Raw genomic sequence first — 44,675 nt, forward strand, 5'->3', positions numbered from 1 at the left:
CCGCTCCCCCTCCGTCGCGCCCCTGGCCCCCTGACGAGGCGGACGCCGACGGCGACGCCGACGTGCTGGGCGTCGGGCTCTCCTTCCCCGGTTTCGACGGGGAGGCCGCGGGGTCGGCCGGCGCCGAGGCGGAGGCCGGGACGGAGGAGGCCGGACCGGCGCCCGCCTCCGCATCCGAGTCGGTGGCATGGGGCAGGAGTTGGACGGCGATGGTGCTCGCGGCGCCGACCACGACCGGGATCACGGCGAACAGGACGCGCGTACGGCGTCGGCGCTCGCGCCGCTCCGGCTCGGCGGCGGCGACGGCGGGCGGCACGACGGGCACCGCGTCAGGCACCGCTTCGGGCACCTCGGCGCGCAGGTCCGCCGCGTCCGGGACCGTCTCGGCGAAGGCGGCGCGCCCGGCCAGTCGTCCGGTGACGGACTCCGGCCACAACGGCGGTGTGAACGGCCCGTGCCGGTCGGTGATGTCGACCAGTTCGGCGGCGGTCGGCCGTCCCTCGTGATCCTTGTCCAGGCAGGCGGCGACCACGTCGGCGAGGTCCGGATCCAGCTCGCGTACGGCGCCGAGGTCGGGTTCCTCGTGCACGATCCGGTAGAGGACGGCGTGCCCGGACTCCTCGCCGAAGGGCGGCCGGCCGGTCGCCGCGTAGGCGAGGACGGAGCCGAGCGCGAACACGTCGACGGCACCGGACGAACTCCCGGCCCCCGACGCCTGTTCGGGCGACATGTAGGCGGGCGTGCCGACCACCATGCCGGTGCGGGTGAGCCGGCTCTGCTCGGCGGCGCGGGCCACCCCGAAGTCGATGAGGGTGAGGCCGTCGAGGGTGAGCATCACGTTGGACGGCTTGAGGTCCCGGTGCACCATGTCCATCGCGTGCACCGCCGCCAGCCCCGATGCGGCCTCGCGGAGCAGCAGCCACAGCGCGTCGGCGGGCAGCGGGCCCCCGTGGACGCCGACCGCCTCGTTCAGGGTGAGCCCCGGGACGTAGGCGGTGGCGAACCACGGCGGACTGGCGGTGCGGTCGCCCGCGAGGAGCGGCGCGGTCGCCCGTGCGGGTAAGCGCGCGAGGTTGTCCAGCTCGTGTCCGAAGCGGCGCAGGAAGTCCTTGTCCTCGGCGACGATCGAGGGCAGCAGCTGCTTGACGGCGGCGTACCGCCCGTCGTGGACGCCGAGGTAGACGCGGCCCATGCCGCCCGCGCCGAGACGTCCGATCAGCGGGATCGGCCCGATCCGCCGCGGGTCCTCGTCCTCCAGTGGCTCGGCACCGCTGCCGTCCAGCTCCAACACGCCTGCCCCGTCTCCCCGTTGCCCTGCCGACCGCAGACCCGCGGCCCGCCCGCTCCCCTCCTGGATCCGGGCGGACGCGCGCGTCCGACGTGGGACAGTCTGAGCCAGGAGGACGTAGAATTGGAAGTGCTTTCTAGAAAATGATTCTAGAACGGCATCGAGCACCAGCCCCGGCACGGACGACGAGAACGGCCTGACCATGAGCCCCAAGCAGCACCGCGGTGAGGTCACCTCCGACCGGCTCCTGGAAGCCGCGCTGCGCCTCTACACGGAGTCGGGCGAACAGGGCGTCACCGTCACCGCCGTCACCCGGACCAGCGGCGTCAGCCTCGGCAGCCTGTACCACCACTTCGGCAGCCTGGACGGCCTGCTCACGGCCCTCACGGAACGCTGGACGGGCAGGCTGATGGGGCAGTTGGTCACCGCGCTGATCGCCACGGAGGGCGCACGGGCCGGGATCCGGGCGGTGGTGGAGGCGTACCTCGCCTTCGTCCGCGACCATCCCGGCGCGGCCCTGCTCCTCCACTCCCCCTACGCCGACGAGCGCATGATGCCGAGGGCCCGGGAGACGCTGGAGGCGCAGGCGCCGCCCGTGTCGGCGTTCGCCGCGTGGGCCCAGCCGCACATCGCCTCCGGTGAACTGGCCCCGCTGCCCCAGCCCGTGCTGGAGTCCCTGGTCCTGGGCCCGGTCGTGGCCGTCGCCCGCCGCCACGTCGCCGGCATCCGGGACCTGGACCTGGAGGAGGCGGCACAGGTGCTGCCGGACCGGATCTGGCGCTCGATCAGCGCGGGCGGGGAGTAGGGCGGACGGGGAGCAGACGGGGCGGCTTGTCCCCCGGGGGAGCTACACGCAGGTGTCCACCGCGGGGTGACGATCGCGGACGGCCCCGTCCATAGAGTCTTCAGCAGTCGCCGAGCACGACAGGTCGACGGAGGCGGAACCGAGGCCGCCGGAGGCCGAACCGAGGCCGCCCGAGGCCTACGGACGCCGACGGAGAAACCCCACTCACCCGCTGCCCCACCCCCACCATGCCTGCTGGAGGCCCTCATGTTCCGCACCCTCGCCAAGGCCACCGCCGCCATCGCCGTGGTCTGCACCGTCGCCGGTGCGGGACTCGTCCTCAACGAGGAGTACGCCAAGGCCACCACCGGCACCGCGTCCGAGGCCGCCTCGAAGGGAGCCACCTTCACCGGCACGAAGAAGCTCCGCGTCGACGGCCACACGGTCAACGTCTCCTGCTCCGGCAAGGCCGACGACGCTGGCCAGCCCTTGGTGGTGCTGATGGCCGGCGGCGGCGAGGGCCTGGACAACATGGCCCCCCTCCAGAAGACGGTGAGCGGGACGAACCGCGTCTGCTCCTACGACCGCCTCGGCGAGGGCGCCAGCGACAAGCCCGCCCCGGGCACCCTGCAGACCATGGACGACACCGGCAGGCTCCTCACCAAGGTCCTCGACCGCCTCGCCGGCGACCGCCCCGTCGTCCTGGCCGGCCACTCCCTCGGCGGCTACATCGCCGCCCGCTACACCCCTCACCACACCGACCGCGTCAAGGGCCTCGTCCTCCTCGACGCCACCATCCCCCACCTCACCCGCGACATGAACCGCACCATCCCCGCCGACGCCACCGGCATCCCCGCCCAGGTCCGCGCCGGCGCCCTCGCCGTCAACGAGGGCCAGAACCCGGAGCAGTTCGTCATCGCCGACGGCCGGGTCCGCTCCGCGGGCCGCATCCCGGTCGAGATCCTCAAGCACGAGTCCCAGTACGCCGAGGTCCCCCAGTACGGCCCCGCCCTGGAGCGCATGTGGGCCGAGGGCCAGCACGAATGGCGCGCCCTCTCCACCCGCAGCCACCTCACCACCGCCAAGGGCACCGGCCACTACATCCACACCGACCGCCCCGACCTCGCCCTCAAGGCCATCAAGAAGGTCACCCGCCGGGCAGCGCATCAGCGCTGACCCTCAGACCGGCCCCGGGCCGTGGCCTCCCCTGCCACGGCCCGGGGTCTTCGGCGTCGGGTCACTCGTCCTCGAAGACCGCCTCGGCGCTGGGTGCGGTGACGGCGCGGGCGAGCCAGTGGCGGAGGATGTCGGGATCAGCGCACTCGGTGATGCGGACGCGGACGTGGTCGGGGACCTCGAGGCCACGCTGCTCGAGGACCAGCAGGACATCCTCGGCACCACGCTGCGCCCGGCCCTGTTCGAGGCCCTGTGCACGACCTTCGTCGCGGAGTTCCTCGGAGATGTAGGACTTGTAGAAGGAGAGGTCCGCGGCCACCAGGTTCCTCCAGAGGTGCTTGGCCGGGCGGTTGCCCAGTCCATGGGCGGTGAATTCGACGATGGGGTCCGCGACGTCCTGGGGCGCGTCCCGCAATGCGGTGGACAGGGCCTTCAGTATCGCATTGACGACCGGTTCCGCAGCGTGCGTGATGGCCGACAGGCTGGCCAGCACGAGGTCGGCGCGGGCCTCGTCAGGGTCAGTGATCACTGGCATGTTGTGCGGGCCGGCGACCAGGGGGCGCAGGGTGAGGGTGGGTAGCTGGTCCGGTCCGCTGCATACCGGTTGCTGGGCCCATTTCGCGGTGCCGTGGTCCTGACAGACTACGAGGAGTGCCGTGGGCAGCCGGTACTTCGTCCACAGGTACGAGACGTAGTAAGCCCAGCTCGCGGGCTTGTCCGGGTCCTTCTTGCCCGGGGCCTCGACGGCCAGGAGGAAGGCGCCCTGCTCTGCCGTCTCGAAGCGCAGGAGCGTGTCCACGCGGCGTTCGACGGGACTGGCCTCGGTGAGGTCGGTCGGGAGAGCGGTCGCTCCGATGGGCCTGGGGATGTCGACCCCGAGGAACCGCGAGACGCGACTGAAGAGCCCGGGGTCGTGCTGGAAGATGCGGTGCATCGCCTCGTGGGGCGGGCTGACCATGGGATTCCTTGGTGGTTCTGGGGTGCAGGGCAGCAGCTGTCCGGCAGCCGCGGCGGTGGCTTTCCGTGTCGGGGCGGTCCCGTAAGCCGCGGTCGCAGCGGTCGCAGTTCCGGAGCGCGTGTCGAGCGGGGCCCGGCCGACATATGCCAGCGGTTGTTGCCCTGCGCGTAAGGGAGTTGAAGGCTCCGACATCCGGCTCACCCGACGATGTTCACCCAGGCGAGTGAGTCGACGTCGTGGGCGGGAGGGGCGAGAGCTCGGTGAGGTTCTTCTTCCCCATCGTTTCCGGGAGTTACCGCCAGCCGGACGCCTGACGACCCGGCAGCCGGGTGCCGACGATCACCGCGAGGTCCGGGGCGAGGCGGAGTTCGGTGGAGCGCAGGGCGGGGTGGTCGAGCCAGTGCAGGCGGGGGTGGTCTGGGGCGCCGTCGAAGAGGGGTGGCCAGGTGGTGGCCGGGGTGAAGTCGTCGACCACCAGCGTGCCCCCGGGGGTGAGGAGCCGGGAGGGGTCGGCCGCGTCGTCCCCCTTGGCCTGGCCGCCGCCGTCGAGCACGAGCAGGTCGTACGGGCCGTGTTCCTCGACGCGCCGCCAGTCGCCGTGCAGGATCTCGACCCGGGGGTGGTCCCGGAAGACGGACGCGGCGACGCCGGCCCGCTCCGGGTCGCGTTCGACGCTGAGCAGCCGGACACCCGGGCGGGCGCCGGAGGCCAGCCACGCCAGGCCCACGCCGCAGCCCGTGCCCGTCTCCGCGATGGCCTGCGGTGCGCCCGCCGCCAGCAGGTGGAGGAGGCGCCCCTGTTCCGGTCGGCAGGAGAAGGCGAAGCCGTGGGCTCGGGCCGCCGCCACGGCGCGGGCGACCAGTGCCGGCAGGGTGGGGTCGTCGCCCCGGTAGGCGTCCGTCCCCTGAAGTGACATGTCCCGCATTATGACCTCACCCTGGCTGCCGTACCGCCGTTCGAAAGGCCATCCGTTCCGTTGAACCGTGGCGACACGGCCGGTGTGCGGTCGTAAAAACGGCATTCCCTTGGTCGGGTCTGTTACATCTGCGAACGGAGACCCCTCGTGCGAATGACCGACATCCACCGCTGCGAGATCCGGCCCGGGCGCCTCGTCGAGTGGACGCTCAGTGCCAGGACGCTCGACCTCGCGGCGGCGCTGCCCGAGGACGCGCGACCACCCGCCTATATCCAGGAGTCGCACATCCGCACGGCCCGGTCGGTGCGCGAGGACGGGCTGTTCGTGCCGACCTGGCTCGGCACCGCCTTCGACATCCCCGGCCCGGTCGACCTCGACGTGCTCCAGGAGGCGCTGCGCGCCTGGACCCTGCGGCACGAGACCCTGCGCAGCGGTTTCCGGTGGGGCGGCGAGAGCGGTGACGACATGCGGCGGTTCACCCTCGACGCTGACTCCGTGTCCCTGCACCGCGAGGACGTCGGCGACTTCCCGGACGCGACCGTCCTCGCCCGCCACCTCCAGGACCGCTTCGACCGGGTCGCGGACGCGCTGCGCTGGCCCAACCTCATCTATACGGCGGTCGTCCGCGAGGACGGCGTCAGCGTCTACATGGCCTTCGACCACAGCAACGTCGACGCGTACTCGATCTACCGGATCCCCGCCGAGGTGGGCGAGTTGTACGCGGCCGGCGTCGCGGGCCGGACCGTGCCGCGGTCCCGCGTCGGCTCCTACGTCGACTTCTGCGAGGCCGAGCGGGCCGACGCGGACCGGATCGACGGCACCCACGACATCGTCGCCCGCTGGCGGGAGTTCATCCGGCGGTGCGACGGTCGGCTGCCGTCCTTCCCCGTCGACCTCGGGGTCGAGCCGGGCGCCGCCCTGCCCGAACAGCACATGCTGCGCGAGCCGTTGGTGGACGCGGAGGACGCCGCCGCCTTCGAGGCGTACTGCCGCCCGTACGGCGGCAGCCTGGTCGGTGTGCTCGCCGCGACCGCCCTGATCGTCCACGAGATCGGCGGCGAGCCGGTCTACCGCACCGTCGTCCCCTTCCACACCCGCTCCCGGTCCCAGTGGTCGGAGTCCGTCGGCTGGTACGTGGGCGGCGCCCCGATCGAGGTCCCGGTGGACCGGGCCCACGACTTCCCGAGCGCCCTGCGCACCGTACGCGCCGAACTCCAGGCCAACCGGCGGCTGTCCCGCATGCCGATCGACCGGGTGCTGCGCCTGCTCGGCACGGACTTCCGGCCGACCTCGCCCGACCTGTACTCGATCGTCTCGTACGTCGACGCCCGCGACGTCCCCGGCGCCGGCCACTGGCCGGACCAGTCGGCGTACGCCCTGCTCCGGGTCTCGTACGGCGACCAGGTGTGCGCGTGGGTCACCCGGCTCCCCGAGGGCCTCTGGTTCGCCAGCCGCTATCCGGACACCGACGTGGCGCACAAGAACCTGCGGCTGTACGTCGAACGCCTGCGGGACGTCATCTCGGGCGTGGCCCGCTCGGGCCCGGTACCGAGGGCCCCTAGCCGCGGGTGAGGGAGACCCGCCCCGCGTGCAGGCGTCCGTCGCCGCCGTCGAAGTACACCCGGTCTCCGGCCACGGCTGCGTCGGGGTTGCCGGTCGACAGACGCGTCTCGGCCCGGGACTCGCCGGTGCGTACGTCGGCGGCGTGCAGCGTGCCCGTTTCCTCGCTGAAGAGCACCGAGCCGTCCAGCAGGCCGTGCAGCTCCGGTTCGCCGTCGGTGTGCGCGGTCCAGAGCGGTCTGCCGGAGCCGGCGGCGACCGCGTGCACGTCCCCGGGGCCGCTGGTTCCGGTGCCGTCGCCGGTGCCGCCGAGGACCACGCCGTCGGCGACGACGATCGGTTCCAGCCACTCGGCGGTCTGCAGGTCCGGTGCGTAGGTCCACCGCCGGGTGCCGCGGCGGGCATCGACGGCGTGCAGGTCGCCGCGGCTGTCGCCGGCGTAGACCGTGCCCCCCGACACCTTGACCGCCGTCACGTCGCTGCCGTACTCCTCCTGCACGGGGTAGCGCCATCGCTGCTCACCGGTGTCCGCGTCCAGGGCGTAGGGGTAGCTGCCCTCCCTGTCCCACATCCCGCCGTAGAGCATCCCGTCCGCCACCGCGAGCGCGTCGGAGAGGCCGTACTGGACCGGCCTGGTCCACTTCAGCCGCCCGGTGGCCGCGTCCAGCGCGGACACGGCGTACGCGGCGTAGTCGTCGGAACCCTCGGGCAGGTCGTACATGGTGTTCACGTACACGGTCCCGCCGGTCACGACGACACGCAGGTACACGCTCCACGTCGTGCCGGGCGGCGCGTGTGCCTCCGCGTCCACGCTCCAGACACGCTTGCCGCTGTGCAGAGCGATGCCATGGATCGTGCCGCTTCCCCGGCCGGAGGCCACCACCAGGCCGTCGTGCACGCCCTCGAAGTTCAACGCGTCCGGATCGTCGTACGTCCACACGGCATCTCCGCTGCCGGCGTCGAGCGCGTGCAGCCGGCCGTCCTGGCTGCGGCCGACCACCTTGTCGTCGGCGGCCACCGACTGCCAGAGGTCCACGTCGGACGGCCACAGTTCACGCACCGACAGCTGTCTCGCAGCGGCCGTCGGCCCGGCCGGACTCCCGGCGTCGCCGCCCCCACCCGACGGGCCGGAGAGGACACGGGGCAGGAGCAGGCCGGCGGCGAGCGCCAGCACGACGAGCGTGCCCGCGCCGGCCAGCACCGCCGTACGCCGCCGCCGGACCACTCCGCGCAGCCTGGCGGCGTACGAGGGCCGGGCGGGCGGTACGCCGAGCCGTGCCGTGGCGACGGCGGTCGGCGGCGCGCCCACGGTGACCGTCGGCAGCTCAGGGTCCGCCGTGACCGTGGTGGGCTCTTCCTCCGGCAGCACGTCCGCGCGCAGCGTGGCGACGTCCGCGGCGACCGCCGGGGGCAGCCACCCGGCCGCGGAGAACGTGCCGCGGATTCCGTCGGGCGCCTCCCACCGGCCGAGTTCCGCGAGCAGGTCCGGCACCTCGGGCCGCCGACGCGGGTCCTTGGCCAGACACCGGGCGGCCACGTCGGCCAGTTCGGGCGGGAGGCCCGTCAGGTCCGGGTCCTCGTGGACGACGCGGTAGTTGACGTTGAACGGCAGTCCTCCGCCGAACGGCCCGCTCCCCGTCGCCGCGAACACCAGCAGCGCGCCCAGCGCGAACACGTCACCCGCGGCCCCCGCCTCACCTCCGACCAGTTGCTCGGGCGGGAGGTAGCCGGGGCTGCCGACCACGGCTCCGGTGGTGGTCAGCCTGGTGTCGTCGGCGGCCACCGAGATCCCGAAGTCGATCACCCGGGGGCCGTCCGGTGCCAGCAGCACGTTGGACGGCTTCAGGTCCCGGTGCACCACGCCGGCGTGGTGGATCGCCGCCAGCGCCTCCGCAAGCCCGGCCCCCAGGGCCCGTACGGACGGCTCGGGCCAGGGGCCGTGCGCGGCGACCGCCCTGCCCAGCGGGACGCCGGGCACGTAGCCGGTGGCGAGCCACGGCAGGTCCCCGTCCGGGTCCGCGTCGGCCACGGGCGCGGTGAAGGGCCCCCTCACCCGCCGTGCCGCCGCGACCTCCCGCCCGAAGCGCCGCCGGAAGGCGGGGTCCTCGGCCAGTTCCTCGTGCACCACCTTCACGGCGGTCGCCCGGCCGCCCGGGGATCTGGCCAGGTACACCCGGCCCATCCCGCCCGAGCCGAGCCGTGCCGCGATCCGGTACGGGCCGACCCGTTCGGGATCCCCCGCCTCCAGCGGTGTGAACGCCTGCACTCCGCCCCCTCCTCACCCGTCGCCGTCCAGGACCTGTGCGGTGCCGGTCAGGTCGTGGCCCGGTAGGCCGTCAACCGGCTGACACGCTCGACGTACACGGTGCTCCCGACGAGCCAGAGGTCTTCGCCCTCACCCACGATCAGCCGTTCCCGCCACCGGAGGTCTCCGCCGCGGGTGTCCAGCGCACTCAGGTACCCGTCGGAGTCGTGGGTGAGGACGGTGCCGTCCACCACCGTCAGGGCCGTCACCTCGTCGGCGGTCCTCTTCTTCCGCCACCGTGGCCGGCCGGTGTCCGCGTCGAAGGCGGACACGTAGGCGTCGTTCTCGAAGTACACGGTCCCGTCGACCACTTCGGGCCGGCTCGCTCCCTCTCCGAGTCTGCCGTCCCACAGCTCCCCCTCGAAGGCACGGCGCCACACCTCGTCGCCCGACTCCAGGTCGACGGCGTACAGGCTGCCGTCCACGGTGCCGAAGTATGCCTTGCCGTTCGCCACGGCGGGCAGCGTCTGCGCGTCGCTGTCGCCCTCGTAGGTCCACTTCCGCTTGCGCGTGCCGGTGTCGACGGCGATCAGCTTCCTCCCGTCGTGTACCAGGACCGTGCCACCGGACACGGTCAGACCCCGGGTCGTCCCACTGCCGAACGTGTGGTGCCACAGCGCCTTCCCCGTCCTGGTGTCGAGGACGTAGAAGACCCCGGGCAGGTGCGCGTAGGCGGCACCGTCCTCCGCGACCGGGGCGGGGTGGAAGGAGTGGTCGTAGTACTTCCAGAGCGGCTCGCCGTTGTCCGCGTCCAGGGCGTACAGGTACCTTCCGCTCCCGTAGTACAGCTGGCCACCCGAGACCGCGGTGACCTCGACACCGTCGCCCACGATCTCCTTGAGGTAGTCCTCGTCCTCGGGGCGGATCTCCGTGAACGCCACCGGGCCGCCCCAGCGCTCCGAGCCGTCGGTCCCGGACAACGCCGTGATCTCGTGGCGGTCCTCGTTCTGGAGATAGACCGTCGCCTGCGTCGTCACGGCCGTCCGCTGGCCCTTCTCCAGGGGGCGCTCCCAGAGTTCCCCGATCTTCGAAGGTTCGGCGGGCGGTCGGTCGTCCCTGCCGGCGGCCACCTTCCACACCACGGTGCCCGTCACGGCGACGGCCACCGCGGTCGCCGTGGCGAGGACCGTCCGCAGGCGGCGGCGCCGGGGGCGCGGCGGGGCGGTGACGGCGGAGGATTGCGGCACGGTGTCCCCTGCTCCGGGCAGCGGCTCGGTGGGCACCTGCGCCCGCATCCGTGCGGCCGAGTCGGCGACCGGACCCGGCAGCCACCCGGCGCGCTCCGCGTGCCCCAGTTCGCCCAGCAGCCACGACAGCGCGGGCCGCTCAAGCGGGTCCTTCGCCAGGCACCTGCCCACCACGTCCGTGAGCGCGGGCGCCAGGCCCCTCAGGTCGGGGTCCTGGTGGACCACACGGTAGTTGACCGCATGGGCCGCGCCGCCGCCGAACGGGCCGACGCCCGCGGCCGCGTAGGCCAGCACCGCCACCAGCGCGAACACGTCACCTGCCGGTCCGGCCTTCTCGTGGCGCAACTGCTCGGGCGGATGAAGCCGGGGGTGCCGATGACCATGCCGGTCCCGGTGAGCGTACTGTCACCGGCCGCCGCCGCGATGCCGAAGTCGATCACCCTGGGGCCGTCCGGCGCCAGCAGGACGTTGGACGGCTTCAGGTCGCGGTGCACGAGGTCCACCGCGTGTACGGCGGTCAGCGCCTCGGCCAGGGCGGCGCCGAGACGGCGTACCGCCGGCTCGGGCCACGGCCCGTGGCGGGCCACCGCGTCCGCGAGCGACGGCCCGGGGACGTACTCGGTGGCCAGCCAGGCCGGACTGCCCTCAGGGTCGGCGTCGACCACCTCGGCGGTGAAACAGCCCGTCACCCGCCGTGCCGCCGCCACCTCACGGACGAAGCGCTGCCGGAACCGCTCGTCCCGCAGCAGTGCCTCGCGCACCACCTTGACGGCCACCGCGTGACCGCCCGGCGAACGGCCCAGATACACCCGCCCCATGCCGCCCTGGCCGAGGCGGGACAGCAGCCGGTACGGGCCCACCCGCTCCGGGTCCCCCGCGGTCAACGGTAACGACGCCACCGGCCCTCCCCGTCCGGCCCGTCGCCTCAACGGGCCCTCCCTGCACCGGACTCCGGGTAACACCTCCACGGTTCCCGCTCGGCACACCGGCCACCCCGGTACGGCGGACTCTCCCCGGAAACCTCACGTCTCCGGACGGCACACGAAAGGCCGGTCCCGATGACCTGGGTCACGGGAACCGGCCTTTCGCGGCGCCTCGGTCAGAAGCCCACCGACTGGAGGGTGCCCAGGCCCACGTCCGCGTAGGAGTGCTTGCCGGAGACGAAGATGTTGACGCCGTAGTAGTTGAACAGCCAGCATCCGAAGGCGATCAGGGCCAGGTAGGCGGCCTTGCGGCCCTTCCAGCCGGCGGTGGCGCGGGCGTGCAGGTAGCCGGCGTAGGCGACCCAGGTGATGAAGGACCAGGTCTCCTTGGGGTCCCAGCCCCAGTAGCGGCCCCAGGCGTCGCCCGCCCAGATGGCGCCCGCGATGATCGTGAACGTCCACAGCGGGAAGACGGCGGCGTTGACGCGGTAGGCGAACTTGTCGAGGGAGGCGGCGGAGGGCAGCCGGTCCAGGACCGAGTCGGCGAAGCGGCCGGGCGTGCCGCCGGAGGCGAGCTTGTTCTCGAACGAGTCCTTGAAGAGGTACAGGATCGTCGAGACCGCGCCCACGTAGAAGACCGCGCCGCAGAAGATCGCCGTGGAGACGTGGATGTACAGCCAGTACGAGTGCAGGGCCGGGACGAGCTGGTCGCTGGCGGTGTAGAGGACCGTGACCGCGAGGCCGAGGTCGAGCAGGACCGTGGTGATCAGGGGCAGGCCCAGCCAGCGGACGTTCTTCTTCAGGGCGAGCAGCGCCAGGTACACGCCGGTGGCGACCGTCGTGAACGTGATGTTGAACTCGTACATGTTGCCCCACGGCGCCCGCTGCACCGACAGCGCGCGGGTGAGGACGCCGCCCGCCTCGATCGCGAAGGCGAGGAGGGTGAGCGAGATGGCGATCCGCCCGTACAGGTCGCCCTGCACGGTGCCGCCGTGCGCGCCGGGCCCGTCGGGCACGTCGCGGGAGCCGGAGGCGGCGCGGACGACGACCTCGGGGCGTTCCAGTACGGCGGTGCCGCCGGCCTTGTTCACGGTGACGGCCGGCCCGCCCTTGGCCGTGGCCGCCTTGGTGGTGTCCGTGGCGGTCAGCGCGGCGGCGGTACGGCCGACCTTGCTGCGGCTGCCGAAGAGCCACTCGGCGATGTACGCGAAGAAGGCCAGGGTGTAGACGGCCATCGACGAGTAGATCAGCGTGTTGCTGACGTTCGCCAGATTCTCGTTGGTCGCGGCGGCGAGATTCACTTCTCAGCCCCTTCGGCAGGTACGGCGTGGGTGTCGGTGGAGTCCGGGGAATCGGGGGTGTCGTCGTCGTTCTGCGGCGCGTCCGGTGCCCGGTCGTAGAGGACCCCGGCCAGGTCGCCCAGTTCCTCGGGGACCTTCGCGGACTCGCTGCGGCCGAGGCCCGCCATCTCGACGACCGTGACGCCGTCGGCGCCGCGCACGGCCCGCACCCAGACGCGGCGGCGCTGGATGAACAGGGAGCCCGCCAGGCCGAGGATGGCGACGACGGCGCCGCCGAGCGCCCAGCCGCTGCCGGGCTGCTGTGTGACCTGGAAGCCGGCCCACTCGTGGATGCCGTTGAAGGTGACCGAGCCGGCGCCGTTCGGGAGGGTCATGGTCTCGCCGACCTTCAGCTGCTTCTTGAACAGCTTGCCGTCGGAGCCCTTGAACTCCTTCAGGTTGGTCTTGTCGAGCTGGTAGATGCTCTGCGGGAAGCCCGCGTCGACGCCGAGGTCGCCGTGGTAGGCGGAGAGCGCGAGCATCGGGTTGATCAGCGCCGGGAAGGTGGAGAGCATCGTGCTGCCCTTGCCGCCGTACGTCGGCAGGAAGAACGCGTTGAAGCCGAGCTGCTCCTTGACGCCCTTCGCGTTGCGGTAGCCGTCCATGACCTTGATGGCGCCGGAGGACGTGACGTTGGAGTCCAGCGGCAGCAGGGCCACGGCCTGCTTGTCCATCACGACGTCGCCCTTGGCGTCCTTGACGGTGACGACGGGGGCGTAGCCGTGGCTGACGAGGTAGACCTTGGAGCCCTCGATCTCCAGCGGCTTGTTGACCTTGATGGTCTTGGTCTTCTCGGCGCCGTCCGCGCCCTCGCTGTAGGTGACGTGGGCCTCGTAGATCCGCGGGGTGCCGCGGTTGGGGCCGGTCGGCTCGTAGGTGCCGCGGAAGTTCTTCAGCGAGAAGCTGAACGGGTCGAGCTGGTCCTGGTCGAAGAGGTTCCCGGACTTGAAGTCGTCGTACTGGGTGAGGGTGTTGGCGAAGCCGTCGCCCTCCAGGATCAGCTTGTTGCCCTCGTACTTGAACAGCTGGCCCCACGCGAAGGCGATCAGCATCACGATCAGCGCGATGTGGAAGGCGAGGTTGCCGACCTCCCGCAGGTAGCCCTTCTCGGCCGCGACGGCGTCGCCGACGGCGTGCGCGCGGAAGCGGCGCTTCTTCAGCAGCGTCAGCGCGGCCTCGCGGACCTCCTCGGGCTCGGCCCCGGTGCGCCAGCTGGTGTAGGCGGGCAGCCGGTCCAGGCGGCGGGGGGCGCCGGGCGGGCGGCCGCGGAGCTGGCCGACGAACTGCCAGGTGCGCGGGACGATGCAGCCGATGAGGGAGACGAACAGCAGGATGTAGATCGCGGAGAACCACACCGAGCTGTAGACGTGGAAGAGGCCGAGCTTGTCGTAGACCGGCGCCAGGATGTCGTGGTTCTGGCGGAACTCCTCGACCTTCATCGCGTCGACGCCGTCCTGCGGGATCAGCGACCCGGGGATCGCGCCCAGGGAGAGCAGCAGGAGCAGCAGCAGCGCGACGCGCATCGAGGTGAGCTGGCGCCAGAACCAGCGGGCCCAGCCGATCACGCCGAGCGAGGGGAGGTTCGGGGCCTCCTCCTTCGGCGCGGTGGAGAGCTGGGAGCCGGCGGCGCCGAGGTCTCCGTCCTCGGTGGCTGTCGGGGTCTCGCCCGTTGTCGTCTTGCTCATCGGTCAGATCCCCACAGTGAAGCCGTTGGACCAGGTCTGCATGTCCTGCACGATGGTGTCCCACGCGCCGGTGACCAGCAGCAGGCCGGTCGCGATCATCATGACGCCGCCCACGCGCATCACCCAGACGTAGTGCCGCTTGATCCAGCCGAAGGCGCCGAGCGCCTTGCGGAAGGCGACCGCGGCGAGGACGAAGGGGACGCCGAGGCCGAGGCAGTAGGCGACGGTCAGTATCGCGCCGCGGCCGGCGGTGCCCTGGTCGGCGGAGAGCGCGAGTACGGAGGCGAGGGTCGGGCCGATGCAGGGGGTCCAGCCGATGCCGAACAGGGCACCGAGTACCGGGGCGCCGACCAGGCCGTTCACGGGCTTCTTGTGGAAGCGGAACTCGCGCTGGGTGAGCCAGGGCATCAGGCCCATGAAGAAGACGCCCATGAGGATCATGAAGACGCCCAGCACCTTGCTCAGCACGCCCCGGTTCTCCTGGAGCGTGTCGCCGAAGTAGCCGAACAGTGCCCCGCTGGAGACGAAGACGGCGGTGAAGCCGAGGACGAAGAGGGAGGCGCCGGCCACCATCCGGCCGCGCCGGGCGTCGCCGAGGTCGCTGCCGGTGACCCCGGTCACGTAGGAGAGGTAGCCGGGGACCAGGGGCAGCACGCAGGGCGAGAAGAAGGAGACGAGGCCGCCGAGCAGGGCGATGGGGAGGGCCACGAGGAGGGCGCCGTTGAGCACCGTGCCGTTGTAGCCCTCGGCGGCCAGCGTGGTCACTGCGGACACGTCACTTCTCCGACTTGCCGGAGCCGGCGGATCCGTCGGTGAGGAACGGGTCGAGCATCTTGCGCAGCTTCTCCTCGCTGAGCGCCTGGAGGGTGCGCGCGGCGACCTTGCCCTCCCGGTCGATGACGAGCGTCGAGGGGATGGCCTGCGGGTTGAGGGTGCCCTTCTCGAAGCGGAGCATCAGCTTGCCGGTCGGGTCGTACAGGCTCGGGTAGGTGATCCCGTAGTCCTTCTCGAAGGCGCGGGCCGGCCCGGTGGAGGTGTCGCGGGTGTTGATGCCGACGAACTGGACGCCCTGGTCCTTGGTGTCCTTGTAGACCGTCTCCAGGTTCTTGGCCTCGGCGCGGCAGGGCCCGCACCAGGAGCCCCAGACGTTGAGGACGACGAGCTTGCCCTTGAAGTCGGCGACGTCGACCTGTCCGCCGTCGACGGTCTTGCCGGACAGCTCGGGGGCGTCGGCGCGCTCACCCTTCTCGGCGGTGGCGATGCCGTCCGAGCCGGTGATGAAGCCCGTCTGGCCGCCGCCGCCCGAGGTGCCGCCGGAGCTGCACGCGGACACGAGCAGCGCCGCGGCGGCGGCGCCGACGGCAAGGACGGCGCGCCCTCTCAGGCGGGCGGCGGTGCGGTTCGAGCGCAGGGGGGCGCGGCTGGCGGCACTCATGTGAAAAGTTTCGCATGTCCGTTCCGAGGATCTTGCGCACCCCCCTTACGGCCGGAAACCCGCATTTCAGGCGGCGTTCGAGGGTGCTCCCGAAGTGGCCGGCGCGTCCTTGAGGAAGGCGTTCCAGCCACCGGCCGGCCGCTGCCCCACCTCGACGGTGCGCAGCTTGGCCAGCACCTCCGGCTTCTGCGCGTCCATCCAGTCGGTGAACTGGCGGAAGGAGACGAGCCGGATGTCCTCGCCCTTCTCCCTCTCCCGCGCGACGTGCTTGAGGACGTTCTCGACGGCGTCCATGTAGATGCCGCCGTTCCACTCCTCGAAGTGGTTGCCTATGAAGAAGGGTGCCCGATTCGCCTCGTACGCCCGTTTGAAGCCGGATATGTACGCGTTGGTGGCCTGTTCGCGCCAGCCCGGGTAGTTGTGGGCGGGGGCCTTGGTGGAGTTGACCGACTGGTTGGCGAGGATGTTGTAGTCCATCGAGAGGACCTCGAAGGAGTGCCCGGGGAACGGTATCTGCTGCAGCGGGAAGTCCCAGACGCCGTCCTTCTTCGCCGGCCACACCTGGCGGCCGCCGGGCGAGGAGGCGTCGTAGCGCCAGCCCAGCTCGCGGGCGGTGGGCAGCAGGTCGTCCTGGCCGAGCAGGCAGGGCGTGCGGCCGCCGACGAGTTCCTTGTCGTAGTCGAAGGGCAGGGACGGCAGGTCGGTCCAGCCGCTGTTGGTCCGCCACTCCTTGACGAAGGACTTGGCCTGGTCGATCTCGCTGCGCCACTGCGCGGACGTCCAGTTGCCGACCGAGCCGCCGCCACCGCAGAAGTGGCCGTTGAAGTGGGTGCCTATCTCGTGGCCGTCCAGCCAGGCCCGGCGGACGTTCTTCAGCGTGTCCTTGATGTGGGCGTCGGTGAGGTAGCCGATGTCGGAGGCGCCGCGCGGGTTGTTCGGCGGGTCGTAGAGGCGCTTCTTCGACTCGGGCAGCAGGTACAGGCCCGAGAGGAAGAACGTCATGTGCGCGCCGTGCTCCTGCGCGAGGTCGAGGAAGCGCGGGAAGAGCCCGTTGCCGACCTCGCCGGCACCGTCCCAGGAGAACACGACGAACTGCGGAGGCGTCTGCCCGGGCTCCAACGGCACCGGCGCGTCCGGCTGGTGCGGCTGCTTGCCGGTGTACGCCGTGGAGCCGTCGCCGATCGGCTTCGCCGGGGCCTCGCCGCTGCCGGAGGGCGAGGGCTCGCCGGAGTCACCGGCCTGGTGCGAGCCGGCCGACGACTGGTGGGAACCGGAGCCGCAGCCCGCGAGCCCGACGGCCGCCGCGGCGCCGGCGCCGAGTCCGAGCATCCCCCTGCGGGTGAGAGTGCGGTTGGAAGTGCGCATCGCAACCTCGTTCGTCGCGTCCTTGGGTGGTCACTGGGCAAGAGGACGCGACGAACGAGCGGGTTCCGGAAATGTGTGCGGGTTCGGTAACAGGTGTCACACCCCGCGGGGTCGTACGGCTCTCAGGCCCCGTACGCCTTGCCCTGCCCCTTCACCGGCTTGGCGCCCGCGAGGAGGTGGGCCGGGACGAGGTCGCGGGCGGGTTCGGTGTAGCCGACGGAGACGATCCGGTCGCCCCGGTACGTGAACGTCGTCAGGGACGCCAGCGTGCACTGCCGCCTGCGCGGGTCGTGCCACAGCCGCCGCCGCTCGACGTACGAGCGCAGGATCCAGATCGGCAGCTGGTGGCTGACGATCACCGCCTCGTGACCGCGAGCCTTGTCGCGGGCCGCGTCCAGCGCGCCCTTCATCCGGACGACCTGGTCGACGTACGGCTCGCCCCAGGACGGCCGGAACGGGTTGACCACGTGCTTCCAGTTGCCGGGCCGGCGCAGCGCACCGTCCCCGATGCCGAAGGTCTTGCCCTGGAAGACGTTGCCTGCCTCGATGAGCCGCGTGTCGGTGTCGAGGTCGACGCCGTGCGACTTGGCGATCGGGGTCGCCGTCTCCTGCGCCCGCTCCAGCGGGGAGGCCACGACGTACGTCACGTCGCGGGGGGCGAGGTGCTCGGCGACCCGGTCGGCCATGCGCCGGCCCAGCTCGGAGAGGTGGTAGCCGGGCAGCCGTCCGTAGAGGACGCCGGTGGGGTTCTCGACCTCGCCGTGCCGCATCACGTGGACGACGGTCAGCTCCGCCTTGTCGTCGTTGCTCATGCCGTCGCCTCCGCGGCCGCGCGGGCCGCCGCCGGGAGGGCGTCGGCGATGCGCTGGACGGCCCGCTCGTCGTGGGCGGTGGAGACGAACCAGGACTCGAAGGAGGACGGCGGCAGGTAGACGCCGTTCGCGAGGAGCGAGTGGAAGAACGCGGTGAACCGGAAGGACTCCTGCGCCTTGGCGTCCTCGTAGTCGACGACCGGCCGGTCGGTGAAGAACACGGAGAACATGTTGGAGGCGTTCTGCAGCGTGTGCGCGACGCCTTCCTTGCTCAGCGCCTCGGTGACGAGCCCCTGGATCTGCCGCGAGACGGCGTCGACCGTCTCGTACGCCGCGTCGTCCAGGAGCCGCAGCTGGGCGAGGCCGGCGGCGGTGGCGACGGGGTTTCCGGAGAGGGTGCCGGCCTGGTAGACGGGGCCGGCCGGGGCGAGGTGCGCCATGACGTCGGCGCGCCCGCCGAAGGCCGCGGCGGGGAACCCACCGCCCATGACCTTCCCGAAGGTCATGAGGTCGGGAACGACCCCCTCGACGCCGTACCACCCGGCCCGGCTGGTCCGGAACCCGGTCATGACCTCGTCGGAGACGAACAGCGCGCCGTTCGCGGCGCAGGCGTCCTTCAGCCCCTGGTTGAACCCGGGCAGCGGCGGCACGACGCCCATGTTGCCGGGGGACGCCTCGGTGATCACGCAGGCGATCTCGCCGGGGTGCGCGGCGAAGGCGGCGTGCACGGCCTCCAGGTCGTTGTACGGCAGCACGATCGTGTCGCTCGCCTGGGCGCCGGTGACACCGGGGGTGTCGGGGAGGGCGAAGGTGGCGACGCCGGAGCCGGCGGCGGCCAGCAGCGAGTCGACGTGGCCGTGGTAGCACCCGGCGAACTTGATCACCTTGGTGCGGCGAGTGAACCCGCGGGCGAGCCGGATGGCCGACATGGTCGCCTCGGTCCCGCTGGAGACCAGCCGCACCTCCTCGAGCGGCGCGACCCGCTCGACCATCGCCTCGGCGAGGGCGACCTCGCCCTCCGCCGGCGTGCCGAAGGACGTGCCGCGCGCGACCGCCTCCTGGACGGCGGCGATCACCTCGGGGTGGGCGTGCCCGAGGATCATCGGGCCCCAGGAGCAGACGAGGTCGACGTACTCGCGCCCGTCCGCGTCGGTCAGGTACGGCCCGGTGCCGGACACCATGAACCGCGGCGTGCCGCCGACCGCGCGGAAGGCGCGCACCGGGGAGTTCACACCGCCGGGCGTGACGGCCGCCGCGCGGTCGAACAGAGCCTGCGAGGCCGGTGCTTCGTATGGATATGCCAGTTCGCTCATGACCTGCGACTTCTCCGACCTTCTCGACCTTCTCCGACGTATCGGACTCTGCGTGGCCCCCGCCCGGGCCATGCGCGGACCCTGATCGGCCCCGGCCCGGCCTCTGGTTGCCCAGGGTGACCTTGACAAGGGTAGACAACCGCCCCGATCGCCGTGCCGTCTGCCAGACTGGAGCCCGTCCACGCAGCTCAACGAGGCGGCGCGGGCGTGGCTGCCGACCGTCCTGCGGACTCGTGACGGACAGATGTTTCACCGCACGTTTCGCGGAGCGGGCGTGGGGGAGGTCACTGACACGATGATCGGGTTGCGCGGCGGGGGCCACGCGTCCTAGAAAAGCAGTCGGGTGGAGATATGCATCGCGGTGGCGGACTGGGCGAGGGGACCGACGACCTGGGTCCTCGACGTGCCCGGCGGGGAAGGCACCGACGCGAGGCGGAGGAAGCGTCCGAAGCACGTCAGACACACGGCACACCGAGCGAGCCCGACCGGGACGCACGGCACGCCGGCCGGCCGGGGGCGGAGAGCAGGAATGGTGGTCGGGTGGGGGTGACCTACAAGTACTTCGGCGCGCCCGACGGCGCGACCGCGGCCCGCGTCCCGATCTCGATGCGCCCCGAGGAACTCGGTGGCGACGAGCTCGGGATGAACGGCATGTTCACCAAGATCAAGCCGGAGACCATGGCCGCCATGGTCCTCACCGGCATCGAGGGCGTGCCCCTGCACAAGGTCCCCCCGCTGGAACTGGTCGTCCTCCACCCCGACTACGCGGTGGTGAAACTCCCGATGACCGTCGTCGACCCCCTGCGCGGCATCGGCGAGGAAGCGGTCGGCGCTGCGGCCTTCATCTGGTCGACGGTCCCGGACCGGGGCGGTCCGCGGGACGCGTTCAACGTGTACCAGTTGCTGCACGAGTGGCAGGACTTCAGCCACCGGCTGCATGAGGCGGGGCATCAGCCTTACTGTCTTGTCTGGCCCTGAGCTGGGGTTTCGTGAGGGCGGGCGGGGTCTGCGGGCCTCGCCGGTGTCCTCGAACGCTTCGTGGTCACTCGGACACGGGCCGGACGACCACCGCCAGGACCTCCACTCGTCCGCTGTGCTCGAAGCGGAGCGTGAAGGGCACCAGGTCGCCGATCTCCCAGTCCGGCGTGGCCGGGACGGTCACGTCGTTGCTGAGCGGCGTCATGTCGAGGGTCCCGCCCGCGGGAACCGGCAGGGAGTCGGCCGGCTGCCGGTAGGCCGCTCCGCCGGCGGTCATCCGGTGGCTGCTGAGGGAGATGCCCTCGGAGACGTCGGACGAGGTCACCTCCAGCAGACGGTCCCGAGCGCCACCGGTGTTGCTGATCCGGAAGAACGCCGCTGTCTCCGGCACTCCCTGCGAGGGGAGGAAGAGTCGCGCATCGGCGACAGCGATGCGTGCGGGCGTGCCGGCGTTGCCCGTAGCGGTCCAGACGGCCAGACCGCCCAGGGCCAGTACGCAGGCGCAGACCGGCGCCAGGGCGGCCAGGGCGGTGTCCGCGAGTCGACGCCGGGTGGGTGCCCAGGTGGGAAGTGTCATCCAGGGGTCTCCGTCCCGGCCTGCGAAGCGGACGGTCTGCTGCCGCGAGCCGGTGACGGCTGCCAGGCGCGCAGCCGCAGGCTGTTGCCCACCACGAGGAGTGAGCTGGCGGACATGGCGACGGCCGCCAGCATCGGGTTGAGCAGTCCGGCCATGGCAAGGGGGACGGTCACGGCGTTGTAGCCGAAGGCCCACAGCAGGTTGGCGCGGATCGTCGCCAGCGTGCTGCGGGAGAGGCGGACGGCGTCCGCGAGAGCGTCGATGTCTCCGCGCACGAGGGTGACGTCGGCGGCCCCGATCGCCACGTCGGTGCCGGTGCCCATGGCGATGCCCAGGTCGGCTCCGGCCAGCGCCGCGGCATCGTTGACGCCGTCGCCGACAACGGCGACCCGGCAGCCCTCTGCCCGCAGCTCCCGGACGAGTCGGGCCTTGTCCTCCGGGGTGCAGCGGACGTGGACGTCGTCGATGCGCAGGGCCGCGGCGACGGCTCGGGCGGGCGCCTCGCGGTCTCCGGTGGCCAGCACCGGACGTACGCCCAGGCGGCGCAGCCGGTCCACGGCCCGGTAGCTGCCCGGTCGCAGTACGTCTCCGACCTCGATGACCGCCTCGGTCACTCCGTCGACGCGGACCATGACAGGGGTGCGGGCGGCCGTCTCGGCGGCGGACAGCGCCTCGGCCAGCGGGGCGGGCAGTTCGTCGTCCGGTGCCAGGACCTCCACGAGCCGTCCCTCGACGGTGCCGCGCACGCCGCGCCCCGGCAGAGCGGCGAAGCCGGTCACGTCGGGCAGCGTCCCAGCCGGTGCGGCGCGCCGGGCGTAGGCCGTGACGGCTTGGCCCAGTGGGTGTTCGGAGCCCCGCTCCACCGCGGCCGCGAGCCTGATCGCCTGTTCCTCACCGATGCCCCGGGGCGCGGCCGTGACCCGGGCGACGCTCATGTGCCCGGAGGTGAGGGTCCCGGTCTTGTCGAGCACCACGGCGTCGATGTGCTGGAGTCCTTCCAGGGCCTGCGGGCCGCTGACCAGAACGCCCAGTTGAGCGCCACGGCCGGTGGCGGCCATCAGGGCGGTCGGGGTGGCGAGGCCGAGGGCGCAGGGACAGGCGACGACCAGGACGGCCACGGAGGCGGTGATCGCGGCCTGCGGGTCGGCCCCCGCGCCGAGCCAGAATCCCAGGACCGTCGCGGCGAGGGTCAGCACGACCGGTACGAAGACGCCGGCGACCTTGTCGGCGAGGCGCTGTGCCCGCGCCTTGCCGGCTTGGGCCTCGGTCACCAGGTGGGTGATACGGGCCAGCCGGGTGTCGGCCCCGACCGCGGTGGCCCGCACTGCCAGCAGGCCGCCGACGTTCACGGAACCGCCGATCACGGCAGCGCCGGGACCGACCTCGGCCGGCTCGCTCTCTCCGGTCACCAGGGAGAGGTCGACGGCCGAACTGCCCTCGGCGACAGTGCCGTCGGTGGCCACGCGTTCCCCGGGCCGGACGACGAAGATCTGTCCCACCCGGAGTTCCTCGATGGCGACGAGACGCTCACCCGTGTCGTCGCGTACGGCGACCTCCTTGGCGGCCAGCTCCGCCAGTGAACGCATGGCGGCTCCGGTGCCGCGTCGGGCCCGTGCCTCCAGATACCGGCCCGCCAGGACGAACAGGGGGACGCCGACAGCGGCTTCCAGGTAGATGTGGGCGACGCCGTCCGAGGCGGTCGGCACCAGGCTGAAGGGCATCCGCATGCCCGGATCGCCCGCTCCGCCGAAGAACAGGGCGTAGAAGGACCAGGCGAAAGAGGCCACGGTGCCCAGCGAGACCAGGGTGTCCATGGTCGACGCCGAGTGCCGCAGGGCCCGCGCCGCCCGCTGGTGGAAGGGCCAGGCGCCCCAGACCACGACGGGCGCGGCGAGCACGAAACACAGCCACTGCCAGTTGCGGAACTGCCAGGCGGGCACCATCGACAGCACCAGCACGGGGACGGCCAGCAGGACAGTGACCGTCAGCCGACTGCGTTCCTGCCCGGCCTCCGTCCGCGCGGCGTCATCCTCCTCGCCGCGCCGTTCTTCGGGCGGCTCGGGCACCGCGGCGGTGTAGCCGGCCTGCTCGACGGCGGTGACGAGCTGCTCCAAAAGCACCTCGGGCGGATGGTGCACGCGGGCCCGTCCGGTGGCCAGGTTCACGCTGGCGGAGACGCCGTCCAGCTTGGCCAGTTTCTTCTCCACCCGCTTCACGCAGGCCGCGCAGGTCATGCCGCCGACCGTGAGGTCGGTCACCTCCTGCACGGATGCCGGTTCGCCGGCCATCAGTGTCCGCTCCCGTGGTTCATGCCGCCCATGTCGTCGTCCTCCGCGTCCGTGCCGCCGCCCTCATGACCGTCCTGGGTGATGCCGGGACCGTGCATCCCGGGGGCGACGGGGCCGACACTTCGGCCAACGGCGTAGGAGGCGGCGAACACCAGGACCAGCAGCACGAGGAACCCGCACAGAGCGGGAGGGGGGAGTAGTCGGCGCAAGAGGCCGGCTGGTGCGCCGGAGGCGAATTGCCGTGTCTGCGCCATCTGTTGACTCTCCCGATCGCGTCGCACGTCCTACGGCTGCCGCTGGAACGAGGCGCGCCGGTACACCAGTCGGGGTCGTTGGTGTTCCAGTTCCCCACGGTGAGTGTGATGTGCGTCACCGAATGGTGCCGAGGGCCGGCGGACCGCGATGTCCGCTGCCACAGGGCAGCGGACATCGGTCCGGGAGGTGCCTGGTGGTCCCGTCAGGCCGCGGCGGGTTCCACCGAGCGGCGGGTGGCGGACTCCTCCGCCGCCCACTCGACCAGGGCGGCCCGGGCCCGTGACACCCGGGAACGCACCGTGCCGACCGGGCACCGGCTCACTTCGGCGGCCTCGGCGTACGGCAGGCCGAGGAGTTGGGTCAGCACGAACGCCTCACGGCGGTCACCGGGGAGGGCATCGACCAGCTCCATGAGGGCGATGCCCTCGTCGAAGCCGGGCAGCCCGGCCGGCTGAGCGCGTTCGACCGCGCCCTGCCAGTCGTCGGTCCATGCCATGCGAGGACGGCATGCGGCACGGCGCAGGCTGTCGATGACGGTCCGGCGGGCGATCGACAGCAGCCAGACACGCGCCGAGGAACGCCCCTCGAACCGGGGGAGTGCCGTCAGGGCGCGCAGGAACGTGTCCTGGGTCAGGTCGTCCGCCGCCTGCGCGTCGTGGGCGAGGTACGTGACGAAGCGGCGCACGTCGCGTTGGAGTGCCCGGACGAAGCGGTCGACCGCTTCACTGTCGCCGTCGGCGGCGGCGAGGGCCCATGCGGTGACCGTCTCGTCGGTCACGGTGGGCAGGGCAGGTGTCATGGTCCTGTGGTCCTTCCTGAATCCCGCACGAACCGGCCGAATCGGCGCGGGCGCCGCAGGCCTTCGTACGGGTGTTGGGGAGACCCGGCCGCCTGAGAGAGCGGACGGGAGACCGCCCCGCACGTAGGGCGGTGGCGGTGATCCGGCTGTCAGACGACAGCGGTCTCCCCGGGAGGCCCCCGGGTGGCGAGGATGTGGACGAGCAGGAGTTGCCGCAGTCGCCCCCTCGACCGGGGAGCCGGCCGGAAGGAGGGCGGAGCGGGAGGCGGGCAGAGTACGGCCAGCACCAGCCGCAACGGCACGAACGCGCGGTCGGCACAGGCGCGGACCAACTTGAAGGCCGCGCTCTCGCCCTGGGCCAGCCAGATTCCACACAGGACTGCGGCCAGCACGTGGGCGGCCAGCATCCCCCACGAAGACGTGCCGGCCATCTGCGTCATGTCGTGCATGCCGCCCATCGGCGGCATGTCGTGGCCCGCCGAGGCCACGCCGTGGGCACCGTGAGCGGTCACGTGATCCGCAGGGTGCAGCCCCGCCGCCACGGCGATGTCATAAGCCCGGGCGGCCTGCGTCGGCGTCGGAGGCGCACCGCACAGGAAGTGGTCGGCCCACTGCCGAAGGGACTGCGTCGTCTCGGGCGCCGCAACCGGCCGGTCGCCGGACTGTGCGAGCGTGAAGGCGGCGTGCAGGCCGGTCTGCGCGGCGACCGTCAGACCGGCCACCGTACGGCGGCGCCGCTCACGGGCCCCGAAGGCCCAACCGACGGCACCGGCCACCGAGGCGCCGGAGAGGAGCACCCACCAGGGCAGCCCCTCCCCCGACATCACCACGTGTCCGAGGGCGGCGAGCACCACGCAGACGGCCGCGAACACCGCGGCCCGCAGCACTCGCACAAACCCACCGACTGGCATGGCGCCCCATCCTGGCACTCGGTGGACGGGCGCCGTCACCGGGGATGCCACCCGGCCGGCCCGCGGCAGGAACCGGGTCCGCCCAGCCCGGACGCACGGCTCCCGCCGGCCGGCTGTGAGCCGCGTCGGCATCCGGTCAGGCCGGAGTCCTCACCGGGTCGGCGCGTTCCGCCTCGTGCAGCAACTCCAGCAGCGCGGTACGGGCCCGGGCGACCCGTGACCGGACCGTACCGACCGGGCAGCCGCTGAGCTCGGCCGCCTCCGCGTAGGGGAGACCGAGAAGCTGGGTGAGTACGAACGCCTCCCGGCGCTCGGCGGGCAGCGCGTCCAACAGTTCGGACAACGCGACACCGTCGTCGAAGCCGGGCAGTCCGCGCTCCTGGGCTCGCTCGGCGGCGGCCTGCCAGTCGTCGGTGTCGGCGAGACGCGGCCGGGCGGACGCGTACCGGTAGCTGTCGATCACCGCCCGGCGTGCGATGGACAGCATCCAGACGCGGGCGGAGGATCGGCCCTCGAAGCGGTGCAGGCTGCCCAGGGCCCGCAGGAAGGTGTCCTGAGCAAGGTCGTCGGCGGCCTGCGGGTCGGCACTGAGATACCCGACGAAGCGCCGGACGTCTCGTTGGAGAGCGCGGACGAACCTCTCGACAGCTTCCGGATCACCACCGCGGGCGCTGAGCGCCCAGGTCGTTATCAGCTCGTCGGGAGACGTCCCTTCCTCAGGTGCTCTGGGCGGCTGCTGGGTCGTGGCACGTGCGGCAGAAAGAGTTGGACTGATCACCTGGTGTCCTTCTCGAGGGTCCGGAGGGCCGGCACGCGGGCATCCGGAGACCGGACCGGGCGGCCGTGAGGCACACCCGGGTCCGGTAAGGGCAGGGGATGGCGGGAGTACGCCTCGAGGCGGCGTGCTCCCGGTGCCCGAAGCCGTCCGGGGGTGCGGCCCAGGACGGTGTCGGGGAGCCGGCTGTCTCAGCGGACAGCGGTTCCCGTCGGTGGGCCCCTGGAGGTGATCGCGTACACCAGAAGCAGCCGGCGTGGGCGGCGGTCCGTGCGGCCACGGCGCCGGAGGAGGCGCGGGCGGCGTGGCGCCGCGGGGAGGGCGAGGAGCAGTCGCAGTGGGGCGGCCAGCCATCCGGTGACGGCCCGCAGAATGCGGAAGGCCGCCCGTTCGCCGTGGGCGAGCCACAGGCCGCTCAGCAGGGCGGCCAGCAAGTGAGCCGCGAGCATGCCGGCGCCCGTTCCACCGCCCATCATGTGGTCGATTCCCGTCATGGGGTCCATGCCGTCCGCCGCCTCCGGGGCGGGCCCGCCCCGGGTCATGGAGTGCATGGCATGACCGGTGTGCCCCATGGAGGCCGAGGAGAGCGTGGGGAACACGTCTTCAGCCGTACCGCCCAGGGGCGGGGAAGGCGCGGACAGCGCCTGGGCGCAGGAGAACCACTCGTGCAGTGCCGACTGGGCCACCACCACGATGGAAGAGACGAGAAGCAGCCCGCGTTCCCGGCGGGCCAGACACCAGCCCGCCCCACCGCACGTCACCACCCCGACCGCGAGTGCCCACCAGGGCACGGAGAGGCCGGACATCATGACGTGCCCCAGGGCGGCGAGCAGCACGCAGACGGCCGCGAACACCGCGGCCCGTGTCGTGCGGAGACACCACCCAGCACTCATGGCGGCTCATCCTTGCATTTTCGGCGCCCCGTCCCGAGGCAGTACGAAAAGTTCGCCAGTCCACCACTCCAGCGCTCGTGGTGATTCACATCACGTCACATCGCGGGAACTCGGGCGGGGTTGCTTTCGACTGCCTCCTCCAAGGAGGTGCGTCTGTGACGACGGGACGGGCGGGGCGAGTCGGTCGAGGCGGGGCGGGTCCGGCGGCCGAGGGAGCACCCGAAGGGGCGACGGGGGCGCTGACCACGCTGCTGACGTGCGCCATGGCCTTCTCGATGATGCAGCTGTTCCTGCTCGGGGCCCTCGGCCCGCGACTCGTCGCGGACCTCGGCGTATCGGCGACGGTGCTCGGGCTGACGACCACCGTCGGGTTCACCACGGCGGCCGTGCTCTCCCCGGTCGGCGGCCGGGTGGTGGACCGGGTCGGGCCTCGACGCTGCCTTGTGGCCCTCCTTGCCGTGGCCGCCGTCGCGCTGGCACTGATCGGGACGGCTCCAGGATCCGGGTTCCTGCTGGCCGCCGTCGCGCTCGGTGGTGTGCCGCAGGCTTTGGCCAACCCGGCCACGAACAAGGCGATCCTCGCCGCCGTTCCGCCTGCGCGGCGCGGTTCGGTGACCGGCATGAAGCAGTCGGGGGTACAACTGGGAGCGTTCGCGGCGGGGTTGCCGCTCGCGGCGCTGGCCGGCCTCACCGGATGGCGGGGCGCCGTGTGGACCGCTGCGGGTGCGGCGGTGGTGGCCGCCGTGTGGGCGGCACGCGCGTTGCCCGCCGACCCGCCCGCGAAGTCCACCCCGACGGCCTGGGTCCCGCGGGGGACGATCGCATGGCTGATGGTGTTCTCGCTGCTGCTCGGCTGCGGTATCGCCTCGGTCAACACCTATCTGTCGCTGTACGGCACCGAGCGTCTGGGGCTGGGTCCCACGGCGGCGGGGGCACTGGTGGCCGTGCTCGGCGTCTCCGGGATCGTGGGGAGGCTGGGCTGGTCGAAGGTGGCCGGGCGGCCTGGACGGGCGGTCTGGCTGCCGGGTTCGCTCGCCGTCGGAGCGGTGGCGGCGGCCCTGCTCCTGGTGGGCTCGGCAACCGCCGGCCCGCTGGTGTGGGCGGCGGCCCTGGCCGTCGGGGTGTTCGCGGTGGCGGCGAACGCGGTGTCGATGGTGCTCGTCCTGCAGCGCGCGGCGCCGGGCCGGGCGGGGCAGGACTCCGCGCTGGTCTCCGCCGGTTTCTTCGCCGGCTTCGCGATCGGTCCACCGCTGTTCGGGGTGCTGGCCGAGGCCGGCCGGTACGCAGGTGGTTGGCTCCTCGTGGCGGCCGAGTTCACGGGGGCCGGGCTGGTGGCGCTGCTGTGGGCCGTGCGGGAACGCCGGTCGGACGTGCGTCCGTGAGGGCGCACGCGGAGGGGACCGCCCGGTCCCCCGAGGAACGACGGGCCGACCGCACGGGGCCGGAGACCGCGCCCGAGTGGGCCGCCGCGGCGCTCGACTCCGTCCTCGCCAGGGTCGCCGCCACCCGCAGCGAAGTCGGCGAACGGTTTCCTCTCTACGCGGACCCCGACTCCGGCGGGTGGAAGACCACAGCACGTGGCTCATGGACCGGCGGTTTCTGGGCCGGACTGCTGTGGCTGCTCGCCCGGCACACCGGCGCTCCCTCCGACCGGGAGGCCGCGCAGGCGTGCACCGCTCGACTGGCCGGCTGGATCGAGGCGGACACCTCCACCCGCGGACTGATCTTCTGGTACGGCACCCTCTTCGCCGATGACGGGGCTCCGTTCCGGGACCGGGCCGCTCGGGCCTGCCGGGACGCCTTCGACCCGGAGCTGGGCCTCGTGCCGTGGGGGTCGGCCTTCGGCGGACCACGGCGGATGGCCCGCGTGGACGGCGTCCCCGGCATGGTGCCTCTGCTGGCCACGGTGGACGCGGAGGCCGCCGCCTCGCATCTGCGCCGCCACCTCGACCTGTGCCTGAACTCCCGGTCGTCGTCCTGGTCCTGGCTGCACACCGAGGCGACCGGCTGGGCCTCCTGCGCCGACCCGGCACCGGGCTGGAGCCGCGGTCCGGCGTGGCTGCTGCTCGCCGTTGCCGAAGGCGCCCCTCTCCTGGGCGACGACGCGCTCGCCGGACTCGCCGACGCGTTGACGCCGGCCTGTTCCGTGCCCCTCGCCGACGACGCCAGCCCCGCCGGCCCGGTCGACACCTCAGCCGCCGCCATCACCGCGCTCGCGCTGCTGCGGCTGGACCACCGGGACCGAGCCGTAGGCATCCTGGACACGCTGGTCCAGCGGCACCTGACCGCCGACGGCCGCCTCCTGGACGGCTGTTACGACCTCGGATCCGGAAACGCCGTGCGGCACGAGCTGATCTGGGGCGACTTCTTCCTGGCATACGCTCTCGCGGAACTCACCGGCCGGGTGGACGGGCACACCGGTTAGACCTGCTCCGCGCGCAGCACACGCCGGGCCACGGAGGTGATGTGCAGTTCGTCGGGCCCGTCGAGAATGCGGGCCGCGCGTCCCGTACGGAACAGGGCGGGCAGCGCGGTGTCCGGTCCGAGACCGGCCGCGCCGTGAACCTGTATCGCCGCGTCGGCCACCAGTTGGAGCGTACGAGCGGCAGCGACCTTGGCCAGCCCCACTTCCACGTGGGCGTCGACGCCCGCGTCCAGCCGCGCCACGGCCTCGTGGACCAACGGCCGGGTCGTCCGCAGAGCGAGCAGTGACTCGAAGACGTGGCGCTGGACGAGTTGCAGGTCGCCGAGGGGGCCGCGCGAGCGGGAGCGGGTGACGGCGCGTTCCCGCATGAGATCGAAGGCGCGGGCGGCCTGACCGAGCCAGCGCAGGCAGCGCAGGGTCCGGCCGAGCTGGAGCCGTTCGGCGGCGACGGCGAGGGCCTTGCCGCGATCGCCGATCAGGTGGTCGGCGTCCACCGCGACACCGTCGAGTGCGATCTCCACCTGCCCGGCAGCGCCGAGCACGGGCAGCTCGCGCACCACCCGGAAGCCGGGAGAGCCGGCCAGGACCAGCAGGAGGCTCAGTCCTTCGCGTTGTGGAGGTTGCCCGTCCGTGCGCGCGAGGACGGTGACGAGGTCGGCGGCGGCGCCCCCGCTGACGAACCACTTGCCCCCGGTCACCCGCCAGCCGCCCCCGGCCTCGGCCTCGGCCTCGGCCTCGGCCTCGACGGCACGGGTGGCGGTGAGGAACGGGTCGGTGCCCGGCACCTCCGGCTCCGTCATCGCGTAACCGGCCCGCAGCTCTCCGGCGACCAGCGGCGCCAGGTAACGCTCGCGGACGCGTGGACTGCCGTGCCGCCACAGCATGAGCGCGTCCAGCAGGGAAGCCGAACCGAGGGCGGCCGGCCCGTGGTCACTGGCGCCCTCCGCCTCCGCGACATGGGCGTAGAACCGCAGTCCAAGCCCCTGACCACCCAGCTCGACGGGGAGAGGCAGCGCCCACAGGCCGTGGTCCTTGGCCTCCTGACGCAGTCGGTGCAGCGTCCGGGCCGCGTCCGGACCACCACCGTCCAGAACCCGTTCACAGGGCACGACCCGGGTGCGGACGAAGTCCGCGACCCGCTCTCTCAACTCCCTTACGTCCGAAGGGCACTGCGGGTCACCGAATGTCTCTTCCAGCACGTCTCCCCCACCTTCCAGGGAACTTCGGCTCTCGCCGGTCCGACTGTCTGTTCGTGGAACCGGTCGGGGGTGATCACCCCCGGGTTCCCGCGCGTCAGGAAAGGAGAGGCATGGCACCACAGGCCACACCGCCCATCGCGCAGCCGTCCCGCCCCCTCGACGGACTCCGTCTGGAAGCCTCGGGACCGCCGGGCCCGGCGGGCGGACTCGTCGCGGAGCACCTAGGGCTGCTCGGCGCGGCGGATACCGGGGGCTCCGGTGAACGCGTGACACTCGCCGGCGCGGAGTTCAGCGGCGTCACCGCCCACACGACGTGGGGCGACCGAGCCGTCGACGAGGCGACCACGCAGGCGGTGACCGGCATCATGGCGGTGCACGGACGCCGGGACGGGGCGCCTCGCGGGCTCGCCGCCGACTACGCCGCCACCGCCGCCGGCGTGCTGACCGTGCAGGGCCTGCTGGCCGGGCTCCTCGCCCAGGCGCGCGGCTCACAGGTGACGCGGACCGAGATCAGCGTCGAACGGGCCGGACTGCTCGCCGTCTCGCAGTACCTCGCCGCGGCCGGGGCGGAAGAGGCCGAGGCGGCGGAGACCGCCCCGGGCGGCCCTCCGTTCACCTCCGCCGAAGGCATCGTCTTCGAGCTGGAGACCCTGGACCCGGGCGTGTGGGCCGCGTTCTGGCGGGCCCTCGGCGCACCTGCGGACGCCATACGGCGCGGCTGGCGCCCCTTCCAGTTCCGGTACGCCACGGCCTGCGCACCCTTCCCGCAGGAACTGCACGTCGCGGCCGGGAGCCACGGCTGGGAGCGCGTCCGGGAAGCCGCCAGGACCTCCGGTGCCGAGGTATGCGCTCTGCACTCGCTCACCGAGCGGGCCGCCGAGTACGACGGCGCCCCGCCCTGGGAACTGACGGCGCACGACGCGTCGTACTCCGGCTCCGGCGCACCACCGGACACCGACGCCCCGCTGGCCGGACTGACCGTCCTGGAAGCCGGCCGCCGCATCCAGGCACCGCTCACGGCGCACCTGCTGGGACTGCTCGGCGCCGAAGTGGTGCGGATCGAGCCGCCGGGCGGCGATCCGCTGCGCGGTATGCCGCCGACCTGCTCGGGCGTCTCGGCCCGCTGGCTGGCGCTCAACCGCGGCAAGAAGGCCCTCGAGGTGGACATCAAGTCCGCCACGGACCGGAAGCGGTTGCGCGCGATGGCCGCGGAGGCAGACGTCTTCCTCCACAACTGGGCGCCGGGCAAGGCCACCGCCCTCGGCCTGGACCACGCGGACCTGTCCGCCGACAACCCCGCGCTCGTCTACGCCTACACCAGCGGCTGGGCCGGCCGGCTCCCCGGAGCGCCGATGGGCACCGACTTCATGGTGCAGGCCCGCACCGGGGTGGGTGAGGCGGTACGTGCCGCGGACGAGCCACCAGTACCGTCACTGATGACTCTGCTCGACGTACTCGGAGGGCTACTCGGGACCGAAGCCGTCCTCGCGGGGCTGCTGCTGCGCCGACGCACGGGAGCCGGTGTGCGGGTGGACTCGTCCCTGCTCGGAGCGGCAGACGTACTCACCGCATCGGCGCGAAGCCGTGCGGCCCAGGGCCTCACCTCACGGCAGCCGGCCGGCTTCCGCAGGCCCGTGCCCACGGCCGACGGCTGGATCGCCCTGCCCGACCACGCCGCCCTTCCCCACGACGCGCGGCACCTGTCCACGGCCGAGGCCGTGAGTCGACTGCATGAGCGCGGCATCACAGCCGTTCCGGTCGTCACCGACCTCGCCGACCTGCTCTCCTCCGGATCGATCAGCCGTGACGCCCACGGCTCCCCCGCCGTCCCCGCCCCCTGGAGGTTCGCATGACCGTCGCTCTGCACGACCTGCTGCCCGCCACACTGCGCCGAACCTGGGCCGTCGAGGGAACCTGCCCCGACCTGGACCTCTACAGCCTGTACCGCGCCCGTCAGATCGCCGACCCCCACCGCACGGCAGTCCTCGACGCCAAAGGCAAGCTCTGTTACACCGCCCTGGACCGCAAGGCCCGATGTCTGGCCGCCGGACTCGCCGGCCTCGGGATACGCGCCGGTGATGTCGTCGGCGTCCAGATACCCAACGGCCGCGACGCAGTCGTCGCGGATCTGGCACTGGCCGCCCTGGGCGCGGTGGCGCTGCCCTTCCCCGTCGGGCGGGGCGGGCGCGACGCGGCCTCGCTGCTGCGGAGATCGGAGGCGGTCGCGGTGATCGCGGCAGCCGAACACCGGGGCAACCGGCACGCGGCCGACCTGCTGGCGCTGACGGGTGAGCTGCCCGCCCTGCGTACGGTGGTGGCCGCGGGACCGGCGGGCACCGCCCCGGAGGGAGCGGTCCCCCTGTCGGCCCTGATGCGCACCGACCCGCAGACGTTCACGCCGGCCCGTCCCGACCCCGACACCGCCGCCCGCATCCTCGTGTCCTCCGGGTCGGAGTCCGAGCCGAAGATGGTGGCCTACTCGCACAACGCCCTGGCCGGCGGCCGGGGCAACTTCCTCGGCTCCCTCATCCCGGACGGACGCCCGCCGCGCTGCCTCTTCCTGGTGCCGCTCGCCTCCGCCTTCGGCAGCAACGGCACCCCGGTCACCCTCGCCCGGCACGGCGGAACCCTGGTCCTGCTCGACCACTTCACCCCTGAGGCCGCGCTCGAAGCACTCGCCGAACACGAACCGACCCATGTCCTGGGCGTACCGACCATGATCCGCATGATGCTGGACCGGATCGCGGAGGGCGGACACCGGAAGTTCGCTCCGCCGACGGCCGTGGTCGTCGGCGGCTCGCCCCTGGACGAGGCCACGGCGGCCGAGGCCCGTCTGGCCTTCGGCTGCCCGGTCGTCAACCTCTACGGCTCCGCCGACGGCGTCAACTGCCACACGGGGCTGGCATCCCACTCCCCCGACGGCGACGGGCGCCCCGGCATCGCCGCCGGACACCCCGACCCCCGGGTCGCCGACATCCGGATCGCCGTCCCCGGCACCCGTGAGCTGCGGGAAGTCAGCGGGGGTAACGTCGGTGAGATCGTCGCCCGCGGCCCGATGACACCGCTGTGCTACGTCGGCGCCCCCGACCTCGACACCCGCTACCGCACCGAGGACGGCTGGGTACGCACCGGAGACCTCGGGCTCATCGACGAGGACGGCACGCTCCGGGTCGTCGGACGGCTGAAGGACGTGGTGATCCGCGGTGGGGCGAACATCAGCCCCGCCGAGGTCGAGATCGGGCTGGCCGCGCACCCGGCGGTCCGGGACGTCGTGTGCGTCGGCGTGCCCGACCCGCTGATGGGTGAGCGTCTCGCGGCCTGCGTCGTGCCCAGGGAGGAGGCGGCGCCCACGCTGGAAGACCTGTGCGCCCACCTGGACGCGCGTGGTCTGGAACGACGCAAGCACCCCGAGCGTCTGCTCGTGCTGAACGAGCTGCCCCTGACACCTGCCGGCAAGCCGGACCGAGCTGAGCTGCGGAAGCGGTGTGCGTCCGAGACGGAACGCCGACAGCCCCTGGCCCCGGCCGGCTGAACCGCGGGACGCCGGAGGGCCGCCCAGGGGAGAGTCCCCGAGGCGGCCCTTTCGACGGGCGACGCGCGGTCAGTCGCCCGTCGTCGGACGTGCGCTCGGCACCACGCCGCCACTCAGGAGGCGTTCATCGCCTTCTCCAACGTCGTCGCCGCCTTCTTGTAGACGGTCAGCAGGTCCAGTTCCCCGTCCGGATAGTTGACGATTCCCACCTGGCGTGCGCCCGAGTCGGGCAGCACCGTGCCGGTCGCCATGTGCACGTTGTCGAGGACGAGTTGCGGCTTCTTCTTGGAGAGGTCGGACAACTGCTTGGCCGTCACCGCCTCCGGCCCGTACGTCCCGACCACCTCCGCCCCCGCCAGTCTCGCCGACCAGGCGGCGAAGACCTGGGCGACGGCGGTGGGTGCCTTGCCGTCCGGCCAGGCGCTCTCGAGATCCTTCTGCAGCTTGCCGTACTCGGTGTCGAACGAGGTGACCCACTCGGCGGCAGTGGCCTCGGTGCCGAACATCTTGCCCAGCCGCGTCACCTCCGCCTTCGCCTTGTCCGCGTCGTTGTCGAGATTGACCTCGACGAGTTCGGCGTCGCCCCCGGCGGCTTCCTTGAACTTCTCGGCGTACGGCTCGAAGGGCGCGTAGAGCACGAAGTCCGCGTCCGCCACGGCCGCGAGATCGGAGGGCTTCGGGTCGTAGTCGGGGGCGTGCTGCACCGACTCCGGCACGATGACCGTGACGTCCTCGGCACCCGCCGCCTTGGCGAACGCGCCTTCCCAGCTCGTCGTGGCGACCACGACCGGGCTGTCCTTACCGGCCGCGTCGCCTTCCGCGCCGGACGAGGAGGACGAGGTGGCCGACGCATCGCTGTCGCCACCGCAGCCGGTGGCCGTCAGCAGGAGGGCCGCGCTGAAGCTCAGTGCGAGGAGGGGAGTGATGCGGACGCTGGTGCGCGCCATGAGCTGATTCTCCGTTCGGGTACGAGATGGACGGCGAGGACGACCACGCCGGCGGTCAGAACGAGGACGGGGCCGGGAGGCCAGTCGAAACGGAGTGCGATCAGGAACCCGGTCAGGTTCACGACCACCCCGATGCCGATCGCCCAGGCGGTGATGGACAGCAGGGAACGGCCGAGCCGCCGGGCGGCGAGGGCCGGAAGGAGTGTCAGCGCGTCCACGAGGAGAGCACCGGTGAGCTTGATGGCTCCGGCGACGGACACCGCGACCAGGACCAGCAGCACGAGGGTGAGCCGGTCGGCCCGTACACCCGAGGAGAGGGCCAGTTCACGGTCGTAGAGGAGGAGGGCGATGTCCCTGCGGCGCCACCAGAACAGGGCGGGTACGACCACGGCCAGCGCGACGAGGAGCCACAGGTCGCCGGTGCCGACCGAGAGGATGGATCCCCAGAGCAGGGCGAAGGCGCCCGCCGCGTTGACGCCGGACACGGCGAGCAGCAACAGGGCGGCGGCGATCGCCAGGCTCATCAGCAGTCCCATGGCGCCGGACAGACCGTCCGGAGTGCGGGCCAGCGGTGCGACCCCGGCGCCGGCGAGTGCGCAGGCCACCAGCGCGCACAGCATGGGGTCCAGCCCGGTCAGCAGACCGACTGCGATGCCCAGGAGGGCCACGTGCATCATCGCGAACCGCACGGGCATGATGTCGAGGCCCACGATCACCACGCCGATCACCGGCAGCCCGACCGCGGCCACCAGCAGGGCGATGCCGGCCCGCTGAACGGGCACGAGTTGCAGGAGCTGCCCGACGTCGGCGGCGGCCAGGGCACTCACCGGGCCTCCCGCAGCCGGCCCGCGGCCATCTCCAGCACCCGGTCGCAGCGTTCGGCCAGAGCCCTGTCGTGCGTGACGACCACGACGGTCACCGGCAGGGACAGCAGTACGTCGGCCGCCTCCTCCTGACCGGAGAAGTCGAGGGCGGCGGTGGGCTCGTCGGCGAGCAGCACGCCCGCCCCGGCCGCCACACAGCCGACCGCCCGCGCCAGGTACATGCGCTGGAGCTGGCCACCGGACAGTGTGTGCAGGGGCCGGTCCACGAGGTGACCGACCTTCAGCTTGTCGGCCGCCTCCAGCGCCTCGGCGCGGGAACCCCCGCTGGTCAACAGCTCGTGGCCCAGCAGGGGGAAGCGTCCGGTCGCCGGCTTCTGCGGGATCCACGCGCACGCCCGTCGCCGCCACGCCCACTCGGCGGCGCTCCTGGTGTCCCGCCCGCCCACCAGGATCCGGCCGGCGAAATGCCGGTGCAGTCCCAGGACTGCACGCACCAACGTGGTCTTGCCCGACCCGTTGGTACCGGTCAGAGCGACACGCTGCCCCGGCGCGACGTCGAGGTCGACGTCGCGCACGGCCTCGACCCTGCCGTGCCGGCACACGACGCCCGACAGCCGGACATCCAGCCCTTCCATGCCACCTCCCCACCTCCTCAGAGCAGTCGGACGGGATACGCGGTCAGTTCCCGCGGTACCGAAGAGACCTGAACGGGCCTCGGCCTTCGCCTGCCTTCTGCGGATCGGCGTCAGGAAGCTTCCGCGTCCTTGCCTGCGGCGTCGGTGAAGGCATCGTCGATCGCCTTGCGGGTCCGGCTCTCGCTGGACGGCAGCAGGTGCGGCATGAGACCTGAGGCTGATACGCCCCTCCTGGGGAGGTAGGCCCAACTACCGCCGTCGGTTGACGAGTTCGCGCCCCGGGGCGGCCTACTGTCCGGTGTCATGAACATCATCCGAAGTGCCACCGCTGTCACACTGCTCGGCCTGTCGCTGACGCTCGCACTCCAGGGGCCGGGGGCCGCCGCGGCGGCCCCCGCGCAGACGCCCGCGTTCTCCACCCGGAACGGGGCGGAATCGGAGATCTCGCTGCCGAGACCCGCGGGCCGGTACGCGGTGGGGAGACAGACACTGCACCTCTCCGACCAACGGCGTCGCGATCCGTGGGTGCCCTCGCTCCACAGGGAGCTGATGGTGTCGATGCACTATCCGGCCCGTGCCGGGAGGAGTGCTCCGGCGGCCTACATGACACAGGAGGAGGCCCGGCTGCTGCTGGAGGCGCGCGGCCTGGCCGGCGTCGTGCCCGCCGCGACCGTCAGCGGTGCGCGCACCCACGCGCGCGTGGACGCCCGCCCGGCGTACGGCCGCTTCCCGCTGGTGCTGCTGTCACCGGGCTTCTCGATGCCACGGGGCACGCTCACCACCCTGGCGGTCGACCTGGCGAGCCGCGGGTACGTCGTCGCCTCCGTGGACCACGCCTATGAATCCGTCGGCACGTCCTTCCCGGGCGGACGGGTGCTCACCTGCCTGGCGTGCGAGCGGGTCGCCACGGACGAGGAGAAGGCGCAGGTGGCCGAGGACCGGGCGCGGGACCTGTCCTTCGTGATCGACCAGTTGTCGGCGCTTCGCGCACCGTCGGGCACGCTCCAGGGGCGGCGGAGCCTCCCGTACGCACGCATGGTGGACATGCGGCGGATCGGGGCGGCCGGGCACTCCATCGGTGGCGCGGCCGCCGCCGCGGTCATGGTGCGGGACGAACGCGTGCGGGCGGGCGTGAATCTGGACGGCGACTTCTTCGCCCCGTTCGCGGAGGCGGGCCTGCATGGGCGCCCGTTCATGATGATGGGCGCTTCCGCCACCCACAGCCCCGGGAGCCCGGGCAGCGACTGGCGGGATGCCTGGACCCGCCTGGACGGCTGGAAGCGCTGGCTGACGGTTGCCGGGGCCGAGCACTTCGCCTTCACCGACCTGCCGCTCCTGGCCGACCGGCTGGGCCTGTCGGATCCCGCGGCGCCGCTTTCGGGCGACCGCTCGTGGCAGCTCACGCGTGATTACACGGCTGCCTTTCTCGACACGCACCTGCGCGGCCTGGCACGCCCCCTGCTCGACGGCCCCTCGGCCGAGCGGCCCGAGGTCGCGTTTCCCGCAGTGTGACAGCGGCCGTACCGGCGCTCCCTGCACGGGTGGCCGACGGGCCGGCTCCGTCCCCTCGGGGGAAACCGGCCCGCCGCGAAAGGGGCTCGGTCAGCCCGGAGCGATACGGCTGAGGTGCTCCCAGGACCGGTACAGATCCGCCTGGGCTCGGTCCATCTCCAGGACATGGTCGAAGGACTGGCTGCCGACGATCAGCCGTCGGGGCGGATCCGGCAGCGCGACCAGCTCCATGACGGCCGGGGCAGCGGTGTCCGGCTCCGGGGCGACGGCGTCACCCCACATCGCCTCCATCTCGGCACGCAGCGGCTGATACGGCGCCAGGGGTTCGGTGTTCGTGGTCCCGGCGGTGAACAGGCCGGTGTTGTAACCGCCCATCTGCACGATGGTGACCTTGACGCCGAACCCTTCGACCTCCATCGCGAGTGCCTCGCTCACCGAGTCCAGTGCCGCCTTCCCCGCACCGTAGTAGCCGACGGTGGCCATGCCGCCGCCGCTGCCCATCGAGGTCACCTGAAGAAGCCGCCCGCCCCCCTGGGCCCGCAGGTGCGGAAGGACCGCCTGCGCCACCCACACGGCGCCGAAGAAGTTCACATCCATGTGTGCGCGGATCTGCTCCTCCGTCGCCTCCTCCACCATGCCGTAGAGCATCGCGCCCGCGTTGTTGACGACGACGTCCAGCCTGCCGAAGGCGGCCACGGCCTGCTCCACCGCGTCGAACACCACCCGGCGGTCGGCGACGTCCATGGGCAGCGGGACCAGGTGGCCGGGGTGCTCCTCGGCCAGTTCCTTCAGGGGCCCGACGTTGCGAGCGGCGGCCACCACGCGGTCACCGCCTGCCAGGGCGGCCTCGGTGAAAGCGCGTCCCAGGCCGCGGGATGCACCGGTGATGAGCCAGACCTTTCCATCCGTCATGTTGCGTCACCTCAAGTAAGTAAAACGGTCCGTCTCGGTTCGTTTTGATCATAGGGCGTTGGAGCGAACACATCAATACGGTTCGTCTCGTTTCCTTTGACGGGTAGGCTGGCCGCATGTCCACGGAGAGAGGACCGGACCACTCCCGGCGCAAGGAACGGTCCCGGCAGGCGATCCTCGCGGCCGCCCGCGCCCTGGTCGCCGAAGAGCCGTACGAGAAGGTCACGATCGAGGCGGTGGCCGCCCGCGCCGGCGTCGGCAAGCAGACGATCTACCGGCGGTGGCCGTCGAAGAGCGCGGTCGTCGTCGCCGCCCTGCTGGCCGTGAGCGAGGATGCGGACGGGCAGTCGGTCACACTGCCGGACACCGGCGATCTGCGAGCCGACCTCCGGCTCGTCATGCGCGCCACGGTCGCGGAGTTCGCCGACCCCTCCTTCGACAAGCTGATCCGCGCCCTCAACACCGAGATCGCCAACGACGCCGCACTGGCGGCCGAGTACCGCGAGAAGCTGGCCGGGCCGCTGGACGAGGCGAAGAAGGCACGCCTGCGCAGCGCCCAGAAGGCCGGCCAGTTCGACCCCGACGCCGATCTCGACCTGGTCCTCGAAATGCTGTACGCACCCCTCTTCCTGAGATGGCTGCACCGCAGCGGTCCACTGACGTCCGCGTACGCGGACTCGCTCGTCGACGCGACCCTCCGAGCCTTCGGAGCGGGAGCGGCTCGGCGCCCGTGAGGCCTCGCGCGGGGCGGGCACCCCGTCGCCCGCATAGGTGCAGACAGCACGCTTCCAGCGGCCGAATAACGGTCCGGTCTCACCTGCTGGGACTTTCGCCGGTCACCAACCGTTACGTGAGATACGTCACTAAAGCTTCGGCAAAGACGTGGTAGAACAACGCAACTCCGCAGGTGACTCGGTCGGCCACCGGGATCTGCGGGGCTTGGCCTGTCCCCACTACAGCCCGGGCTGATCACGTTCCGAAGCCGCACCGTGTGCCCCGGGTCCGCTCATCGGACGACGACGTTCGCCCAGAGACCGCTCCCAGGCGGACTCCCCGCCCGCCCCACCAGCGTCACCGAGGTAGCCACGTGTCACTCGACTCCGTCACCCAGTCCGTCGACGATGCCGTCAGCGGATTCTTCGAGCCCATAGCCGAGTGGCTGGGGGAGGTGGTCTTCTACGCCGTCCCCGTGGGCGGAACCGACCTGCCCCTCATCGTCGCCTGGCTCGTCGTCGCCGGCCTGGTCTTCACCGGCTGGTTCGGCTTCGTCCAGTTCCGCAAGTTCAGACTCGCCGTCGACGTGGTGCGCGGGAAGTACGACGAGAAGGGGTCGGCCGGTGAGGTCAACCACTTCCAGGCACTGACCGCGGCGGTCTCCGGCACCGTCGGTCTCGGCAACATCGCCGGTGTCGCCGTCGCCGTGTCCATCGGCGGCCCCGGTGCCACGTTCTGGATGATCCTCTGCGGCCTGCTCGGCATGGCCACCAAGTTCGTCGAGGTCACCCTCGGCGTGAAGTACCGCGAGGTGCACGCCGACGGCACCGTGTCCGGTGGCCCCATGCACTACCTCCCCAAGGGCCTCACCGAGCGCTTCGGGAAGAACGGCCGGACGCTCGGCAAGGTCCTCGCGGTCCTCGCCTCCTTCATGATCCTGTTCTTCGGCCTCTTCGGCGGCAACCTCTTCCAGGTCAACCAGTCCTACGCGCAGCTGGTCTCCGTCACCGGCGGCGAGGACGGCGCGCTCGGCTCCTCGGCCGGTGCCCTGTTCTTCGGCATCCTGGTCGCCGCCGTCGTCGGCATCGTGCTCCTCGGCGGCATCCGCTCCATCGCCAACGTCACGAGCAGGCTCGTACCGGCCATGGCGGGCATCTACATCGTCGCGTGCCTCGTCGTGATCCTGGTCAACGTCACCGCCGTCCCGGACGCCTTGGTGTCGATCGTCGAGGGCGCCTTCAATCCCGAAGGGGTCGCCGGCGGTGTCCTCGGTGCGCTGATCATCGGCTTCAAGCGGGCCGCGTTCTCCAACGAGGCCGGTCTCGGCTCCGCGCCGATCGCCCACTCCGCGGTCAAGACCAAGCACCCCGCCAGTGAGGGCCTGGTCGCGCTGCTGGAGCCCTTCATCGACACGGTCGTCATCTGCACGATGACCGCGCTCACCATCGTCATCGCCAACCCGGACAGTCTCGGCGAGGACATCGGCGGTGTCACGATCACCTCGGACGCCTTCGAGACGGTCCTGCCCTGGTTCCCGTACATCCTCACCGTCGCGGTGCTGCTCTTCGCCATCTCCACGGTGCTGACCTGGGGCTACTACGGCCTCAAGGCGTGGACGTACCTCTTCGGCCGCAGCCGGGTCAGCGAGATCACGTACAAGGTCGTCTACACCGTCTTCGCCGTCGCCGGTTCGCTGCTGACCCTGCAGACCCTGATCGACCTGGCCGACGCGGTCCTCTTCTCGCTGGCCGTCATCAACATCATCGGCCTCTACCTGCTCGCCCCCGTCGTCAAGCGCGAACTCAACACGTTCCTGGAGTTCGTCCGCACCCGGAAGGCGGGCGGGGGCGCCGACGGCGACGACGACCAGGAGTCGGTGAAGACGACCGTCTGACCGCTCACACGGTCCGGCTCCTGAACGGGCCCCTGCTCACCTCGCGCCTTGGTGAGCAGGGGCCCGTCCCACGTCAGTGGCCGCCCGTCACCTCACCCGAGAGCCTGCCGTGCAGGTCGGCGCTCGGGGTGTTCAGGCCGGTGATCCGGACGGTCTTGCCGCGCCGGGCGTACCGGGTCTCGACGGCGTCGAGGGCGGCGACCGAGGAGGCGTCCCAGATGTGGGCGGCGGAGAGGTCGATGACGACGTCGTCGGGATCGCCGGCGTAGTCGAAGCGGTGGACGAGGTCGTTGGACGAAGCGAAGAAGAGCTCGCCCGTGACGGCGTAGACGACCTGGGTTCCGTCGGGGTCGGTGACAGCGGTGACGTGGGCGAGTCGGGCCACGCGCCGGGCGAAGACGACCATGGCCGTGACGGTGCCGGCGACGACGCCGATCGCGAGGTTGTGGGTGGCGACCACGACGGCCACGGTGAGGGCCATGACGGCGATCTCCCCCGCCGGCATCCGCCTGAGGGTCTTCGGCGAGACGGAGTGCCAGTCGAAGGTGCCGAAGGCGACCATGACCATGACGGCGACCAGCGCGGCCATCGGGATGTCGGAGACGACCGGGCCGAAGACGACGCACAGCACCATCAGGAACGCGCCCGCGAGGAACGTGGAGACGCGGGTACGGGCGCCCGACACCTTCACGTTGATCATCGTCTGGCCGATCATGGCGCAGCCGCCCATGCCGCCGAAGAAGCCGGTGACGATGTTGGCGACACCCTGGCCGATGGACTCGCGCGTCTTGGAGGAGCGGGTGTCGGTGATGTCGTCGACCAGTTGGGCGGTCATGAGGGACTCCATCAGACCGACCAGCGCCATGGCGAGGGCGTACGGGGCGATGGTGGTCAGGGTGTCCGGGGTGAAGGGCACGTCCGGCAGGCCGGGCACCGGGAGCGAGGAGGGCAGTTCGCCCTTGTCGCCGACGGTGGGCACGGCGATCCCGGCGGCCACGGTGATCACGGTGAGGATCACGATGGAGACCAGGGGCGCCGGGACGACCCGGGTGACCCTCGGGAAGAACACCATCAGTGCGAGCCCGCCGATGATCAGGGGGTAGACCGGCCAGGGCACGTCGCGCATCTCCGGCACCTGCGCCATGAAGATCAGGATCGCGAGGGAGTTGACGAAGCCGGTCATGACCGAGCGGGGCACGAACCGCATCAGCTTGGCGACACCCACGGCCCCGAGGACGATCTGGAAGACGCCGGCCAGGATGACGGTGGCGACCAGATACCCCAGGCCGTGCTCGCGGTTCACGGGCGCGATCACCAGGGCGACCGCACCGGTGGCCGCGGAGATCATCGCGCGGCGTCCGCCGACGACGGAGATCGTGACGGCCATCGTGAACGAGGCGAAGAGCCCGATCGCCGGATCGACCCCGGCGATGATCGAGAAGGAGATCGCCTCCGGGATCAGCGCCAGGGCGACGACCAGCCCGCCGAGGACCTCGGTGCGCCAGACCCGGGGGTCGTTCAGCCAGTCGGGCTTGAGGGCGCGCAGTCGCGCGGCGGGGCTGACAGCGGCAGAAGACAAGGAGATGCGTACCTGTCGTGCTAGGGCACACCCCGTGCGGGACCGGGGTGCACGGGAAGGGCGTGCGGGGCCGGGCGGCTGCGAGAATCGGCTCTTCGCCGGGGGCGTCATCGGTCCCGGAGACAGCGGTGGCGGAGCGGCCGGGCTGCCCTCACCGACCACAACTCTACCCTGACGTTAGGGTAGAGATGGGCGAGGTCCAGGGCGGGCGCCGCCCGCCATGACACGAAGGGCCAGGTCACAGGGCGTGGACGACAAGCACATGCAGATCGGTGAAGTCGCCGAGCGGACCGAGCTGTCCCTTCGCACCATCCGGCACTACGAGGACACCGGACTGGTCATCCCCTCCGCCCGCTCCCAGGGCGGCTTCCGCCTCTACACCGAGCAGGACGTCGCCCGGCTCATGGTCATCCGCCGGATGAAGCCGCTCGGCTTCACCCTGGACCAGATGCGCGACCTGCTCCGGGCCACCGACCTCCTGGACAGCGGCGACCCGCTGGACGCGGGTGAGCGCGAGGCACTGGTGGACCGCGTCCGCGGGTACGAACAGGCGGCCACCGAGCAGGTCGAGAAGCTGCGCGTCCAGCTGCGCCGCGCCGAGGACTTCGCCGCCACCCTCCGGGGACGCCTCCCGGAGTCCGCTCCCCCGGCCGCGGAGGTCCCGGCCGCGCAGATCCCGGCCGCGGAGGTCCCTCCGACGGAGTACATGCGGTAGTCCGCGACCGCCCCCTGGGCGAGGGTGGCAGCGGGCCGCCGCGTGCGGCCGGCCTCCGCACTCCGCCGTGAGGGAGACATGACCCATCCGGGCACGCTCGTGCTGATCATGGGCATCGCCGTGCTGGCCCCGCTGCTCGTGTACGTCGCCGGACGGCGGGTGCGGGTGCCGCTGGTGATCTTCGAGATCGGGCTGGGGATCCTGGTCGGGCCGGACGTGCTCGGGTGGGCGCGGCCCGACGAGGTCGTCGACACGCTCGCCGATCTGGGGCTGTCGATGCTGATCTTCCTGGCCGGGTACGAGATCGACTTCGCGGCGGTACGCGGGGACACGCTGCGCCGGTCCGTGCGGTCCTGGCTGCTGTCGCTGGTCCTGGGGATCGGTCTGGCCTTTCTGATCAGCGGTGGGGACGTCTTCGAGGCGTTCGTCATCGGTACCGCGCTGACCAGTACGGCGCTCGGCACGGTGCTGCCGATGCTGCGCGACCGCGGGCAGCTGCGCGGGCGGTTCGGGACGGTGGTGTCGGCGTTCGGGGCGGTCGGCGAGTTCGGGCCCGTGGTCGCCGTGGCGCTGCTGCTCAGCGGGCGCAGGCCGGCCGAGTCGGCCGCGCTGCTGGCCGCGTTCGGGGCGGTCACGGCCCTCGCCGTGTTCTGGGCGCTGCGTCCGCGCCCGCCCTGGTTCGGCCGGCTGACCGAACGGACCCTGCACAGCAGCGCCCAGTTCGCCGTGCGGTTCGTCATGCTGCTGCTGGCCTGCATGCTGGGCCTCGCCGAGGTCTTCGGGCTCGACGTGCTGCTGGGCGCCTTCGCGGCCGGCGTCCTCACCCGCCTCGTCCTGCACCGGGCGGCGCCCGACAGCAGCGGGGAGGTCCTCGGCAAGGTGGAGGCCATGGGGTTCGGCTTCCTCGTGCCGCTCTTCTACGTCGTCACCGGCATCGAGTTCGACCTGGACGCGCTGCTCCACGATCCGGGCGCCCTGCTGCTCGTACCGGGATTCCTGCTGCTGGTCCTGCTGGTGCGCGGCGCACCGGTGTATGTGCTGGCACCCATGGACCTCGGGCGGCCGGACCGGGCCGCGCTGGCCCTGTTCGGGTCCACGTGTCTGCCGCTGGTGGCGGCGATCACGACCATCGGGGTGGACCAGCGGCTCATCGGCTCCGACGAGGCGGCTTCCCTGGTCGGCGCCGCGATGATCTCCGTACTGGTGCTCCCGCTGCTGGCGATGCGGCTGCGCCGGGCGGGAGCGGACGGGGCCGGGCGGACGG

At 72.1% G+C, this 44,675-nt stretch carries 39 protein-coding genes; 13 read left to right on the forward strand and 26 right to left on the reverse strand.

What is annotated here, in order from left to right:
- Window positions 1-1,291, reverse strand: a 1,291-nt coding sequence (locus DMH12_RS15535; protein WP_148107527.1) for a serine/threonine-protein kinase, incomplete at its 3' end; no start/stop codon positions are given.
- 199 nt (window positions 1,292-1,490) lie between these two features.
- Here DMH12_RS15535 and DMH12_RS15540 point away from each other — a divergent pair.
- Window positions 1,491-2,093: a TetR/AcrR family transcriptional regulator gene (locus tag DMH12_RS15540; RefSeq protein ID WP_125492167.1), complete on the forward strand. Its 603-nt coding sequence runs from the start codon at window positions 1,491-1,493 to the stop codon at window positions 2,091-2,093.
- A 246-nt stretch (window positions 2,094-2,339) separates the two neighbouring features.
- Window positions 2,340-3,248 (forward strand): alpha/beta fold hydrolase, encoded by a 909-nt coding sequence (locus DMH12_RS15545; protein WP_125492168.1) that lies wholly within the window; start codon window positions 2,340-2,342, stop codon window positions 3,246-3,248.
- Between the two features lie 61 nt (window positions 3,249-3,309).
- Here DMH12_RS15545 and DMH12_RS15550 read toward each other — a convergent pair whose 3' ends face one another.
- Together DMH12_RS15550 and DMH12_RS15560 are read right to left on the reverse strand one after the other, a co-directional pair.
- Window positions 3,310-4,206 (reverse strand): hypothetical protein, encoded by an 897-nt coding sequence (locus DMH12_RS15550; RefSeq protein ID WP_125492169.1) that lies wholly within the window; start codon window positions 4,204-4,206, stop codon window positions 3,310-3,312.
- A 292-nt stretch (window positions 4,207-4,498) separates the two neighbouring features.
- Window positions 4,499-5,122: an O-methyltransferase gene (locus DMH12_RS15560; protein WP_185832334.1), complete on the reverse strand. Its 624-nt coding sequence runs from the start codon at window positions 5,120-5,122 to the stop codon at window positions 4,499-4,501.
- 147 nt (window positions 5,123-5,269) lie between these two features.
- On the opposite strand from DMH12_RS15560, the gene DMH12_RS15565 reads away from it, so the two are divergent.
- The gene (locus DMH12_RS15565; RefSeq protein ID WP_125492171.1) at window positions 5,270-6,694 is read left to right on the forward strand and encodes a condensation domain-containing protein; all 1,425 of its coding nucleotides are present in this window, start codon (window positions 5,270-5,272) and stop codon (window positions 6,692-6,694) included.
- On the opposite strand, the gene DMH12_RS15570 is transcribed toward DMH12_RS15565, so the two are convergent.
- From DMH12_RS15570 to hemL, 10 genes are all read right to left on the reverse strand, one after another.
- A complete protein-coding gene (locus DMH12_RS15570; RefSeq protein ID WP_125492172.1) occupies window positions 6,681-8,948 on the reverse strand; it encodes a protein kinase domain-containing protein in 2,268 nt (755 codons plus the stop codon). The genes DMH12_RS15565 and DMH12_RS15570 overlap by 14 nt on opposite strands.
- A 47-nt stretch (window positions 8,949-8,995) precedes the next feature.
- Complete coding sequence (locus tag DMH12_RS15575; protein WP_125492173.1) at window positions 8,996-10,486, reverse strand: PQQ-binding-like beta-propeller repeat protein; 1,491 nt, start codon at window positions 10,484-10,486, stop codon at window positions 8,996-8,998.
- Window positions 10,375-11,073 (reverse strand): serine/threonine-protein kinase, encoded by a 699-nt coding sequence (locus DMH12_RS15580; protein ID WP_148107528.1) that lies wholly within the window; start codon window positions 11,071-11,073, stop codon window positions 10,375-10,377. The genes DMH12_RS15575 and DMH12_RS15580 overlap by 112 nt, the downstream gene beginning before the upstream one ends.
- 200 nt (window positions 11,074-11,273) lie before the next feature.
- Entirely contained in the window at window positions 11,274-12,398 is a 1,125-nt protein-coding gene (ccsB, locus tag DMH12_RS15590; protein ID WP_125492176.1) for a c-type cytochrome biogenesis protein CcsB, read from the reverse strand.
- Complete coding sequence (locus tag DMH12_RS15595) at window positions 12,395-14,122, reverse strand: cytochrome c biogenesis protein ResB (RefSeq protein WP_125492177.1); 1,728 nt, start codon at window positions 14,120-14,122, stop codon at window positions 12,395-12,397. The genes ccsB and DMH12_RS15595 overlap by 4 nt, the downstream gene beginning before the upstream one ends.
- Window positions 14,123-14,125: 3 nt before the next feature.
- Entirely contained in the window at window positions 14,126-14,896 is a 771-nt protein-coding gene (locus DMH12_RS15600; RefSeq protein ID WP_125492178.1) for a cytochrome c biogenesis CcdA family protein, read from the reverse strand.
- Between the two features lies 1 nt (window position 14,897).
- Window positions 14,898-15,557, reverse strand: coding sequence for a TlpA disulfide reductase family protein (locus DMH12_RS15605; RefSeq protein WP_125492179.1), 660 nt, complete (start codon window positions 15,555-15,557; stop codon window positions 14,898-14,900).
- Window positions 15,558-15,623: 66 nt separating this feature from the next.
- On the reverse strand, window positions 15,624-16,922 hold the full coding sequence (locus DMH12_RS15610; protein ID WP_125492180.1) for a hypothetical protein: 1,299 nt from the start codon (window positions 16,920-16,922) through the stop codon (window positions 15,624-15,626).
- A 122-nt stretch (window positions 16,923-17,044) separates the two neighbouring features.
- Window positions 17,045-17,734, reverse strand: a complete 690-nt coding sequence (locus DMH12_RS15615) for a histidine phosphatase family protein (protein ID WP_125492181.1) — start codon at window positions 17,732-17,734, stop codon at window positions 17,045-17,047.
- Window positions 17,731-19,047 (reverse strand): glutamate-1-semialdehyde 2,1-aminomutase, encoded by a 1,317-nt coding sequence (hemL, locus tag DMH12_RS15620; RefSeq protein WP_125492182.1) that lies wholly within the window; start codon window positions 19,045-19,047, stop codon window positions 17,731-17,733. The genes DMH12_RS15615 and hemL overlap by 4 nt, the downstream gene beginning before the upstream one ends.
- A gap of 351 nt (window positions 19,048-19,398) precedes the next feature.
- Between hemL and DMH12_RS15630 the strand changes: the two genes are divergently transcribed.
- Window positions 19,399-20,025: a hypothetical protein gene (locus tag DMH12_RS15630; protein WP_185832335.1), complete on the forward strand. Its 627-nt coding sequence runs from the start codon at window positions 19,399-19,401 to the stop codon at window positions 20,023-20,025.
- A 64-nt stretch (window positions 20,026-20,089) separates the two neighbouring features.
- Here DMH12_RS15630 and DMH12_RS15635 read toward each other — a convergent pair whose 3' ends face one another.
- The 7 genes from DMH12_RS15635 to DMH12_RS15665 form a co-directional block, all read right to left on the reverse strand.
- Window positions 20,090-20,602 (reverse strand): copper chaperone PCu(A)C, encoded by a 513-nt coding sequence (locus tag DMH12_RS15635; protein ID WP_125492183.1) that lies wholly within the window; start codon window positions 20,600-20,602, stop codon window positions 20,090-20,092.
- Window positions 20,599-22,890, reverse strand: coding sequence for a cation-translocating P-type ATPase (locus tag DMH12_RS15640; protein ID WP_125492184.1), 2,292 nt, complete (start codon window positions 22,888-22,890; stop codon window positions 20,599-20,601). Before DMH12_RS15640 ends, DMH12_RS15635 begins: the two co-directional genes overlap by 4 nt.
- A complete protein-coding gene (locus DMH12_RS15645) occupies window positions 22,890-23,144 on the reverse strand; it encodes a hypothetical protein (protein WP_185832336.1) in 255 nt (84 codons plus the stop codon). Before DMH12_RS15645 ends, DMH12_RS15640 begins: the two co-directional genes overlap by 1 nt.
- A gap of 203 nt (window positions 23,145-23,347) precedes the next feature.
- A complete protein-coding gene (locus DMH12_RS15650; RefSeq protein WP_125492185.1) occupies window positions 23,348-23,944 on the reverse strand; it encodes a sigma-70 family RNA polymerase sigma factor in 597 nt (198 codons plus the stop codon).
- Window positions 23,945-24,093: 149 nt separating this feature from the next.
- Complete coding sequence (locus DMH12_RS15655) at window positions 24,094-24,855, reverse strand: hypothetical protein (RefSeq protein ID WP_125492186.1); 762 nt, start codon at window positions 24,853-24,855, stop codon at window positions 24,094-24,096.
- 136 nt (window positions 24,856-24,991) lie between these two features.
- Window positions 24,992-25,633 (reverse strand): sigma-70 family RNA polymerase sigma factor, encoded by a 642-nt coding sequence (locus tag DMH12_RS15660; RefSeq protein WP_125492187.1) that lies wholly within the window; start codon window positions 25,631-25,633, stop codon window positions 24,992-24,994.
- A gap of 188 nt (window positions 25,634-25,821) precedes the next feature.
- Window positions 25,822-26,523 carry a hypothetical protein gene (locus DMH12_RS15665; RefSeq protein ID WP_125492188.1) on the reverse strand — a complete coding sequence of 234 codons (702 nt, stop codon included), beginning with the start codon at window positions 26,521-26,523 and terminating at the stop codon, window positions 25,822-25,824.
- A gap of 263 nt (window positions 26,524-26,786) precedes the next feature.
- Here DMH12_RS15665 and DMH12_RS15670 point away from each other — a divergent pair, with 263 nt between their 5' ends.
- Window positions 26,787-27,905, forward strand: a complete 1,119-nt coding sequence (locus DMH12_RS15670) for an MFS transporter (protein WP_125492204.1) — start codon at window positions 26,787-26,789, stop codon at window positions 27,903-27,905.
- Window positions 27,902-28,948 (forward strand): sugar ABC transporter permease, encoded by a 1,047-nt coding sequence (locus DMH12_RS15675; protein ID WP_125492189.1) that lies wholly within the window; start codon window positions 27,902-27,904, stop codon window positions 28,946-28,948. The genes DMH12_RS15670 and DMH12_RS15675 overlap by 4 nt, the downstream gene beginning before the upstream one ends.
- Here the strand turns inward: DMH12_RS15675 and DMH12_RS15680 are convergent.
- Window positions 28,945-30,147: an acyl-CoA dehydrogenase family protein gene (locus tag DMH12_RS15680; RefSeq protein WP_125492190.1), complete on the reverse strand. Its 1,203-nt coding sequence runs from the start codon at window positions 30,145-30,147 to the stop codon at window positions 28,945-28,947. The two genes, DMH12_RS15675 and DMH12_RS15680, sit on opposite strands and share 4 nt — an antisense overlap.
- 110 nt (window positions 30,148-30,257) lie before the next feature.
- On the opposite strand from DMH12_RS15680, the gene DMH12_RS15685 reads away from it, so the two are divergent.
- Together DMH12_RS15685 and DMH12_RS15690 are read left to right on the forward strand one after the other, a co-directional pair.
- Window positions 30,258-32,000, forward strand: coding sequence for a CoA transferase (locus tag DMH12_RS15685; protein ID WP_125492191.1), 1,743 nt, complete (start codon window positions 30,258-30,260; stop codon window positions 31,998-32,000).
- Window positions 31,997-33,679: a class I adenylate-forming enzyme family protein gene (locus DMH12_RS15690; RefSeq protein ID WP_125492192.1), complete on the forward strand. Its 1,683-nt coding sequence runs from the start codon at window positions 31,997-31,999 to the stop codon at window positions 33,677-33,679. The genes DMH12_RS15685 and DMH12_RS15690 overlap by 4 nt, the downstream gene beginning before the upstream one ends.
- Before the next feature lie 113 nt (window positions 33,680-33,792).
- Here the strand turns inward: DMH12_RS15690 and DMH12_RS15695 are convergent, their stop codons facing one another.
- From DMH12_RS15695 to DMH12_RS15705, 3 genes are read right to left on the reverse strand one after another with little or no spacing between them, the layout of a single operon-like run.
- Window positions 33,793-34,626: a metal ABC transporter solute-binding protein, Zn/Mn family gene (locus DMH12_RS15695; RefSeq protein ID WP_125492193.1), complete on the reverse strand. Its 834-nt coding sequence runs from the start codon at window positions 34,624-34,626 to the stop codon at window positions 33,793-33,795.
- Window positions 34,584-35,453 carry a metal ABC transporter permease gene (locus tag DMH12_RS15700; RefSeq protein WP_125492194.1) on the reverse strand — a complete coding sequence of 290 codons (870 nt, stop codon included), beginning with the start codon at window positions 35,451-35,453 and terminating at the stop codon, window positions 34,584-34,586. The genes DMH12_RS15695 and DMH12_RS15700 overlap by 43 nt, the downstream gene beginning before the upstream one ends.
- Window positions 35,450-36,085, reverse strand: coding sequence for a metal ABC transporter ATP-binding protein (locus DMH12_RS15705; protein ID WP_125492195.1), 636 nt, complete (start codon window positions 36,083-36,085; stop codon window positions 35,450-35,452). Before DMH12_RS15705 ends, DMH12_RS15700 begins: the two co-directional genes overlap by 4 nt.
- A 303-nt stretch (window positions 36,086-36,388) precedes the next feature.
- Here DMH12_RS15705 and DMH12_RS15710 point away from each other — a divergent pair, with 303 nt between their 5' ends.
- Window positions 36,389-37,597, forward strand: a complete 1,209-nt coding sequence (locus DMH12_RS15710) for an alpha/beta hydrolase (protein ID WP_125492196.1) — start codon at window positions 36,389-36,391, stop codon at window positions 37,595-37,597.
- 90 nt (window positions 37,598-37,687) lie between these two features.
- On the opposite strand, the gene DMH12_RS15715 is transcribed toward DMH12_RS15710, so the two are convergent.
- Window positions 37,688-38,509, reverse strand: a complete 822-nt coding sequence (locus tag DMH12_RS15715; protein WP_125492197.1) for an SDR family NAD(P)-dependent oxidoreductase — start codon at window positions 38,507-38,509, stop codon at window positions 37,688-37,690.
- 116 nt (window positions 38,510-38,625) lie between these two features.
- Here DMH12_RS15715 and DMH12_RS15720 point away from each other — a divergent pair, with 116 nt between their 5' ends.
- Together DMH12_RS15720 and DMH12_RS15725 are read left to right on the forward strand one after the other, a co-directional pair.
- Window positions 38,626-39,243 (forward strand): TetR/AcrR family transcriptional regulator, encoded by a 618-nt coding sequence (locus tag DMH12_RS15720; protein ID WP_125492198.1) that lies wholly within the window; start codon window positions 38,626-38,628, stop codon window positions 39,241-39,243.
- A 353-nt stretch (window positions 39,244-39,596) separates the two neighbouring features.
- Window positions 39,597-41,117 (forward strand): sodium:alanine symporter family protein, encoded by a 1,521-nt coding sequence (locus DMH12_RS15725; protein WP_125492199.1) that lies wholly within the window; start codon window positions 39,597-39,599, stop codon window positions 41,115-41,117.
- A gap of 73 nt (window positions 41,118-41,190) precedes the next feature.
- Here the strand turns inward: DMH12_RS15725 and DMH12_RS15730 are convergent, their stop codons facing one another.
- The gene (locus tag DMH12_RS15730) at window positions 41,191-42,696 is read right to left on the reverse strand and encodes a SulP family inorganic anion transporter (RefSeq protein ID WP_125492200.1); all 1,506 of its coding nucleotides are present in this window, start codon (window positions 42,694-42,696) and stop codon (window positions 41,191-41,193) included.
- A 247-nt stretch (window positions 42,697-42,943) separates the two neighbouring features.
- Here DMH12_RS15730 and DMH12_RS15735 point away from each other — a divergent pair, with 247 nt between their 5' ends.
- The gene (locus DMH12_RS15735) at window positions 42,944-43,411 is read left to right on the forward strand and encodes a MerR family transcriptional regulator (RefSeq protein ID WP_185832337.1); all 468 of its coding nucleotides are present in this window, start codon (window positions 42,944-42,946) and stop codon (window positions 43,409-43,411) included.
- Window positions 43,412-43,489: 78 nt separating this feature from the next.
- Window positions 43,490-44,675 (forward strand): cation:proton antiporter (locus tag DMH12_RS15740; protein WP_125492202.1); only part of this gene is annotated, 1,186 nt, incomplete at its 3' end.

It is taken from the genome of Streptomyces sp. WAC 04229 (assembly GCF_003947455.1).
In the GTDB taxonomy this organism is placed as follows: Bacteria; Actinomycetota; Actinomycetes; order Streptomycetales; family Streptomycetaceae; genus Streptomyces.

What these genes read in the sequence shown, in the direction of transcription:
- DMH12_RS15540 (WP_125492167.1), top strand. Translation starts at nt 1,491, where the DNA reads ATGAGCCCCAAGCAGCACCGCGGTGAGGTCACCTCCGACCGGCTCCTG.
- DMH12_RS15665 (WP_125492188.1), bottom strand. Translation starts at nt 26,523, where the DNA reads ATGAGTGCTGGGTGGTGTCTCCGCACGACACGGGCCGCGGTGTTCGCG.
- DMH12_RS15705 (WP_125492195.1), bottom strand. Translation starts at nt 36,085, where the DNA reads ATGGAAGGGCTGGATGTCCGGCTGTCGGGCGTCGTGTGCCGGCACGGC.
- DMH12_RS15630 (WP_185832335.1), top strand. Translation starts at nt 19,399, where the DNA reads ATGCATCGCGGTGGCGGACTGGGCGAGGGGACCGACGACCTGGGTCCT.
- DMH12_RS15550 (WP_125492169.1), bottom strand. Translation starts at nt 4,206, where the DNA reads ATGGTCAGCCCGCCCCACGAGGCGATGCACCGCATCTTCCAGCACGAC.
- DMH12_RS15560 (WP_185832334.1), bottom strand. Translation starts at nt 5,122, where the DNA reads ATGTCACTTCAGGGGACGGACGCCTACCGGGGCGACGACCCCACCCTG.
- DMH12_RS15695 (WP_125492193.1), bottom strand. Translation starts at nt 34,626, where the DNA reads ATGGCGCGCACCAGCGTCCGCATCACTCCCCTCCTCGCACTGAGCTTC.
- DMH12_RS15610 (WP_125492180.1), bottom strand. Translation starts at nt 16,922, where the DNA reads ATGCGCACTTCCAACCGCACTCTCACCCGCAGGGGGATGCTCGGACTC.
- DMH12_RS15545 (WP_125492168.1), top strand. Translation starts at nt 2,340, where the DNA reads ATGTTCCGCACCCTCGCCAAGGCCACCGCCGCCATCGCCGTGGTCTGC.
- DMH12_RS15650 (WP_125492185.1), bottom strand. Translation starts at nt 23,944, where the DNA reads ATGACACCTGCCCTGCCCACCGTGACCGACGAGACGGTCACCGCATGG.
- DMH12_RS15670 (WP_125492204.1), top strand. Translation starts at nt 26,787, where the DNA reads ATGGCCTTCTCGATGATGCAGCTGTTCCTGCTCGGGGCCCTCGGCCCG.
- DMH12_RS15605 (WP_125492179.1), bottom strand. Translation starts at nt 15,557, where the DNA reads ATGAGTGCCGCCAGCCGCGCCCCCCTGCGCTCGAACCGCACCGCCGCC.
- DMH12_RS15655 (WP_125492186.1), bottom strand. Translation starts at nt 24,855, where the DNA reads ATGCCAGTCGGTGGGTTTGTGCGAGTGCTGCGGGCCGCGGTGTTCGCG.
- DMH12_RS15615 (WP_125492181.1), bottom strand. Translation starts at nt 17,734, where the DNA reads ATGAGCAACGACGACAAGGCGGAGCTGACCGTCGTCCACGTGATGCGG.
- DMH12_RS15710 (WP_125492196.1), top strand. Translation starts at nt 36,389, where the DNA reads ATGAACATCATCCGAAGTGCCACCGCTGTCACACTGCTCGGCCTGTCG.
- hemL (WP_125492182.1), bottom strand. Translation starts at nt 19,047, where the DNA reads ATGAGCGAACTGGCATATCCATACGAAGCACCGGCCTCGCAGGCTCTG.
- DMH12_RS15715 (WP_125492197.1), bottom strand. Translation starts at nt 38,509, where the DNA reads ATGACGGATGGAAAGGTCTGGCTCATCACCGGTGCATCCCGCGGCCTG.
- DMH12_RS15640 (WP_125492184.1), bottom strand. Translation starts at nt 22,890, where the DNA reads ATGGCCGGCGAACCGGCATCCGTGCAGGAGGTGACCGACCTCACGGTC.
- DMH12_RS15635 (WP_125492183.1), bottom strand. Translation starts at nt 20,602, where the DNA reads ATGACACTTCCCACCTGGGCACCCACCCGGCGTCGACTCGCGGACACC.
- DMH12_RS15720 (WP_125492198.1), top strand. Translation starts at nt 38,626, where the DNA reads ATGTCCACGGAGAGAGGACCGGACCACTCCCGGCGCAAGGAACGGTCC.
- DMH12_RS15595 (WP_125492177.1), bottom strand. Translation starts at nt 14,122, where the DNA reads ATGAGCAAGACGACAACGGGCGAGACCCCGACAGCCACCGAGGACGGA.
- DMH12_RS15690 (WP_125492192.1), top strand. Translation starts at nt 31,997, where the DNA reads ATGACCGTCGCTCTGCACGACCTGCTGCCCGCCACACTGCGCCGAACC.
- DMH12_RS15645 (WP_185832336.1), bottom strand. Translation starts at nt 23,144, where the DNA reads ATGGCGCAGACACGGCAATTCGCCTCCGGCGCACCAGCCGGCCTCTTG.
- DMH12_RS15685 (WP_125492191.1), top strand. Translation starts at nt 30,258, where the DNA reads ATGGCACCACAGGCCACACCGCCCATCGCGCAGCCGTCCCGCCCCCTC.